The organism is Reyranella sp. CPCC 100927, assembly GCF_007859315.1.
Taxonomy (GTDB): Bacteria; Pseudomonadota; Alphaproteobacteria; order Reyranellales; family Reyranellaceae; genus Vineibacter.
Genome location: NZ_VOHA01000007.1, coordinates 1 through 56,544 on the forward strand (window position 1 = coordinate 1; position 56,544 = coordinate 56,544).

Consider the following 56,544-nt stretch of genomic DNA (forward strand, 5'->3'; position numbering starts at 1 on the left):
GCGAGAAAACTGTCACCCATGTGCTGAGTACAATCTGTTACCCATGTGCTGCGGTCGCACTAAGGCCGGAGGGGGACCCCACGTGGTCTCTATTACCAAGACCACGTCGGCTCCCCTCCGCCCACCGACGTTTCGACGCTTTGCGTCGAAACGTCGTATCGGGGCACCTCCCCAGCGAAGCTGGGGAGGAATATGATAGGAGACTCCCATGAACATGGTGCCGATGGTGATCGAGCAGTCGGTCCGCGGCGAACGCGCCTTCGACATCTACTCGCGCCTGCTGCGCGAACGCATCATCTTCGTGAACGGCCCGATCGACGACGGCGTCTCGGCCTTGGTATGTGCTCAGCTGCTCTTCCTGGAATCGGAGAATCCCAGGAAGGAAATCGCGATGTACATCAACTCGCCCGGCGGCGTGGTCACCAGCGGTTTCGCGATCTACGACACGATGCAATACATCAAGAGCCCGGTGACGACCATGTGCATGGGCACGGCGCAGTCGCTGGGCTCGTTCCTGCTGATGGCCGGCGCGCCGGGCCAGCGCGTGGCGCTGCCCAACGCCAGTATTATGGTCCACCAGCCGTCAGGCGGCTTCCAGGGCAAGGCGTCCGACATTGAACGCCACGCCCAGGACATTCAGAAGACCAAGCGCCGTCTGCAGCGTCTCTATGCCAAGCACTGCGGGCGCACCTACGACGAGGTCGAACAGGCGCTGGACCGCGACAACTTCATGACGGCCGAGGAGGCGCGCGACTGGGGCCTCGTCGATCAGGTCTATGGCATCACGCGCGATGAGATGGACGTGACGCCCCATACCGAGACGTCCTGACGGCGCTGGCGCAGCGTCTCGTACAGGCAGACGGCGGCGGCCGCCGCCGCGTTGAGCGAATTGAGTCCACCGTCCTGCGGGATCTTCGCCAACATGTTGCAGGCGGTCCTGACGTCGGGCGACAGGCCGGTGCCTTCGTTGCCGATCACCAGCGCGGTGGGACCGCCCAGGTCACAGGCGTCGAGGGCGTAGTCGGCCTCCAGGCCGGTGCCGACCACGCGCACCGCATCGCGGCGCAGTTCGGCGATCAGCTCGGGCAGGCTGTCAACGCGGGCGATGGCCAGCCGGTTGACGGCGCCGGCGGAGGCGCGCGCCGCCAGACTGTTGACGCCGGCGCAACCCTGGGTGCCGAGGAACACGCCGTCGACGCCGAAGACTTCGGCCGAGCGCAGCATGGCGCCGAGATTGAAGGGGTCCTGCACACCGTCGAGGATCAGGAACAGCGCCGGCGTGCGTGCACGGGTGCGCAAGGCGCCGGGCTCGACGTACGGGTAGGCGCCGACGCGGGCGAGGTAGCCTTGGTGGTCCTGCGTGCCGCAGAGCTGGGCAATGCGGGTGCGCGAGGATCGGGTCGGCTTGAATTTCGGCGTGTGGGCCCGGACCTGCGCCAGCTCGCTGGCGGCGGCGTCGGCGCCCAGATCGTCGGCGAGGTAGAGCTCGTGAACCGGCCAGCGACCGCTGGCGAGCGTCTCCAGCACGAGGTTTTTGCCCCACAGCCAGCTGCGCTGATGGCTGGCCAGCAGCGGCTTTTTGGTTTTGCCCGCGGTCTTGGTTTTGGTCTGACGCGTTCGGCCCACCATCGTGCGCTATGCCTGATCGTCGGTCGGGGAGTGTGTCTCTTGCCCATCCGCCTCGGCGGCGCGCGGTGCCGCTTTCGGCTTGGGCACGTCGTCCACCGTGTTCTGCGCGTGCAGATGCTCGCCGGCAGCGATGTCGATGGTGGCGCGCCCGATCGGCGTGCCGTACTTCACGATGGTCTCGCCGGCCTCGATGCGACGGGCGGCGAACTTGTGACCGACCTGCAGGGTTTGCGGCATCGGAATTTCGCGGCCGTGGATCTTCACCACGTCGCCGGCCTCGATCTCGCGGATCGCCACGGCGACGTTGTCGCCCGGCGCCAGCTGCAGGATACGTGACTCACCCTCGGCCATCTCGGGACATCCATACGCGGGAACCTGCAATGTCCTTAGCGGACGAAGCGCTGACATGCATCCCTTTTTCGAGTCAGCGGGCGTGCTAAGGTCGCGCCGCATCACGATCGGCAACGGAGGGCGCTCATGGCGCAAGCGACGTACAAGGATATCGGTGTCAGCCTGTCGGGCCATGTCGGCGTGGTCGAGATCCGCCGCCCGCCGCACAATTATTTCGACAATGCGCTCATCAACCAGATCGGCGATGCGTTCGAGGCCTTCGACCGTGACACCCAGTGCCGCGCCGTCGTGCTGTGCGCCGAGGGCAAGTCGTTCTGCGCCGGTGCCGACTTCGCCAACCGGCCGGCCACGGGCGCCTCGGGCGAGAGTGGCAAGCATCTCTACAAGGAAGCCATCCGCCTGTTCCGCTCCAAGAAACCGATCGTGGGCGCGATCCAGGGCGCCGCTATCGGTGGTGGGCTGGGTCTGGCGCTGGTTGCCGATTTTCGCGTCACCTGCGCCGAGGGCCGGTTCAGCGCCAACTTCAACCGGCTGGGCTTCCATCCCGGCTTCGGGCTGACCTGCACCTTGCCGCGCCTGATCGGCCACCAGAAAGCCAACCTGCTCTTTTACACCGGCCGTCGCGTCACCGGCGAAGAGGCGGTGGCGCTGGGGCTCGCCGACGTGCTGGTGCCGCTGGCCGAGGTGCGGCAGGCAGCGCTGGCGCTGGCGACGGAGATCGCCCAGTCGGCGCCGCTGGCAGTGATGTCGACACGCGAGACGGTACGGCGCGGCCTGGCCGACGCCATCGAGGCGGCAACCGAACGCGAACTGGTGGAGCAGGACTGGACGCGCAAGACCGCCGACTTCAAGGAAGGCGTCAAGGCGTGGGCCGAGAAGCGGCTGCCCGACTTCAAGGCGGCCTGACATCCTGGGAGCGCGGGCGTCCCGCCCGCATCAAGGCGAAAGGCAAGCTTTCGCCTGACATGAGCGGGCCAGAGGCCCGCGGTCCCAGGGCTCGCTTCGCTCGCGATGACAACGAACCCGGGACAAGAAGTGTGACTACGATCGCTGGGATTCGAGCGGGGGCAGTTCGACATGCGTCTCAAGGGCAAGCGCTGCGTCGTGACGGCGGCAGCACAGGGGATCGGCGAGGCCACGGCACACGCTTTCGCGCGGGAGGGCGCCGAGGTCTGGGCGACCGACGTCAACGACGGCAAGCTCAAGGCGGCGCTGGCGAACGTCTCCGGCGTCCACGCCGAGAAGCTCGACGTGCTGGACAAGGCGGCGATGCAGGCCCTGGCTGCCCGCGTGGGGCCGATCGACGTCCTCTTCAACTGCGCCGGTTTCGTGCACCACGGCACGGTGCTGGACGCCACCGACGATGAATGGCGCTTCGCCTTCGACCTCAACGTGCGCAGCATGTTCTGGACGATCCAGGCGTTCCTGCCGGGGATGGTCGAAAAGAATGGCGGGTCGATCATCAACGTCGCGTCGGCAGCGTCCTCGCACAAGGGCGCGCCGCTGCGCTTCGTCTACGGTACGACCAAGGCGGCCATCGTGGGGTTGACCAAGTCGGTGGCGGTCGACTTCGTAAAAAACAACGTGCGTTGCAATGCGATTTGCCCTGGCACGGTGCAGACCCCGTCGCTGGACGATCGCATTTCGGCCCTGGGCGGCGATGCCTCGATGTTTCGGGCGCGTCAGCCCACCGGCCGCTTCGGAACACCCAACGAGGTGGCGGCGTTGGCGCTCTATCTGGCGAGCGACGAAAGCGCCTTCACCACCGGGACGACCCACGTGATCGACGGCGGCTGGAGCATCTAGGGCGGGGATCTGTGGAAAAAATCGGCGCGCTGCTGAAACGAGCACCCGTCATCCCGGTGCTGACCCTGGATGGCGCCGCCGATGGCGTGCCGGTGGCCCGGGCTCTGGTTGCCGGTGGCCTGCCGGTTCTCGAAGTCACCCTGCGGACGCCGGGGGCGCTGGAGGCGGTGCGGGCCATCGCCGCCGAGGTATCGGGTGCGGTGGTCGGGGTCGGCACCGTAGTGGCGCCGGCGCAGTTCGCGGCAGCCGAGCGGGCCGGAGCGCAGTTTGCCGTCAGCCCGGGCGCCACCGACGCATTGCTGACGGCGGCGGCCGACTCGCCGTTGGCATATCTGCCGGGCATGGCCAGTGTGTCGGAGGCCATGGCGTTGGCCGAGCGCGGCTACCGTGCCTTGAAGTTCTTCCCGGCCGAGAACAGCGGCGGCGCAGGTTTCCTGCGGTCGCTGCGGGCGCCATTGCCGGACCTGCGGTTCTGCCCGACCGGCGGTATCGATGCGGCCAAGGCCGTCACATACCTGATGCTGGGCAACGTGCCCTGCGTCGGGGGCTCATGGCCCGTACCGGCGGCGGCCGTGCAGGCAGGGGACTGGCAACGGATTGAATCGCTGGCGCGCGCCGCCGCCAGCTTGCGGGCGGCCGATGGTGCGACGGCCTGACACTGTGACGGCCAGGCCACATCGTCCAAAAAAATGGCTCAATTCCCGATCAAGGTGGGGTTACGTGCTGGTGCGCCGCGACCGGAAATGCGATGTAGCGTTCGGTTGCGTCGGCGGGGTTCCGGCGCGTGCGGAGTGGACCGCTCTTTGCGATGAGCAGCTTTTCCACCGGGCGGTGCCTGGCGGTTGTGTCCTTCGTGCTTGGCTTGGCGTTCGCAGCGCCGGCGATGGCGTCACCGCAATTGGTCGTGGTCCTCAATTCCGACGAAGGATCGCTCAGCATTGTCGATCGCCAGACCTTGAAAGAGGTCGATAAGCGGTCGATTGGCCGCGAACCGCACCATTTGATGCTGACTCCGGACGGCAAGGACCTGGTGATCGGTTCGACCGCCACCAACGAGTTGACCTTTCTCGACCCGGTCACCGGCGAAACCCGCCGCCGGGTACGCAATATTCTCGATCCTTACCAGCTCGGCTTCAGCCCTGACGGCAAATGGTTCGTGACGGCCGCCTACCGGATGAACCACGTCGATATCTACGACGCCAAGGAGCTCAAGCTGGTCAAGCGGCTGCCGCTGCACACCTTGCCCAGCCACATGGCCTTCACCCGGGACAACGCCCAGGTGCTGATCACCATGCAGGGCTCCAACCAGCTGGTGGCGATCAACCTCGACACCCAGGAGGTGGCGTGGACGGCCGATGTCGGCGAGGCGCCGGCCGGGCTGTATGCCATGCCGGACGGCAAGCGGGTGCTGGTCGGCCTGACCGGCGAGGACGCGGTGGCCGTGGTCGACTTGGCGCAGAAGCGGGTCGTGAAATGGGTCGTGACCGGCAAGGGCGCCCACAATATTTTTCGCATGCCCAATGATGAAACGCGGGTGCTGGTGACCAACCGGCTCGAGGGCACGATTTCGCTGTTCGACACCAACAAGCTGGAGGTCGTCGATACCATCCGGGCGCCGGGCGGGCCTGATGACCTCGATTTCACCCCGGACGGCAAGCAGATCTGGGTGACCCAGCGCTGGCGGCGCAAGGTGATGGCGATCGATCTTGCCACCAAGCAGATCGTGGGCACGGTCAATGTCGGCCGCTCACCGCACGGCATCTACATCAACGGCCCGCACACCGTGTCCCGCTCGGTGGCGCCGCCGCCGGAGCCTGCCGGCGACAAGACGGCACAAACACCCAAGGCCACCTTGCCGGACGTCCTGCCCCAGATCCTGGCGCCGCTGTTCCGTTGACGCCGACACCGGCCTGAGTGACAAGCTGACGTCAGCTTGTCATGCCAGAATACACCGCAGCGTAGTGTGGGCGGTTGGTGGGTAGTACCGATGCAGGGACTGGTCGATACCTGGGTCGATGTCCAGAGCTGGATCCTGGAAACGGCGGTGCATCCGCTGCTGTTCCGGTTCGGCTACATGACCTTCTTCGAGGATGCTCCCTTCGTCGTCGAGACGCTGATGCTGGGCGTCGTGCAGATCGCCGTCATCCTGCTGGTCTTCCGGCCGCTGGAGCGGCTGGCGCCGGCTGAGCGGTGGCCGGACCGCAAGCTGGCCCGGGTCGACATCGTCTACACGCTGCTGAGCAAGCTCGGCATCCTGCCTTTCGTCGTGTTCGTCGTGCTCTACCCGGTCAACGACTGGCTGCAGGATCTGGTACGCGAGCAGGACATGGTGCTGCCCACGGTCGAGCAGACCATACCCTGGTTGCGCGACAAGCCGCTGCTGCTGTTTGCGACCTACTTCCTGCTCTACGATTGTGCCGGCTACTGGCTGCACCGCATGCAGCACGCCTTTCCCTGGTGGTGGGCATTGCACAGCCTGCACCACAGCCAGCGGCAGGTGACGTGTTGGTCTGACGACCGCAACCATCTGCTCGATGATCTGCTGGCATCGGTCTACTTCGCCGTGGTGGCGCTGCTGATCGGCGTGCAGCCCGGCCAGTACGTCGCCTTGCTGCTGCTCAGCCGCCTGATCGAGAGCATGTCGCACGCCAACGTGCGCTTCGGCTTCGGCCGGGTCATCGACAAGCTGGTGGTCGATCCGTGGTTCCACCGCACGCACCATGCGCGCGCCAGCGCCGCCGAGCCGCATATCCACGACAGCAACTTCGGCGCCGTTCTGCCGGTCTGGGACCTGCTGTTCGGCACCGCGGTCTATGACTACAAGCGCCGCCCGACCGGTGTCGACACGCCCGACGCCGACGCCGACAACGGCAAGAGCTGGCTCGGGCAGCAGATCGCGGTGTTCGGGCGGCTCGGACGGGCCATCCTGGCGACATTCCGCCCGCGCCGCGTGGTTCACCCCGCGGAGTAGCGGACTCGCTTAGCGCAGGAACGCCGCAACCGCCGCGCGGCTGGGCATCGGTGCGATGGCGCCGAAGCCCGTGGTCTTGAGCGCCGCCGCGGCGTTGGCCCAGCGGGCGGCGGCGAGGGGATCGCAACCCTCCAGCACTTGGGCCAGGAATGCGCCGGCAAAGGTGTCGCCGGCGCCCGTGGCGTCCACGGCATCGACGCGCTGGGCGGCGATCCGCTGCCGGGTTTGCGGTGTCGCCAGCAGCGCGCCGTCCTTGCCGAGCTTCAGCGCCACGATCGGCGGACCCAGGCGCAGGTAGAAATCGGCGATGGCATCCGGATCGGACAGCCCGGTCAGCTGCTCGGCGTCATCGAAGCTGGGCAGAGCGATATCGGCACGTGCGATGGCGGCATGGATGGTGTCGCGGGCCTTGTCCAGGGACCACAGCTTCAGCCGCAGATTGGTGTCGTAGGACACTTGGCCGCCCGCCGCCTTCACGATCTCGATCGCGGCAAAGCCGGCATCGCGGGCAGCCGGGGAAATGGCCTGGCTGATGCCGGACAGATGCAGGATGCGGGCGCCGGCCAGGTAGTCGCGTGGCAGATCGGCCGGTCCGAGGCGGCTGGCCGCGGAGTCACGGCGCAGATAGTGGAACTGGTGGCCCTGCGCGTCGTGGGTCACGAAGTAGACCGCGGTATGCGCATCGTCACGGCGGGCGACGCACGCGCAGTCGACGTTCTCGCGCTGCCACAGGTCAATGAAGCGGTCACCGAACAGATCCCGGCCCAGCGCCGTCACGTAGCCTACCGAAGCGCCTTGTCGGGCGGCTGCGATCGCGGCATTGGACGTGTCGCCGCCGAAGCCCTGCAGCCAGCGCGGCTCCTGCGGGTCGGTGTGGTTGAACTCGACCATTGGTTCGCCAAGGCAGATGAGAGCAGGGGATGGCATGAGACGGGCCTTTGGTGGCATACGCATTCAACGATCGCGACCGGCATCGCGTTTCACGAGGACTATAGCGTGCCCAGTACCCAGGCGTTGAGTGCGACGTCGGCCGGCATTCCCTTCATGCTGGCGGCGATGTTCGTCTTCTCGGCCAACGATGCGCTGGCCAAGTACCTCGCCGCATTGTGCCCGGTGGCACAGCTCCTGTTGATCCGCAACGTCGGGGCTCTGGTGGTGATCGCACCCAGGGTGCACGCCTATGGCTGGCTGGCGGTGACGCGCGTGTCGCGCGTGTGGCTGCATGTGCTGCGTTGCGTATTGATCGTCGCCGAGCTGGCGCTGTTCTACACGGCCGTCTGGCAGATCCCGCTGGCCGATACGCTGACCATATATCAGGCCACGCCGATCATCGCGACGGCGCTCGCCGTGCCGCTGCTGGGCGAGCAGGTGGGCTGGCGGCGCTGGCTGGCGGTGGTGGTGGGCTTCTTCGGCGTGCTGCTGGTGGTGAAGCCGTCGGGCGCAGGCATGTCGGTCGCCCATCTCTGTGCGCTGGCCGGCGGCGTGGTCTACAGCGGCGTGATCCTGCTCACGCGCCTGCTGCGGGACGCCGGCCCGGTGCCGATGATCGCCTGGCACATCGGCGGCACGCTGCTGGCCGGCGCCGTGGTGGCGCCGTTCGTGTGGCAGCCGGTGTCGCTGGTCACGATGCTGTTGATCGCGCTGAACGGCGTCGTGTCGACCGGCGGGCACGTGCTCATCAACCGGGCGCTGGCGCTGTCGCCAGCCTCGGTGGTGATGCCGTTCCACTACACGCAGATCGTCTGGGGCGTGGCGTTCGGCTGGCTGTTCTTTCGCGATGCGCCCGACGGGTGGATGCTGTCGGGTGCCACCCTGATCGTGGCCAGCGGCCTGTTCATCATGCACCGCGAGCAGGTGCGGGCGCGGCAGCTCAAGTGAACTTATCGAGCACCGGCGCGCCGCTCCAGCTCGGCGATGAGACCGTCGATGCCGTTCTTCTGGATGTAGGCGTTGAAGTCGGCACGGCGGGTGACCGCCATGCTCACACCTTCGACCGTGACGTCGGTGATCCGGCTGTTCTGCACCTCCCAGACGATACGGATGGGCGGGTCGTTGGGCTGGACGATCTGGCTTTCGACGAGCTGCGCGTTGCCGTTGGCGGTGACCTTGCCGACTTGCAATGTCTGACCGCTGTACTGTTTGAAACGATCGGCGTAGGTGTTGACCTCCGATTTCTGAAACGCTGCCAGGAAGCGCTGCCGTTGTTCCGGCGTGGCGGTATTCCAATGTCGTCCCAGAACGTTGCGGCCGAAGGTCTGCAGGTCGAACAGCTGGTTCATCAGCTCCGTCAGGGTCGCCCGACGATCGGCGTCGGAGGCACCTGACTTGAGCACCTGCAGCATGCGATTGGCGCCGTTCTTGACGACATCGGCTGCGTCGCTGGCGAAGGTGGGCCACGCCGCGGCACCCATCAACGCTGCGCCAATAACGCCGATGCCGGCACGTCGGGTCACTGTGATGGACATACGCTACCTCCGGGGATGTCGTGGACGTCAGCCGCCCACCATCCGATTCTGGTCGCCGCGCGCATGGCGCACCGTGGCCAAACTGTGGCCATGGTATGATTGCGCCGGTCGCGGCGTGCTCCTCTCAACGCGAATGACCGGCTAGGGTTCCTGTGATGGTTGTGAGGACGAGCGGAGGGAGACGATTGTGATCAAGCCCGAAATCCTGCTGGCGGTGCCGTTGATCGAGAACGCGATGGCCGCGCTCGATGCTCAATTTACCGTGCACCGGCTGTGGGAAGCCGCCGACCGTGATGCCTTCATCACGTCGGTCGCCCCGCGTGTGCGCGGCGCCGCGACCACGGGTGCCACCGGCCTGACGGCCGATCTGATCATGCGACTGCCGAACCTGGAAGTCGTGGCGTCCTATGGCGTCGGCACGGATGCTATCGACCTTGCAACCTGTCGACAGCGGGGCATCGGCGTTTCCAACACGCCCGATGTGCTCACCGCCGAAGTGGCCGATTTCGCCATGGCGCTGCTGCTGGCAGGCGCACGGCGCATCCCGCAGGCCGATGCCTATGTGCGGCGCGGCGACTACCGGCGCGACGGCAAGGACCAGTATCCGTTGACGCATCGCGTGCGCGGAAAGAAGGTCGGGATCGTAGGGCTTGGGCAGATCGGCCAGGCATTCGCGACGCTCTGTCTTGCCTTCGGCATGGAAGTGGCGTGGTACGGCCCGCGCCCCAAGCCCGGTGTGCCTTATCGGCACGTCGACGACCTGGTTCGGCTGGCATCTGAGGTCGACTATCTTGTGCTCACCTGCAAGGGCGGTGCCGAGACGGCGGGCCTGGTCGACGCTGCGGTGCTAAAAGCGCTGGGTATCAAGGGCATGCTGGTCAACGTTGCCCGCGGCTCGGTGGTCGACGAGGCGGCGCTGGTTGCTGCGCTGGCGGATGGCACGCTGGGTGCCGCGGCACTCGATGTCTACGCCGATGAGCCCAACGTTCCGCCGCCGCTGTTGGCCATGGACAACGTCGTCCTGCAACCCCATGTCGCCAGTGGCACTGTCCAGACCCGGGGCGCCATGGGGCAGCTCGTGGTCGACAACCTGAAATCCTGGTTTGCACATCGCAAGCTGCTGACGCCGGTGACGTGATGTGCGGTAATGCACGGCAATGCACAGGTTGATGTCAGGAGGAAGCCATGGCCAAGAACGGAAAAGACCCCTCGAAACTGCGCAGCCGCGAGTGGTTCGACAGCAAGAGCGACCCGACCATGACGGCGCTCTATCTCGAGCGCTACATGAACTTCGGGCTGACCTTGGCCGAGTTGCGCAGCGGCAAGCCCATCATCGGCATCGCTCAGACCGGCAGTGACCTCTCGCCGTGCAATCGGCACCATCTCGATCTCGCCTGGCGCATCCGCGACGGCATCCGTGACAGCGGCGGCATTCCGATCGAATTCCCCGTGCATCCGATCCAGGAGTCGGGCAAGCGCCCGACCGCGGCGCTCGACCGCAACCTCGCCTACCTCAGCGCCGTGGAATCGCTGTACGGCTACTTCTTCGACGGCGTCGTGCTGACGACCGGTTGCGACAAGACTACGCCGGCCATGCTGATGGCGGCGGCCACGGTAGACCTTCCGGCCATTGTTCTGTCCGGCGGTCCGATGCTGGACGGCCATTTTGCCGGCGGCCTGGCGGGCTCGGGCACGATCGTGTGGTTCGCGCGCCAGGAACTGGCCGCCGGCCGCATCAACATGGACCAGTTCATCGAGATGGTGGCCTCGTCGGCGCCCAGCGTCGGGCACTGCAACACCATGGGCACGGCGCTGTCGATGAACAGCATGGCCGAGGCGCTGGGCATGTCGCTGCCAGGCTGTGCCGCAATTCCCGGGCCGTACAAGGAACGCGGCCAGATGGCCTACGAGACCGGGCGGCGCATCGTCGACATGGTGTGGGAGGACCTGCGGCCCTCGAAAATCCTCACCCGCAAGGCGTTCGAGAACGCCATCGTGGCGGCGAGCGCCCTGGGCGCCTCGACCAACTGCCCGCCGCACATCAACGCCATCGCACGCCACATGGGCGTGACGCTGGAAACGGGGGACTGGGACAAGATCGGCTACGATATCCCGCTGCTGGTCAACTGCATGCCGGCGGGCAAGTACCTGGGCGAGGCGTTCCATCGCGCCGGCGGCGTGCCGACCGTGATGGCCGAGCTGCTGCGCAAGGGCAAGGCGCACGGCGATGTGCTCACCGCGTCGGGCAAGACCATGGCGGAGAACCTCAAGAACGCCAAGCCGGTCGATAACGATGTCATCATGTCGTACGATAAGCCGATGCTGAAGGAAGCCGGCTTCGCCGTCCTGCGCGGCAACCTCTTCGATTCGGCGATCATGAAGACGTCGGTGATCTCGCCCGAGTTCCGCAAGAAGTATCTGGAGAAGCCGGGCGACAAGGATGCCTTCGAGGGCACGGCAATCGTCTTCGACGGTCCCGAGGACTATCACCATCGCATCAACGATCCGTCGCTGCCGGTCGACGACACCAGCATCCTGTTCATCCGCTATACCGGGCCGGTTGGCTATCCGGGTGCCGCCGAGGTGGTGAACATGTTGCCGCCCGATCGTCTGGTGAAGGGCGGCGTGCTGCTGTTGCCCTGCGTCGGTGACGGCCGCCAGAGCGGCACGTCGGCGAGCCCCTCGATCCTCAACGCCTCACCCGAGGCGGCTGTGGGCGGTGGACTGGCGCTGCTGAAGACGGGCGACAAGGTGCGCGTCGATCTGAAGAAGCGCCGCGCAGACATCCTGATCTCCGACGAGGAGCTCGCCAAACGCAAGGCGGCCTGGACACCCAACTATCCTGCCAGCCAGACACCCTGGCAGGAACTGCAGCGAAAGTTCGTCGGCCAGCTCGACAGCGGCGCCTGTCTGGACTTCGCGATCAACTTCCAGCGCATCTCCGAGACCAAGGGCGTGCCGCGACATTCGCATTGAGTCCTTGCACTGTTGGTTTCTGGATCTGCGTGCCCGTTTCGCATGATGGCCGCACAGCCTATCTATGGGCTGCCAAGACGGTGGTGGGACGCTAAGAACCGCCACCGTTTTCCCGCCGTACGACGGCATGGAGGCGACCATCCGCACGACCATCCTCGACATTCAGAAGATGAAGCAGCGTGGCGAGCGCTTCGCCATGGTGACGGCCTACGACTACACCGCAGCACAGCTGGCCGATCGGGCTGGTATACCATTGCTGCTGGTGGGCGATTCGCTGGGCATGGTGATGCTCGGTCATTCGACCACCGTGCCGGTGACGGTTGACGACATGGTGCATCACGCCGCCGCCGTGGTGCGCGGCAGCACCAAGGCACTGGTCGTCGCCGATCTGCCGTTCCTGTCCTATCCGGATGCCGGCCGCGCCATCGATGCCGCCGCGCGCCTGATGCAGCAAGCCGGCGCCCAGGCCGTGAAATTGGAGGGCGGTGTCGCCGTCGCCCCGACCGTGCGGCGGCTGGTGGACCTCGGCATCCCGGTGATGGGCCATCTCGGGTTCACGCCGCAATCGGTGCACCAGATCGGCCTGCGCGTGCAGGGCCGCAGCGCCGCCGCTGCCACCCAGCTGCTCGCGGATGCGCAGGCCCTGGAAGAGGCCGGCGCTTTTGCTGTCGTATTGGAACTGGTGCCGATGTCGTTGGCGGCGGTCGTGTCCAGGCGGCTGTCGATCCCCACGATCGGTATCGGCGCCGGGGCAGGGTGCGACGGTCAGGTCCAGGTCTGGCACGATCTGCTCGGCCTTTATGATGACATGCAGCCGCGCCATGCGAAGCGCTATGCCGAACTGGGCAAGGTCATCGAAGCGGCATTGCGCAGTTATGCCGCCGAGGTGCGCGATGGCAGCTTCCCAACCGCGGCGCACGGCACCGACATGAAGGCGGAGACATTGAGCGCCGTGCTGGGCGCAGCAGATCACACCACGACCTGAGAGGGGTACCGGTATGGACGTGATCCCGACGATCGCCGCCTTCCGTCAGGCGCGGACGCGCTATCCGACGCTGGGACTGGTGCCCACCATGGGCTTTCTGCACGAGGGGCATCTCAGCCTGGTACGACGTGCCAAGCAGGAATGTGGTGCCGCCGCGGTGAGCATCTTCGTGAACCCGACCCAGTTCGGGCCACGCGAGGATTTCAGTACCTATCCGCGCGACATGGAGCGCGATCTCGCCCAGTTGCGCAGCCTGGGGACCGACCTGGTCTTCACGCCGGATGTCAACGAGGTCTACCCGCCGGGACATGCGACAGGGGTGGACGTCGGTGTCGTGACGGAGCCCTTGGAGGGGGCCGTTCGGCCGGGACACTTCCGCGGTGTCGCCACGGTCGTCTGCAAGCTGTTCAATATCACCCAACCGACGCGCGCCTATTTCGGCCAGAAGGACGCGCAGCAGACTGTGGTGATCCGCAAGATGGTGCGAGATCTCGACATGCCGCTGGAGGTCGTGATCTGCCCGACTGTCCGGGAGGCGGATGGTCTTGCCATGAGCAGCCGCAACACCTATCTGGCGCCGGCCGAGCGCCAGGCGGCGGCAGTGCTGTATCGGGCACTGCGGGCGGCGGAGAAACGCTTCGCGGCCGGGGAGCGCAACGCCGAGGCCCTGCGCGACGTGTTGCGCACGACGATTGCGGGCGAGCCGGTGGCCGCGGCGCCCGATTATGTCAGCGTGGCGGACCGCGACACTCTGCGGGAACTGCAAACCGTGACCGACGGCGGGGCGCTGCTGTCGCTGGCCGTGCGCTTCGGCAAGACACGCCTGATCGACAACATCGTCGTCGGCGGCTGAGGGTCTCCCGGCCGAGCCGTTTGAACCGGAATGGGCTAACTGTCCTCCAGCTGCGGCAGCTTGGCGTGGACCTTGGTGAAGCTTTTCATGGCGTCGAAGAGCACGTTGGCGGCCGGCGACAGCGGGTATCCTTTCACCTTCGCCAGGCCGTAACCCTGAAGTGTGATCTTCTCTTTCAGCCGTAGCATCTTGAAGCGCTGCGGATCGACGATGCCGAAGAACATCGTCGGAAACGGAACGATCGCATCCAGCCGGGAGGCGATGGCAACCGAAGCCAGGAACGATTCGGTGTCGATAATCCGCTGCGGCAGGCCAACGCCGCGACTGAAAAACAGCCGTTCCATGCTTTGGCGCAAGAACGCGCCGGGCGGCTGGCAAATCCACTGCAGATCCACCATCTCGGTCAAATCGACGACGTCACGGTCAGCCAACGAGTGCTCTGCCCGGATGAGCAGGCCGATCTCCTCTTCCTCGGCAATCTCGAAATAGTCGAATTGCCGAGAATCGACGTTGGCGGGGATACGCGCCGCGATGAAGTCATAGCGGTGCGAGAGCAATCCCTCGACCAGGGGCGGGCTGGTGGCAACGTCGAGCGTGACGTTGATCTTCTCCAGCTTTCGGCCATGGTATTGCCAGACGTCGACGATCAGGTCGAGGCACGGCGCCACGATGGTTCCGATCGTGACCGAGCCGGATCCACCCGACATGTACGAGTTGAGTTCATCGATGGCCACATCCAGATTGGCGAGGACGCCTTTGCTGCCGCGGACCAGGATCAACCCGTAGGGGGTAGGCTCGACACCGCGCGCCGTGCGCTTGAACAGGGGAACGCCGGCAATGGCCTCAATTTCGGCCAGCATTTTTGAGGCGGCCGACTGACTGATGTTCAGTGCCTCGGCCGCCAATTGCAGTTGGTGCTCGGTATCCAGGGCCACCAGCAGTCTCAATTGCCGCAGTTTGAGATTTGCCAGCACAGGCGCTCCGGGAAACCGCGATGTTGCGCAGCGACATGACCATTGGTGCGCGGCAACATGACATAATGCCATTTGCCTGACGCTCAAAGATGCTCAAAGAACACCCGACTGACGATTTGAACACTAAGAAAGCTGCGGCGCAATTGTCACGTCGGAGGCTGGTGCGCAGACGCGCGACTGGGCACGTTGTGCTGTCGTGCGGAGGCTCGCGCGAGTGGGGGACATGCGGAGCCTGCGCAGGCGCGCTGGCGCCATACCTCGCGCGCGCCGTTTCTACTGAAAAGCGTCGGGAACGGCATCTTCTCAACCGCCGCGCCATCGTGCCGTTTGCGCCCGAACGGGGAGATGCTACGCTGCCTTTCGATCCGGCGCCAAGACCGGTGCCGGAAGGGATGGAAGCGCTTACGGGAGGATTCATGAAACGCGTAATGGCACTGGCCATGGCGAGCGCGGTCGCGTTCGGCGCCACCGCGGCGCAGGCGCAGGAGAAGATCACCGTCTGGTTCACCAAGGCCTTCTATCCCTCCGAGGACAAGGCGCTGCAGGACGCGATCGCCAAGTTCAAGGCCAAGACCGGCGTCGACGTGGAGTTGTCGCTGTTCTCGCCCGAGGACGTGGTGACCAAGTCGGTGTCGGCCGTCGAGGCGGGTACGCCGCCCGATGTCGGCTTCGGCCTGACATATGACTTCCGTGTCACTGGCAAATGGGCCTTCGAGGGTAAGCTCGAGGACATCACCGACGTCATTACGCCGCTCAAGGGACAGTATCTCGAAGGACCGCTGTCGACCACGTTCCTGATGAACGGCAAGACCAACAAGAAGGCCTACTACGCGGCGCCGGTCGAACTGCAGCTGATGCATGTCAACTACTGGGTCGACATGGTCCAGGATGCCGGCTTCAAGGAAAGTGACATTCCCGAGGACTGGAAGGGCTTCTGGGATTTCTGGTGCGACAAGGTGCAGGGCGCATTGCGCAAGAAGGGGCAGCGCGTCTTCGGGGTCGGCCACCCGGCCAGCGTTCAGGCATCCGACACGGTCTATTCGTTCAGCATGTTCATGAACGCCTACAACGTGAAGGTCGTCGACGACGACGGCAAGCTGGTGCTCGACCAGCCGGACAACAAGGCAGGCTTTGCCAAGGCGATCGCCGACTACGCCTCGATCGTCTCGCGCGGCTGCTCGCCGGCATCGGCGGTGAACTGGACCGACGTCGACAACAACCTGAACTTCGCCAACAAGACGACCGTGATGACGCACAACGCGACCATCTCGATCGCCGCGGCCCAGATGGACGCGATGAACAAGACGGAGAATACGGCCGAGCAGCGGGCCACGGCGAAGACCAACTACTTCGAGAAGATCCGCACCCGCGGCTTCCCCAACAAGCCTGACGGTGGCAAGACGCCTCAGTTGGCGGCCGTGAAGACCGCCGTGATCTTTGCCGACGCCAAGAACAAGAAGCGGGCCAAGGAGTTCCTGGCTTTCTTCCTGACCGAGGAAAACCTGCAGCCCTATGTCGAGGGGTCGCTGGGCCGCTGGGTGCCGGTAACCAAGAAGGCGATCGAGGCGCCGTTCTGGACCGACGGCAAGGATCCGCATCGGACCCAGGTCATCAAGCAGCTCAACGAGGGCACGGTCTATTTCCCGTTCACCAAGAACTGGAAGTTCACGATCGTGAATGCCGAGAACGTCTGGGGCCGTGCGACGGCGCGCGTCGCCAAGGACGGCGTCAAGCCCGAGGTGGCGGCGGAAGACGCCATCAAGCGCATCAAGGAAATCCTGGCGCAGTAAGAGCCTTCTCCCGCGAGCGGGAGAAGGTGGCCACCGCGACAGCGGTGGCCGGGTGAGGGGTTAAGCGCGCGTGTCTTTGGTCCCTCACCCTCCCATTGCGCTGCGCGCAACGGGCCCCTCCCTCTCCCGCTTGCGGGAGAGGGGATCCTGGAGGAGACCGCCGATGACCGCCGTCACCATGGATGTGGCCGCCGCGCCGCCGCGCAAGCGGATGTCGGAGGAGAAGTTCTGGGCGATCGTGCTGATCGCACCTTACGTCGTCGTGTTCGCCTTGTTCGTTGTCTACCCCGTGCTGTACGGCTTCTGGCTCGGCTCTTCGGCCAACAGCTTCAAGAAGCTGTTCCAGGATCCGATCTTTGTCACCACGCTGTGGAACACGGCGATCTTCGTGCTGGTCGCCGTCAATCTGAAGATGCTGGTGGCGTTGGGGTTGTCGGCTTTCTTCATCCTCGAATACCGCTGGGTGCGCTGGCTGTCGGTGATCTTCATCATCGCCTGGGCGATGCCGTCGATCCCGACTATCCTGTCGGTGCGCTGGATGTTCAATCCGGAATGGGGTCTGGTGAACAACCTGCTGTTCAAGTGGTTCCAGATCGAGGGACCCGGCTGGCTGACCGAGCGGCACTACGGCCTGACCTTGGCCATCCTGATGCACATCTGGAAGTCGCTGCCGTTCTGGACCCTGATCCTGGTGGCGGCGCGTCTGGCCATTCCGCGTGACCTCTATGAATCGGCCGATGTCGACGGCGCAACGCGCTGGCAGCGGTTCCGGTTCATTACCTGGCCTGCCATGCGCGCGCCCTACATGACGTCGGTGCTGCTGTCCTCGATCTGGACCCTGGGCGATTTCAACAGCGTTTATCTGCTGACCGGCGGCGGGCCCAATGACTCGACCCAGGTGCTGGCGACCCTGGGCGTGCGCTACTTGCGCATCGACCAGATCGACGTCGGCATGGCCGCTGTGATCTGCGCCCTGCCGGCGATCCTGCCGATGGTGTTTTTCCTGATGAAGCGACTGAGCCGGGTCGACGAGCAATGACCGCCACACGCTTCCTGGAGCGCCTGCCGCTCTACCTGGTCGGGCTGGCGGTCGCCCTGTGGACCCTGCTGCCGATCTATCACCTGCTGCTGATCGCGGTGTCGCCGCCCGACAAGGCGGTGGCCGGCGACATCATTCCGCAGACCGTGACCCTGCAGAACTTCATCACCATCCTCGGCTCGAAGCACAACCTGGTGCAGAATTTCTGGACCCAGATCTGGAACAGCACGCTGATTGCCGTCGTGACGGCATTGCTGACGCTGGTGGTCGGGATCGGTGCCAATTTCTCGATTTCCCGCCTGCGGATCCCCGGCGGCCGGCTGATCACCAACATCGCGCTGCTGACGTATCTGATCCCGGCCGCGTTCCTGGCCATCCCGATGTACCGAACCATGGGCCAGTACGGCTTTCTCGACAGCCCGTGGTCGATGATCTTCGCCATGGTGACCCTGGCTTCGCCCTATGCGATCTGGGTGATGAACCAGGCCTCGGCCAAGCTGCCGGTCGAGCTCGACGAGGCGGCGCGCATCGACGGTGCAACGCCATTGCAGATCCTGCGCTTCGTCTACCTGCCGCTGATGGCGCCGACCTTGGTGGCCATCGGCATCTACGCGCTGTTGCTGGCGTGGAACGAGTACCTCTACGCCTTCCTGATGCTGTCGACCGAGCGGCAGCTGACCTTGGCGCCGGCGCTGGGCATATTCCTCGCCTTTGACGATGCGCCGTGGGCTCTGATGATGGCGGCCGGCGCGCTCTACGCGCTGCCGCCGACGATCGTCTACTACATGTTCCGCCGCTACATGGTGGGCGGCCTCACCGCCGGCGCGGTCAAGGGTTGAGACGGGAGCTGCATCATGGCGTCGGTCGAGCTTCACGATGTGCGGAAAGTCTATGGTGGCAGCATCACGGCGATCCACGGCGTCGACGTCGAGATCCCTGACGGCGAGTTCGTCGTGCTGGTCGGGCCATCGGGCTGCGGCAAGTCGACGTTGCTGCGCATGATTGCCGGGCTGGAGGACATTACGGGCGGCGAGGTGCGCATCGGCGCCAAGCGCGTCAACGAGCTGCCCGCCAAGGACCGCGACATCGCCATGGTGTTCCAGAGCTACGCGCTCTATCCGCACATGACGGTGCGCGAGAACATGGGTTTCTCGCTGCGGCTGCGCAAGGCGCCCAAGGACGAGATCGACCGCGGTGTGGCCAACGCGGCGCAGATCCTCGGCCTGACGCCGTACCTGGATCGCCTGCCGCGGCATCTCTCCGGCGGCCAGCGGCAACGCGTGGCGATGGGGCGGGCCATTGTACGCAACCCGCAGGTTTTCCTGTTCGACGAGCCGCTCAGCAACCTCGATGCCAAGCTGCGGGTGCAGATGCGCACCGAACTGAAGGCGTTGCATCAACGGCTCAAGACCACGTCGATCTACGTGACGCACGATCAGGTCGAGGCGATGACGTTGGCCGACCGCATCGTTGTGCTGCACGATGGCAAGGTCGAGCAGATCGGCGCGCCGCTCGACCTCTACGATCGACCGGCCAATCAGTTCGTCGCCGGCTTCATCGGCTCGCCGGCAATGAACTTCCTGGGTGGCACCGTGCGCCGGTCCAATGGCGCGGCCGCCGTGGCAATGGTCGATGGAACACGCCTGCCGCTACCGGCCGGCGCCAAAGGCGGCGATGGGCAGCAGGTCGTATACGGCGTGCGTCCCGAGCACCTGGCGCTCGGCGATTCAGGCATGGGCTTTCCGCTGGTGGTGTCCGTGGTTGAACCGACGGGTGCTGACACGCTGGTGTTCGGCACGGTTGGCGGTAGCGAGGTCTGCGCCGTGTTCGACGAACGGCATGCCTTCAAGCCGGGTGAGACTGTGCATCTGGCCCCCAAGGGCGATCGGGTGCACGTATTCAACGCGGACGACGGCGCCGCGCTGTAGCGGCGCGGGGAGAGGGACCTAGCGCAGTGCAGGGCGCAGCGCCCATGTCAATGGCAGCGTGAGCAGGGCGGCTGCGGCAACCATGATCATCGTGACGGAAAGACCCGCGATGTCGCCGCACAGACCGAACGCGGGTGGTCCCAGCGCGCCCGCCACGGAACCGCCAGTATAGAAGATACCGAAGGCGCGGGCGCGGCGCTCAGGCGTGACGAACTCAGGCACGGTGCCGTAGAGCACGGACGATGTGCCATTGAGTGCGACGCCGACCAAAGGCAGCAGGGCGAGCGCGGGCACCAACGGCAACGGCAGCAGGGCGATGATCAATGCGGCCGTGAGGAACTCGGTCAGGAATACTGTGCGCACCACGCCGAGTTTTTCGCCCAGCCAGCCGCAGACCAGTTTGCCGAAGGCGCCGCCGGCGAACAGCAACGACAACGCCAACCCGATGGTCGGCAGGTCGGCGCCCTTGTCGCGCATCAAGAAGGGCAGGAACAGCACCAGGCCGGACCGCGTCAGCGAGTCCGTGACATGGATCGCCAGCAGCAGGCGAAAGGCCCCGCGATTGTCGCTGCCGGCCGCGGCGCGCGACGCAGCGGCCTTCGATGCCGTCATGCGCTCTGCCGACGTCGCCGGCAGAAGCAGAGGTATCAGCAGAGCCGACGCGATGCCCAGCGCGGCTACGGCGAACAGCCCTTCGCGCCACGATGTCGCCGCGGCCAGTGTCGCGAACGCGATGGGCAGGGCCATTTTTCCGATGTCGCCGGCGAAATTGTAAGTTCCCAAGGCAGTGCGGGAACGCGCACCGGTGAATGCCGATGCGATCAGGCTCGACGCGATCGGGTGCTGCGTGGCACCGCCGAAACCGGCGAGCACGAGGCCGATGGCGACGCCCATCAACCCACCGGAGAGACCGGCCACGACATAGCCCAGAGCCGCCAGGGCCGTGCCCAGTGCCAGCACGCGGGCGCCGCCGATACGCTCGGCGAGCAGGGCCGACGGCACCTGACCGCTGGCCATGGCGCTGGAGTAAAGCAACTTCAGAATACCAACGGTCGCATAACTCAAGCCGAACTGAGCCTGCAACAGCGGGTAGAGGACGTTCAGGAGGTCGGTGTATCCGTCATGCAGCGCATGGACGCCACAGCAGGCCGACAAGGTCCGCCGCCCGTTGTTGCTGGGCGACGCCGCAGGGGGCTGTGGTGAATCGACGGTACTCGACATGGGTGAGCAGGAACCAACCGCGCGGCCTTATAGCAGACCGTTCGCAGGCCACTGTAATCATGTTGTCATAACACGGATGCGCTTGCGTTGCGTCGCAGTAACGAACGGGTTTACGCTGTTTACGGTGGCTGTTCGCGTCGCCGATAAATGGACAAGGAGAGGCTCATGGCACTGCTCGACGAACTCCTGGGTGGCGTGCTGCGCAACATGACGGGCGGCAGCGGCGGAGCGGGCTCCGGCAAGGCTGCGCTGATTCAGGCTGTTCTGGCGATGCTGCTGCAGGGCGGCCTGGGTGGTGGACGCCAGCAGCAAGGCGGCGCGCCGGGCGGCGATCTCGGTAGCATTCTCGGCGGTATCCTGGGGGGCGGCAGCAGTGCCCCGGCCGGTGGTCAGCAACAGCCGGGCAGTGTCCCCGGTGCCGACCTCGGCAGCATTCTGGGCGGCCTGTTGGGCGGTGGCAGCAGCGGTAACCCGGGCGCGGGCGGCCTGGGCAATATCCTGGGCGGCGGTTTGGGTGGACTGGGCCAGATCCTCGAACAGGCCGGCCTGGGTGATCAGGCCAAGTCATGGGTATCGAAAGGGCAGAACCTGCCGATGTCGCCTGACCAGGTGACACAGGTGTTTGGTGCCGATCGGATGGGCCAGCTCGCCGAGGCTTCAGGTATGAGCCAGAAGGACGCCGCCGACCAACTGTCGCAAATCCTGCCGCAACTCGTCGACGGGCTCACGCCCAACGGCGCGTTGCCTCAGGGCGACGAGGTTTCCCAGGACGACCTGGGCCAACTCGTTTCACGGGTGTTGGCCGGCAAGCAATAGCTGTCGTCCCGAGCGCAGCCCTCGCTGCGCTCGGGACGGGAATTAGTCGCGGACGCGCTGTTCGACGCTGACCGGTGCACCGCTCTGGTTGATCAGCAGGATCGCATAGGGCGACGTGATCTGCTGCGGCAGCGCGGCCCGGTGAGCCGGCCGTGTCTCTTCCATCACGACAATGATTCGATCACCACGCTGCTCGGTGCCGATGATGCCGATGTGGTAGCCCGGTGTCGGGCGCCGTCCAAGCAGAATGGCTACGCCGGTCTGGCGTGATGGATCGAAGGCCGGTGGCGCGTCGCGACGCAGGCTGGACCACAGGGTTCGCCATTCAGCATCGGTCGTCGCGACCTGAGTGTCTCGACCCAACGTACCAGCTTCGGGACCTTGCCACGTCCGATAGGTCACCGGCTCGTTGTCGCCGGGCACGATCCATTCCGCCAGGCCGAAGCCAGCCAGCCCCAGCGCCGCCAGAATCAGCAACACGCTGCCGAAGCGCGCTCGGCTGGCTTTGGGTGTTGCGGAGTCGGTGCCGAGCGAAAGCGACTCGCGCAGGTGAACGATGGACATGCTGACCATCTAGGCGTCGAGCGTGGCCGCTTTACGGACTGTCTGCGGCCGTTCCGGGATTGTGAATGACCAAATCGTGGCAGTTTGTGACCGGATCGCCTTACTTTCACTGCACGTACGGTGCGCTTAGCAGCGGATATCAGGCGTTCTGGCCGGTGAACGGATCGGCGACCCGCGGCCAGTAGGGGATAGTGCGCTTCGTGTGCCTGATGTTGGCGAAGTCCGGCTCGATACCGCCACGCGTCGTGACATAAAGCACCTCCGACGCCAGCGGGGCGAAGCCGGCATAGAAATGCTGGGTCGATTTAACCACGATCAACCGGTAGCGCGTCGGATCCAGTCCCAATGGCGCAAACGCATCGGGATGGAAAATCTGCGTGCGCTTGGTGTTGACCACGATATCGATACCATCGGCCTGCAACCACGCAAGATCGCCCGTGCTGTTCTTGGTCGGGCCGAAGCTCTGTTGGCAGTCGTGCGCCAATTTCTTGACGGTGACACGCAGATCCACCGGCCGGCCGCTGATGGGCCCGCATTTGCCGCCGATGCGCATGTCGAGCGTGGCGCCTTCACCGGCTTCCTCCGCGATCTGGAAGGCGACGGGATCCCACACCAGGCCGATCAGCGCGCCCTTGAATCCGCGCGCCAGCAAGGCCTCGAGGACGAAGGTCGAATCGCTGGGTGAGCCGCCACCGGCATTGTCGGCAACATCGGCAAGTACCACGGGCTTGCCGGCTGTCGCCCGATCCGCGGTGGCCACCGCGTCGGCTGCCTCCCAGTACTTGACCAGCGTGGTGTCGCGCATGGCGAACAATTCCTCACCGAGCTGCCGCGCGAGCGCCTGGGCCTTACCGGCATCGCCGTCGGCAATGACCAGCGACTGCGTGCCGACTTCGGCGACGTCACCCCAGGGGAAGCCGTGGCCCAGCGATACCGACAGGATGCCGTCCTTGCCTTCCAGTGCCTTCATCCGGTTCACGAAGCTCTTCATCGGCTCGACCGGCGTGCGGTACATGCCGACCATGCGGCAGTCGTACACGGCCATCACCGGTTGCGTCTTTCCTTCCGCGGCATCGGCGCACACGGTGAACAGCTCTTCGGCGCGCTCCGCCGTGTCGATGTGCGGGTATTCCTTGAACGTCACCAGCGCATTGGCCTGCGTGATCATCGCCGTCGTGAGATGGCAGTGCAGGTCGAGTTCGCCGCCAATGATCGCCTTGGGGCCGGCGATCGCGCGCACCTGACCGATCAGGTCACCCTCGCAGTCGTCATAGCCATCGGCCACCATCGCCCCGTGCATCGACAGCAGAACGATGTCGACCGGCAAGGCCTTCTTGAGGTCGGCCAGGATCTCGTCGCGATAGCCTTCGTACACGGATCGCACGGTGACGCCCGCCGGCTGGGCGAAGGCGAACAGGCTCTCCACGACCGTCCAGCCGCGTTCCTCGGCGCGACGGCGCCAGACATGCATGGGAGCCGAGAACAGGTTGGGCGTGCGTTTGGTCACGTCGCCGTGGAAGACACCGTTCTCCTCGAAATTGCGCCGGCCGGTGGGGAACGGCACGAACGTGTTGGTCTCGGTACCAAGGCAGGCGATGAAGACTTTCATGGGGATCCATTGTGCTGCGCCGCGCAAGCCTATCCGAGGATTTGCACGCCTGTCATCCGCTGTCGCCGGATGCCCTTGGATGACAGCCATGAAGCGCGACAGTAACGTACGGCGTGATCTGTGTATGGATACGGGACGGCGATGACCGAAGGCTTGAGAAAACGCAACTACGCGGCCGGTGCGGCGGCTGGGCCCTTGAAGGGCGTTCGCGTGCTGGACCTGTCGCGCCTGGTGGCGGGCAATACGCTCACCCAGATGCTGGGCGACTACGGCGCCGACGTGATCAAGGTGGAACCACCCGAGGGTGACACGTTGCGCGCCTGGCGGGTCGGCGGGGTGGAGACCAACTGGCGGATCTTCGCGCGCAACAAGAAGAGCCTGGCGGTCGATTTCCGCAAGGCGCCGGTGCGGGAACTGCTGCTGAAGCTGGTGCCGTCGTGCGCCGTGTTTGTCGAAAGCTTCCGTCCCGGCACCCTGGAGAAGATGGGGTTGGCGCCCGATGTGTTGCTGGCGGCGAACCCGAAGCTGGTGATCGCGCGCGTCTCGGGCTGGGGGCAGAGCGGTCCCTATAGCCACCGGCCGGGCTTCGGCACCCTGGTCGAGGGCATGAGCGGCTTTGCCTCGATGAACGGTTTCGAGGATCGCGAGCCGGTGTTGCCGCCGATGTACCTGGCGGACACCATCGCCGGGCTGACCGGTGTCGGCGCGGTCATGATGGCGTTGCGGGAAGTCGAGGTGAATGGCGGCAAGGGTCAGGTGATCGACCTGCCGCTGCTCGACCCGCTGTTCAACGCGCTGGGCCCGCAGGCCGCCAATCACAGGCTTACCGACACGGTGAAAGAGCGCACCGGCAGCCGCTCGACCAACGCCGCGCCGCGCAACGTATACCGGACCCGTGACGATGGCTGGGTCTGTCTGTCGGCGTCGACTCAGGGCATGACCGAGCGTCTGTTCCGCGCCATCGGCCGTGCCGATCTGATCGACGATCCGCGCTATCGCACCAACGCCGATCGCGTGCAGCATGCCGAGGAACTCGATGCCATCATCGGAGCGTTCGTGGGTGCGCGCACCCTGGATGAAACCGTGACCTTCTTCGACAAAGCGGAAGTCACGATCGGCCCGGTCTACGACGTGCGCCAGATCCTGCGTGATCCGCATTTCATCGAACGGGAAATCCTCGCCGACTACCCGGACGAGGAGATGGACCAGTTCCCCATGCATCCCGTCATACCGCGCCTGTCCACGACGCCGGGCTCGATCCGAACCCCGGCGCCCAAGCTCGGCCAGCACAACCAGGCGATCCTGGCCGAGATCGGCGTGTCCGATGCGGACTATGCCACCCTGAAAGCCCAGGGCGTCGTGATCGAAGCCGGCTCACCCAAGCCCGCCAAGAGGGCATCATGACGGCCGAAAAGAACTTGCCGGTCTGGCGTTCGCTGCTCTACGTGCCGGTCAATGTCGACAAGTATGTCGACAAGGCCCACACGCGCGGCGCCGATGTCGTGCAACTCGACCTCGAGGACAGCGTGCCGCCGGCCGAGAAGGATACGGCACGCACCCTGGTCGAGAAAGCCGCGGCACGGGTCAGCCGCGGCGGCGCCGACGTGGTGGTGCGCATCAACCGGCCGCTGCAGATGGCCGTGCGCGATCTCGAGGCGTCGGTCTGTGCCGGTGTTCACGGCATCGCGGTGACCAAGGTCGAAGGACCGGATCACATCAGGCTGCTCGACGAACTGGTGAGCGACCTGGAGCAGCAGCGGGGGCTGCCCATCGGGCACACCAAGTTCATCGCCATGATCGAGACGCCGGCCAGCTACTTTAACATGCCGGCGATCGCGGCGTCGGCCGGGCGCCTCGTCGCCATGAGTATCGGCGGTGAGGACTTCGCATCGGAAGTTGGCATGGAGCCCACCGAGGAAACGTTGCAACTGCCCAAGCAGACCATGATCTATGCCGCGAAGTCGGCCGGCCTGATGCCGTTCGGTTACATCGCCAGCGTAGCCAGTTTCGGCGACTGGGACGGCTTCCGCCGCATGGTGCGCCGCTCACGCCAGTTCGGGTTCATGGGTGCCAGCTGTATCCACCCCGGGCAGGTGCCGATCGTCAACGAGGAGTACACGCCGTCGGTAGAAGAGGTTGCCTACGCCCGGCGCATCATCGAGGAGGACCGCAAGCAGGCGGCGGCCGGCCGCGGTTCGTTCGCGATCGATGGCAAGATGATCGACATCCCGGTGATTCGCCGTGCCGAAGCACTGCTGCGCCGGCATGAGGCCATTGCGGCCCGCGAGGCCCGCAAGAGGGCGGCGACCGGCTAACGGTTCACCGTCATCCCGAGCGTAGCGAGGGATCTAGGCGCCGCCCGAGATCCTTCGCTTGCGCTCGAGATGACAGGCTTGATTCCTATGCCTCGTTCAATCGCAGATCGACGCTGCGGTCTTGCAGTTCACGCCGCCCTTGCCACGACAGGCGTGGTAGGCATTTTGCGCGGCGACCGAGGTCGTGGTGCCGTGGCCGACGGCCCACACCGAACCGCCCGTGGATATGGATTCCGACACCGCGGCACAGGTCCTCTTGCCCGTGGCCACGATTTTGCAGCCGCTGCCGCAGCTTGAGATCGCTTCGCGCTGATTGCGGGCCGCGTCGGTGGTGCCGGCGAAGGCCACCGCCCGGCCGGTCGACGGATCGAAGGCGATGGCGAGCTGGGCCTGCGAGGGCGCCGAGGCAAACACGCCGACCAGTGCTGCGGCAACGATGACGGTCTTTCTGAGCATGGCATGCTCCTGAAGGCTGAAGGCCAGGGATTGGACGGCGGCATCCTAGGGGCGGTGCGTATCGTGGCGATGTCGCGCTGTGGTGCCCATTGTGTCGTTGGCATCACCGGGTCCGCTGCCTGCCATGAGCCGTCGGAATGGCGCGGCGGCCACGACAGGGCTAGGATACCGCGCGTGTCTTTGCCGGAGAGTGAACCGATGAGCGTCACCATCCGTCCGCTTCATCCTGTCTTTGTTGGCGAGGTTGCCGGCGTCGATTTGCGTCGGCCGTTGGCCCCCGACGAGGTCGCGGCCATCGAGGCCGGCATGGATCGCCACGCCGTGCTGGTCTTCCATGATCAGAACATCAGCGACGAACAGCAGGTCGCCTTCACCCGCAATTTCGGCCGGATTGAACTGGCGGTCGGCGGCAACATCACCAAGGCCAACGAGCGGCGCATCAGCGTCGAACTGGCCGACATCTCCAACCTCGACCCCGACAACAAGATCTTCGAGCGCGACGATCGTCGCCGCATGTTCAACCTCGGCAACCGTTTGTGGCACTCCGACAGCTCGTTCCGGGCCATTCCTGCGAAGTATTCGCTGCTGTCGGGCCGCGCGGTGCCGTCGAGCGGCGGCAACACGGAGTTCGCCGACATGCGGGCCGCCTACGATGCGCTCGACGATGCGACCAAGGCCGAGATCGAAGACCTGGTCTGCGAGCATTCGCTGATCTATTCACGCGGCACGCTGGGCTTCGGCGAGTTCACGGAAGAAGAGCGCATCACCTTCAAGCCGGTGCGGCAGAGCCTGGTGCGCACGCATCCGGTGACCGGCCGAAAATCGTTGTTCCTGGCCTCGCACGCCGGCACGATCCTGGGCTGGCCGATGCCGGAGGCGCGCGCCTTCCTGCGCGACCTGATCGAGCATGCGACCCAGCGCGAGTTCGTCCATGCCCATCAGTGGCGGCAGTATGACCTGGTGATGTGGGACAACCGCCAGACCATGCACCGGGTGCGCCGCTACAATGAGACCGGCGAGGTGCGCGACATGCGCCGCACGACCGTGGCCGGTGAGGCGCCGACCGCGCAGCAGGAGCAGGCGGCTTAGGATCTTCCCTTCCCCGCTTGCGGGGAAGGTGGCCGAAGGCCGGATGGGGACCCGGCGTGGTCTCCGTTACTCAAACCACGTTGGCTCCCCTTCGGGCCTTCGGGGCACCTCCCGGCAAAGCAGGGGAGGAAGTTAAGACTCAATCCACAATCGCCTGGTAGCTCAGCACGCGCAGCTCGCGGCGGATGGGGTAGCTCGACGACGGCATGAGCTGCGTGAGCAGGATCACGTACATCTGCTCGGCAGGGTCGATCCAGAACGCCGTGCTGGCGGCGCCGCCCCAGGCGTACTCGCCCGGCGTGCCGAGGATCTGCGCCTTGGCCGGGTCGAGCATCACCGAAAAGCCGAGGCCGAATCCGATGCCGGTGTAGGCCGACTCGCTGAAGCGCGGCTGGCCCATGTCGGCCATGTCGCCGCGCAGGTGGTTGGTCGTCATCAACTCGACCGTCTTGCGGCCCAGCAGGCGCACGCCATCCAGCTCGCCCTTGTTCAGCATCATCTGGCAGAAGCGCATGTAGTCGGCCGCCGTCGACAGCAGGCCGCCGCCGCCGGAGCACAGGCGAGGGGCCAGGAAGCGGCTCTTCTGCGGATCCTCGATCTGCTTGAGGCCGCCGTTATCGTCAGGGCTGTAGTTGGCGGCGAAGCGCTCGACCTTGTCGGCCGGGACGTGGAAGCTGGTGTCGACCATGCCCAGGGGGCCAATCACGCGCTCCTGCAGGAAAGCGCCGAACGGCTGGCCCGAGATCACTTCGACAAGATAGCCCAGCACGTCGGTCGCGATGCTGTAGTTCCACTCGCTGCCCGGCTGCGCGATCAAGGGCAGGCTGGCGGCGGTCTCCACCACCTCCTTGAGGCTGGCCTTGGACGTCTGGAAGTCGACGCCGATCTCGCGATACATGGCATCGACAGGCGTCGATTCCATGAAGCCGTAGGTCAGTCCCGAGGTGTGCGAGAGCAGGTCGCGGAACGTGATGTCGCGCTGCGCCGGCTCGCTGTCGTACTTGCCGCGCGAGCCCGAGACGTAGACGCGCATGTTCTTGAAGGCCGGCACGAAGTGCGTGATCGGATCGTCCAGCTGGAAGCGGCCTTCCTCGTACAGCATCATGATGGCGACGCTGGTGAGCGGCTTGGTCATCGAATAGATGCGGAAGATCGTGTCCGGCCGCATCGGCTTGTCGCGCGCCAGGTCGGCCTTGCCGGCCGTGTGCATCAGTGCCACCTGGCCGCGGCGGCTCACGATCGTGATCAGACCGGCGAGCCGTTTCTGGTCGACCTGCGCCTGGGTCCATTGGCGGATGCGCTCCAGCCGCGGCGCCGACAGGCCGAGATCACCGGCTTCGGTTTTGGCGACGACGTTCATGAAGAAACCTCTCTGATGGCCGATGATGCGGGCGGTGCTGCCGTGGTTGCTGCCGGACGACTCAAAGGTACGGCGCCAGCCGCGTGCCGGCCAGCCATCCGCGTGGCGGAGCTGGGTCGCATTTAACGCAATAGGCGCACCTCATCGAGGTAGCGAGCGACACCCGGATGCAACTCCGATCGCGGGACGATCACCCCGGTATTGGCCGCCGTTGTCTCCTGGGCCTGCGGCAGTCGGCGCGCGAGGTCATCTTCTCCGCGGTGCAGGGCTCGGGCGACCCGGTACGCGACATCATCGGCGAGCGTCGGCCGCATCATGATGTAGCTCCACGACCCGACCGAATTCAGGTCGCGGTCCTGCTTGGGGTAGCTGTCTGCCGGTACCACCAGGGAACTCAGGAAGCGGTGCTTGGCGCGAATGCCGGCGATGTCTTCGGCACTGGGCGTGATGAAGCGCGCACCCGGTTGGCTGTTGGCCATGACCGTAAAGCCGGGCCACGCTCTGCCGCCGCCCCACAGCGCCGCGGCGCGACCATCGAGCACCATGGCCGGGCCGTCACCGGCGCGATCCAGGTAGATCGCCTGGAAATCGCGGTCCATGTCCAGGCCCATGCCGTCGAGGACATAGCGCGCCAGAATCACCAGGCCGGAGCCGCGCGCACCGAAGGCCACCTTGTGCCCGACCAGATCGCGGATACTGCGATGAGCGCTGTCGGCGCGCACGACGAACATGCCAGGTGTGGTGTACATGGCGGCGAGGATCTTCAGGTTGGCCGGCGGTCGCCCGATATCGTTCATGGCCTCGAAGGCGGCTTCGCCTTGCACCAGGGCCATGTCAAGCGCGCCCGCTTCCAGGAGCGGTATGTTCTCGGCACTGCCTTTGGTGTTGCGCGGCTGAACCAGCAGCGTTGGATCGGTCTCGTTGATGATCCGTGCCACGGCATCGCCGTAGACCGGAAAACCGCCGCCGGGTGTCGCCGTGCCGAGCGTCACGATGGTTCGGTCCTGGGCTTGCGCCGGATCGATCACCGCCAGGCAGAGCGTCGCTACGGCGATACGCGCGATCGCGAGCAGCATATCTATCCGCGCCAGTTGGGATCCGGTTGCGGCGGATCCGAGGTGAAGCCGGCGCGGTGGATCGCCGCGATGGCGCAGTACTCGTCCTTTTCCGACGTGTCGCCGCTGATGCCAACCGCGCCGATAGCAGCACCACTGCCGTCGAGGATCAGCACACCGCCAGGTACCGGCACGAAACGACCGCCAGATGCGGCCGCCAGTGCGCTCTGGAAACCGGGATTCTCCTTCATGCGGTCACGGATGGCGCGTGACGATAGCCCCATGCCGAGCGCACCCCAGGCTTTGCCGGTGGCGATGTCGAAGCGCAGCAGACCGGCGCCGTCTTCGCGCTTATAGGCCACCAGCGAGCCCGCCGAGTCGAACACCGCGACGACCAACGGATGCAGCTTTTCTGCACGGGCAAGGGCGAGGGCCGTGTCGGCGATGGTGGCAGCAACTGCCAGCGTCAGGCTTGAAGTGAGGGCGCGCGGTCCCGCCATGAATTGAGTCCTTCCAAAGGGGTGGTGGGCGAGCTTGGCGGCAGTTCGGTAAAACTGCAAATCCGCTGTCGCTGTTCGTGCCGTTCCGCCCATGTCGACTGCGGCGCAATGTCGGCCGGCATGGCTTGATGAGAAATGCTTTCTTGCGCCGACATGCTTGTCTTGGTGATCTTCCTCCAACGTTTCATAATAGAACGCAGTCGGACCGAGGATTGCCATGCAGTGGAACAGACTGGACGAGGAGGCGTGCTCGCTGACACGCACGCTCTCGGTGATCGGAGACCGCTGGACGTTGCTGATCCTGCGCGACTGCTTCCTGCGGGTCCGCCGCTTCGAGGATTTTCAGGCGCGGCTGGGGATCACGCGGCCGATCCTGGCGGATCGGCTCAAGAAGCTGGTCGCCAAGTTCGTCCTGGCAAAGGTTCCCTATCAGGAGGGACCGCTGCGTTATGAGTACCGATTGACCCCGAAGGGGCTCGATCTCTATCCCGTTATCCTGTCACTGGTGCACTGGGGCGATGTCCACGTCTCGGAGAAGCGGAGTGGGCGGCCGTTGCTGCATCGCCACGACCTTTGCGGCAAGGATTTCGACCCCCTCATGGTGTGCTCCCAGTGCGGCGAGACGCTGGATCCGCGGCGGGTGCACGTACACCCGGGACCCGGCGCCGTCAGCAGCCGGCATGCGCCGGCCGGTGTGGAGATACCGGCATCGCGGCGCCGACGGGCGGACTGAACGGGAACCGGCAAGGCGGTCGTCCGGACTCGAGCGAGTGATCCGCGCGGTCTCGCGAATCAATTCTGAAACAACACGGTCGATTTAGTTTTTCTCATTGGGTCAGTCGTAATCGTTGCCATTGCGTCGATTGACGAGTTCAAAAATAACACTCACTATCCGCGGCACGCAGAGACGCCGCCGCGTCGAAGGAGGAAACCTTGGAACACCGCAACGCGACAGCCGCCGTGATCGGCGCCGGCGACTATATCGGTGCCGCCATCGCCAAGCGATTTGCGGCCGAGGGCTTTACGGTCTTCGCCGGCCGCCGCAACGGCGACAAGCTGGCGCCTCTGGTGACGGAGATCGAGGCCCAGGGCGGCCGCATCGTCGCGCGGTCGCTCGATGCCCGCCAGGAAGAAGACATCACGGCCTTCCTGCAGGCGGCCGATCAGCACGCGCCGCTGGAGGTCTGCATTTTCAATATCGGCGCCAACGTCAATTTTCCGCTGTTGGATACGACGGAACGCGTCTTCCGCAAGGTCTGGGAGATGGCCTGCTATTCCGGCTTCCTGGCTGGCCGCGAGGCGGCCCGACTCATGGTGCCGCGTGGCCAGGGCAGCCTCTTCTTCACCGGCGCCACGGCGAGCCTGCGGGGTGGCATTGGTTACGCGGCCTTTGCCGCGGCAAAGGCCGGATTGCGCGCCATGGCGCAGAGCGCGGCGCGCGAGCTGGGGCCCAAGAACATCCATGTCGCCCATCTCGTGATCGACGCCGGCGTCGACACCGCCTGGGTGCGCGAGCGCATCAAGGACCGCGAAGGGGAGGCCGGACTGCAAAACCTCGAGCCTGGTCGGCTCATGCGGCCCGAGGCCGTTGCCGAGACGTACTGGCAGCTTTACAAGCAGCCCCGCGACGCCTGGACTTTCGAGCAGGAAATCCGACCCTTTGGCGAGAAATGGTGAGCGCCATGCCAGCCGTGGAATTCCACTTCGACTTCGGTAGCCCCAACGCTTATCTCTGCCACTTGGTCATTCCGGATATCGAAAAGCGCACCGGTGCCAGGATCGAGTACGTGCCGATCCTGCTGGGCGGCGTCTTCAAGCTCACCGGCAACCGGTCGCCGGCCGAGAGCCTGGCCGGCATCAAGAACAAGCCCGACTACGAGCAGATCGAGATGGATCGCTTCCTGAAGCGGCATGCCATCACCCGCTACAAGCGCAACCCGTTCTTTCCCGTGAACACGTTGATGCTGATGCGCGGTGCCGTCGCCGCCCAGACGCTGGGCATCTTCGAGCGCTATGTCGATGAGGTCTATCGGCATATGTGGGCCGAGCCGAAGAAGATGGATGACCCCGCCGTCCTGCGCGCGGCCCTGGATGAGTCGGCCCTGCCCACTGCTCAGCTGTTTGAGTTGGTCCAGCGCCAGGACGTGAAGGACCGGCTGATGGCCAATACGCAGCGCTCGGTCGAGCGCGGCACCTTCGGCTCGCCCACCTTCTTCGTCGGCGACGAGATCTATTTCGGCAAGGATCGCCTGCGCGACGTCGAGGAAGCGATCCAGGGATAACCGCGAGTCGGTTACGCAAACGGTTTCTGGACAGGCCCGCCACGACAGTGGCGGGTCGTTGCTATGATCCGCGAACCCGGTGCCTCACGACATGAACGCTGCCCTTAGGGGGCCGCGGTGCGTTGTGCCGTCGCACTGCCGCAGCTTGAAACCCGCTGTCACGGCTACTTGATGTGAAGAGATTGTGAAAATTCGCGATTCTCATTCAAATGACTGTGTGTCTGCAATTTGTGAAATAAAATTCAGTGATTTCAATATATTAAACAATATGTATGTTATAATAGTATATATGCAAATATCATCTCGAGGTGCTCTCACGCCGTCGTTCGGGTAGTGAGTCGGGTCTCATTTTTTATTAAAATGCACATGTATGATATTGTTTATAAAAGAAAATATGTTGCCATTCCCAATTGCTTTGGAGATACTTGCGGTCGGTCCGAAGCGAACCATTCTTGTCGCGATTTTAACGCTCTTTTGGCGTTATCCAAATCTCCGAGCATCTGATCGAGCATCGACATGGACGACAACCCGACGATCTCGACCTCCAGCGCTCTGCAGCGGGCGTGGACGAATGCGATGTGGCCCATCGGCATGATCCTCGAGGGCGAGCACCCGTCGACGGCCGAGCCGTGTTCAGCCACGACCAGAACCTCTGACGCATCCTCGAACGTGCGCCTGTGGCACAATGCGCCTAAGATCGTCGTCCGAGCGCCCAAGGCGCGGGACGCGTCGACATGAGGTCATGAGGCTACGCCTGATTGTCGTGGTGGGCGGTGTACTGGCTGCCACCGTCCTGGGACTGACCTTTCTCCACACAATTCTCGCCGAGCGACAGCTGGCGGAAGAGGGCGCGTTGCGGCGGATCCAGTCCGAGGCGCGCATTCTGGACGAACACGTAGCGCACTCGCTTGGCGAGGCTTCCCTGGTCCTGCGCGTCGTGCGCGATTCGCTGGGCGATGCGGGCGCTCTTGATGGGCCGAGCAATACCACGATCCAGCGCCGGCTACGCGACAGGCTGGACGGCGTCACTGCTGTGACCAACATCCTGATTGTCCGTCTCGACGGCCGCATCATCCACGCGGCGCGCGATTCTGCCGTCATCGGCACGACATTGCCCGAGGCCATGCTGCAGGACATCCTGTCGCGCAAGGACGGGCAACTCGCGGTCTCGCTGCCGATGCGACTGGGTGCGGCGGACCATCCAGTACTGCCAATTGGTCTGGCGATCGCCGGCGGTGGTGGACAGCCGATCGGCATCATCCTGACGCCGATCCCCGCATCCGACTTCGATGCTGCGTATCGTTTGCTGGTCGACGACGGCGAGAGCACCGTGGCCCTGTGGCGGCATGACGGAGTCATGCTCGCCCAGCATGCCCGGCCCGGCCAGGTCGATCGCCGCGTGCCCTGGACTCCGCAATTCGCCGATGCGGCGAGGCGGTCGGACGGTGGTTCCGTGCGCGAAAACCTGCCGGATGGCCGGACGCGCATCACGGTTTATCGCGCCCTCAAGACGTGGCCGCTGGCCGTTTCGGTATCGGCGTTCGATACCGACTATCTCGCGTTCTGGCGGGTCGGCGCCTGGCGCAATGGTGTTGGTGCCGGGCTCGCCTGCATGGTCATCCTCGGCCTGACGGCGCTGCTCGCGCGCCATGTCGAGCGGCTGCGCCAGGCGCAGGCCGAGGCATCGGCCAATCACCGGCGTCTGGTCGACGCGATCGACTCGCTGCCGGACGGTTTTCTTCTGCTCGACAAGGACGACCGGCTCGTGGCGGTCAACCGGGAGTACCGCGCGTACTTCCGCGATTTCGCCCCCGACCTGCAGGTGGGGATGAAGTACGAAGACATCCTGCGCCAGGCCCTGAAACGCGATGCGTATGTCGATGCGATCAACAACGAGGAGGACTGGGTGGCGCAGCGGCTGCGGGCGCACCGGCAGCCTGGACAGCCCATCGAGGTCGCGCTGACGGACGGCCGCTGGTATCGCGTCAACGAGCATCCGACGGCGGACGGCGGTATCGTGGGTGTGCGGGTCGACATCACGGAGCGCAAGCGAGACGAGCGCCGACTGCAGGAAAGCGAGCGCCACGCACAGGCCATCATGGACGCGACGGTCGACGGGCTGGTCGTGATAGACGAGATGGGCGTGATCGAACGCGTCAACCGGGCCGTCATATCGATGTTCGGCTACACCAGCGCCGAACTGGCCGGGCGCAACGTCAAGATGCTGATGGCCGAGCCGTTCCGGTCGCGGCATGATCTGTATCTGGCACGCTACCGGGAGACCAACAAAGCCCGGATCATCGGCGCCGGTGGCGTCGAGGTCGTCGGCGAGCGTAAGGACGGCACGACATTTCCGATCGATCTCGCGATCGGCGAACTGATGCTGGACGGACGCCGTCGCTTCATCGGTGCGATGCGCGACCTGTCGGACCGCGTGAACATCCAGGCGATGCTGACCGAAGCCATTGAGAGCACATCCGACGGTTTCGTCTACTTCGATCCCGACGGCCGGCTGGTGCTCTGCAATCGGAAGTATCGCGAGGCCTATGCCTACCTCAAGGATGTCCCCAAGGTGGAAGGGATGACCTTCGAGGAGATCCTCCGTCTGGGCCTCAAGAAAAACTACATCGCCGAACCGCTGGCGGTCAGCGACCCCGAGGCCTGGCTGCGCCTGCGGCTGCAACATTTCCAGACACCGCCCGAAGAGCCATTGCTGCGCCATCTGTCGGACGGCCGCTGGTTGATGGTCAGCGACCGTCGTACTCCCAGCGGCGGGTTGGTCGGCGTGCGGACCGACGTGACCGAGCGCATCCATATCGAGCAGGCGCTGCGCGAGAGCGAGCGGCGCTTTCGTCTGCTGGTGGACGGGGCCCGCGACTACGCCATCGTCATGCTTGATCCCGTCGGCAACGTGACGAGTTGGAACGAGGGCGCCCGGCAGATCACCGGCTATGACGCCGACGACATCATCGGTCGCTCACATCAGGCTTTCTGGCCGCCGGCCAGGAGCGTCGCCGGCGCGCCCGCGGCCGCCTTGCGCACGGCGCAAGAGAGCGGTCGCTATGCCGGCCGCGAGCAGCGGGCGCGCAAGGATGGCAGCCTGTTCTGGGCCGACGTCGTGATATCGCGCATCGACAGCGAGAGCGAGAGCGTGCCGCCCGGCTTCGCCAGCATCATGCGCGATGTTACCGATCGCATCGCCATCGAGGAGCAACTGGCCCATGCCCAGAAGATGGAAGCCGTCGGCCAGCTGACCGGCGGATTGGCGCACGACTTCAACAACCTGCTTCAGGTCGTGATGACCAACCTCGAATTCATGCTGGATCGTGGCGCGGACGAGGAGACGTCGTTGCGCGCCGGAGACGCGCTGCGGGCAGCCGAGCGTGGCGCCGAACTCACTGGCCAGATGCTGGCGTTCGCCCGCCGCCAGACGCTCTCCCCCCGTCGCACCGATGTGCGCACCCTGATCGAAGAGTTGGCCGGCCTGTTGCGGCGCACCCTGGGCGAAAACATCTCGATCGACCTTCGGCTGGCGCCGTTGCTGCGCGGCGTGATGATCGATCGCGGGCAACTCGAGAACGCGATCCTCAACCTGGCACTCAACGCGCGCGATGCCATGCCGCAGGGTGGTCGCTTGCGCATCGCGGCCGACAATATCGACTTCGACGATGCCTATATCCGCCAGCATCCCGAGGCGAGGCGCGGCCGCTATGTCGCGATCTCCATCGCCGACACCGGTACCGGCATGCCCGATGACGTGCGGGCGCACGCGTTCGAGCCGTTCTTCACCACCAAGGAGATCGGCAAGGGCTCGGGGCTGGGCCTGTCGATGGTCTATGGCTTCGTCAAGCAATCCGGCGGCCATATCCAGCTCGACAGCGCACCCGGGCGCGGCACGACTCTCACCCTGTATCTGCCCGAGGCACCGGTGCAGGGCGCTGCTGCCGGGAGCAAGAGCGCGGTCGAGCCCTTGTCGCGCGGGTTGGGGGAAACCGTGCTGGTGGTGGAGGACAACCACGATGTCCGCCGGCTCGCCGTCACCATGCTGGGTGGATTGGGGTATCGCGTGATCGAGGCTGCCGACGGCCCGGCTGCGCTGGCGATGCTCGATGCGTCAGTGGACGTTAAACTGCTGCTGACCGACGTGATGCTGGCTGGCGGCATGAGCGGGCCCGATGTGGCGCGCGTCGCGCGGACGCGCCGTCCCGAAGTGAAGCTCGCCTATATGTCTGGTTACGCCGGCGACGCGGGTGGGCGCACCACGCTCGATCCCGACGTGCCCTTCATTGCCAAGCCGTTCACCCGCAGCGGCTTCGCCCGCGCCATCCGTACGGCCATCGACGCCTGACGCGCCGATCGCGAGGTCTTGTCGAGGATCATCAGGCAGGCGTACGCGCGACAGATCCGAAACTCTTGATGGAAGATGGAGAGACGTCGGCCTGGGAATGGCGATTGTCAGGCGACAGGCCGTCATCCCGAGAGCTGCTCGGGATGACGAAGACGCGGAACAGGCCGTAGAGCTGCTAGCTCAGGCGCTGGCAGGATTCTCCGTCGCGGGTCATGACGCAGCAGCGGTCCTTGCCCTGGGGCTTGTAGCCGGTGAGCGTGCCGCGCCGCGTGCGGAAGGCGCACTGGTCGCGACCACCATCATCCCAGCGCGATTGGGGATAGGAGGAGCGCGGCGGCGGGTCATAGTAGCCGCCTCGTGGCCCGTCGGAGTAGCCGCGATCCTGCACGCAGCCGGCGAGGCCGGCAGCAAGAGCGGGAAGGATGAGCCAACGCATACAGACCTCCTTGTCACGGCGCAGACGATGTCTTTACCGGAAAAACAACGGCACGCATCGACTCAACACGGTCTTTGCGTCCAATCAAGGACTGATTCGCGGCGATGCGGTGGCGTGAGTGTTCGTGGGCGTGAAAGAAGGCGGCATATCGTGCGCTATTGCGCCGTCATGCCACCATCGACGACAAGGCCGGCGCCGGTCATGAAACCGGCGTCGTCGGACGCCAGGAAGACGATGCCGTTGGCGATATCGGCTGGTGTGCCCAGCCGGCCGATGGGATGTGACGCCTGCGACAGCTGACGCGCTGCATCGACGTCGTTAGTGCTCATGCGCTCGGCGCGGGCAACGAATGTCTGCGCGCCCATGTCCGTCTCGATGACACCAGGATGGATCGAATTCACGCGGATGCGGTAGCCCTTGCGCGCGAACTCCAGTGCCGCCGATTTGGTGAACGTGGTCACGCCGCCCTTGGTCATGGAGTAGAGCGGATCGAGCTGTGAGCCGACCAGGCCGGCGATGGACGCGAGATTCACGATGGCGCTGCCATGGGGGCTCTTCTGTCCGCGCTCGCGCAACGCCGGCATGGCGAGCTTGGTGCCCAGGAACACGCCCGTCAGGTTGACGCTGCACAGTTTCTGCCAGTCGGCGAGGCTGGCCTCCTCGATGCCGCGGCCGATGAAGACGCCGGCATTGTTGACCAGGATATCGAGGCCCCCGAACCGCGATGTCGCCTGGGCCACGGCGGCATTCCAGTCGTCGGTGCTGGTGACGTCGAGGTGGGCGTACGCCGCGTCGCCGCCGTCGCGTGCCAGTGCCTGGACGGTTTGCCGGCCCTGTTCATCCAGCACGTCACCGATCACCACCTTGGCGCCCGCCTGCATCATGTGTCGTGCGGTTTCGGCGCCGATGCCGCGCGCGGCGCCGGAGATCAACGCCACCTTGCCGTCCAGACGATTCATGCGACGTCCTCCTGTTTGCGATGCCCAGGGATCAAAGCACGAGCAGCAGCGCGGGAGCCATGTCCAGACCGCGACCCGGCATTGATTGCGCTGTGGGGGAGTGCCATCGTCACCGCTTGGCCGCACCAGGGGGTGACGGCGCGGGCTTGGGAGAGTGCGTGATGAGGAAGCGTGCGTTGCTCCGACGATGGGGCCTGGCATTGAGTGTCGCTTCGGCATTGGCCGGCCTCGGCGGCACCATCGGCATGCCGGCCTCGGCGAAAACCTTCCGCTGGGCCAACGCCGGCGATACCAACTCGATGGACCCTTACGGTCGCAACGAGACTTTCCTGCTGCAATTCAACGCCAATATCTACGAGGGCCTGCTGCGCCGCGGCAAGGACCTCAAGCTCGAGCCGGCGCTGGCGGTCAAATGGGGCAAGGTCTCGCCGACGCGCTGGTTCTTCGAGCTGCGGCAGGGCGTGACCTTCCATGACGGCACGAAGTTCACGGCCGACGATGTGGTCTTTTCCTTCGGCCGCGCCAACCACGACAACTCCGGCATCCGGTCCTACTTCGCATCGGTCAAGGAAGCGGTGAAGGTCAGCGACACCCGCGTCGAGTTCGAGACCAAGTATCCCGACCCGCTGCTGGACCAGAAGTTCGCCCAGTTCGCCATCATGTCCAAGGCCTGGTGCGAGAAGAACAACACGACGGTACCGGCCGACCTGCGCAAGAACGAGGAGAGCTACGCGTCGCGCAACGCCAACGGTACCGGCCCGTTCGTGCTCAAGGACCGCAAGGCGGGCGAGAGGACGATCCTGGTGCCCAATCCCACCTGGTGGGACAAGCCGGAACACAACCTCACCGAAGTGATTTTCTCGGTGGTAGCCAATCCCGCCACACGCGTGGCGGCGCTGAAGGCCGGCGACATCGACATGATGTACGAGGTGCCGCCCCAGGATACCGACAGCCTTAAGCGCGATGCCAACCTCAAGGTCATCGAGGGGCCCGAGACACGGGTGGTGTATTTCGGTTTCGATCATCTGCGCGACGAGCTGCCCGAATCCAACATCAAGGGCCGCAATCCGCTGAAGGACAAGCGGGTGCGGGAGGTCATCTACCGTTCCATCGATATCGAGGCGATCAAGCGCACCGTGATGCGTGGCCAGTCCTACCCGACGGCATTGATGGTGGCGCCGGGAATCAACGGGTACGTGAAGGACCTCGACAAGCGGCCGTCGCTGTTGAAGCCGGAGGAAGCGAAGAAGAAGCTGGCCGAAGCCGGCTATCCCAACGGTTTCGAGATCAGCCTCGACTGCCCCAACGACCGGTACGTCAACGACGAGAAGATCTGCCAGGCGACGGTGTCGATGCTGGCCAAGGCCGGCATCAAGGTGAATCTGCTGGCGCAAACCCGGCTGAAGTTCTTCGCCAAGATCGCGCTGCAGACAACCAATCCGGTGCCGAACATCAACATGTACATGCTGGGCTGGTCGCCGGGCTCGACCTATGACGTGCATAACGTCTTCGAGCAGCTCATCCAGTGCTATAACCTTGACCGGCGCAAGGGCCAGACCAACAACGGCCGCTACTGCAATCCCAAGTTCGACGCGCTGGCCGACAAGATCGAGCAGGAGATCGATCCGGAGAAGCGCGACGAGATGATCCGCGAAGCGACGGCGATCTACCTCGGCGACTATGCCTATATCCCGCTGCATCAGCAGGCGATCATCTGGGCCGCCCGCAAGAACATCGAGCTGCACCAGTCCCCGGACAACTACTTCCCACTGCGTTTCGTGAAAGTGAAGTAATACTTTCCCTCTCCCCGCCCTCGCGGGGAGAGGGGTTGTTTTTGGAGTCTTTCATGTCGGCTGAAGTGGTGAATTCGATCGAGATGTTGCGGCGCCTGGTGGCGTTTGACACGACGTCGCGCAACTCGAATCTGGCGTTGATCGACTACGTCCGGGGCTACCTCGAAGCGCATGGAGTCGAGTCGACCCTGGTGCCCAATGAGGAAAAGACCAAGGCCAATCTCTACGCCACGGTCGGCCCCGACGTCGAAGGCGGCATCGTGCTGTCGGGACATACCGACGTGGTGCCGGTCGACGGCCAGCCGTGGAACACCGATCCCTGGACCATGGTCGAGAAGGACGGGATGCTGTTTGGTCGCGGTACGGCCGACATGAAGGCTTTCTCGGCGGTGGCGTTGGCGCTGCTGCCGGAGTTCAAGCGCGCCGGCATGAAGGTGCCGATCCACCTGGCGCTGAGCTATGACGAGGAGATCGGCTGTCTGGGCGCTCATTCGCTGGTCGAACGCCTGGTGGGCAACGTGAAGCGGCCACGGGCGGTGATCGTCGGCGAGCCGACGATGATGGGCGTGGTGAACGCGCAGAACGCGGGCGGCGGCCTGGTCACGACGTTCATCGGCGTGGAGGCGCATTCGTCGATGACGCACCTGGGTGTCAGCGCCGTGCACTTCGCCGGCGAGTTCATCCATTTCCTGAACACTGTTCAGGAGGAACTGGCGGCACGCCCGCGGCCGGACATCGACATGACACCGGGCCACACCACCATCAATGTCGGCGTGATCCATGGCGGCACCGCCGGCAACATCCTGGCGCGCGAATGTGTGATGAACTGGGGCTATCGCACGTTGCCGGGCGGCGACCATACGGAAGTGCAGCGCCGGGCCGAGGCTTATATCGCCGAAACCCTGCTGCCGGCGATGCACCGCAAGCATCCGGACGCCAACATCCATATGTACCGGCGCTCGTTCGTCGACGGTCTGCGGCCCGAAGAGAACCGCGAAGCCGAAGCCCTGGCCCTGCAGTGGACCGGCGGCAATCGCACCTACGCCGTACCCTACGGCACCGAGGCCGGCATATTCCGCGCCGCCGGCATTCCGACCGTGATCTGCGGGCCCGGCGATATCGCGCAGGCGCATCAACCGAATGAGTTCATCTTAAAGTCGCAGATCGCGGCGTGCGAAGCCTTCATGCGACGTCTGATGGCGTGGGGTGCGCGGCAGTCCTGACACGCCACGTGCGCATGGATGGTCACGCCGTTGAGCGTTGAACGTCCCCGGGGCCCGGCATAGGTTTTGCGTCGGCATAGACCGCAGGCAATAACGGGAGGGGACGATGACGCGCTTGGGGGCAGCGGCTGGCATTGCCGCAGCAATGTTCGTGACGGCATCGGGAGCCGCAGCACAGGAACTGGTGGTTGGCATTTTCGGCGGCACGTTTGCCGACAACACGCGGGCCTGCGCCGTGGCACCGTTCGAAAAAGCGACCGGTGCCAAGGTCAAGTTCGTGCTCGGCAGTTCGGTGCAGAACGTCGCCAAGCTGCGCGCCACCAAGGGCTCGCCCGAGATCGACGTGGCCTACATGGACCTGGCGATCGCGACCCAGGGCAAGAACGAGGGGCTGCTGTCCAAGCTCGACACGGCGAAGCTCACGCACTACGGCGAGGTCTACGACAACGCCAAGGACAAGGATCAGCGCTTCGTGGGCATGATGTATGGCGCCAGTGCGCTGGCCTACAATCCCAAGCTGGTGAAGACGCCGCCGACGTCGTGGCACGACCTGTGGAAGCCGGAATTCAAGGGCAAGCTGGCGATCGGCGATATCTCGGGCACCACCGGCATCCATTTCGTGATCGCCGCGTCGATGATCAACGGCGGCTCGCAGGACAACACCGACCCCGGCTTCGAGGCGATCAAGAAGCTGAAGCCCAATGTCGTGATGATGTACAGCCAGGCCGACCAGGTCGTGCCGCTGTTCGAACGCGAGGAGATCGCGATCGCGGTGTGGTATCCCGACCGCGTGGGCGCCGCGGCGTCCAAGGGCTTGTCGGTGGCCACCGCATTCCCCAAGGAGGGCGCGATCGGGATCCTGCCGACCGTGTCGGTGCCGGAAGGCGCCAAGAACAAGGCGCTGGCCGAGAAATACATCGACCAGCTGCTGTCGGCGGACACCCAGAAATGCTTCGCGGAAAAGCAGTACGGTGGCCCGGTCAACAAGACCGTCAAGCTCGACGACAAGCTCGCCGCCGCGCTGCCCTACGGTGCCGCCGTCGATCGCATGCATTTCCCCGATCCCGAGACGACAGCCCGCTTGCTGCCGGCCTGGAGCGAGCGCTGGGGCCGCGAGATCGCGCGCTGAAGGGCGGGCATGTCGGACCTGCGCCTTGACGGGCTGATCAAGCGTTACGGATCGATCGCCGCCGTCGACGGCATCAGCCTGTCCGTCGCCGAAGGCAGCTTCCTGTCGCTGGTCGGCCCCAGCGGCTGCGGCAAGACCACGGTGCTGCGCATGGTGGCCGGCCTGATCGAGCCGGACGGCGGGCGCATTTTCGTGGGCGGCGACGACATCACCGACGTCGCCGTGCACAAGCGCAACCTCGGCCTGGTGTTTCAGTCCTACGCGCTGTTCCCGCACATGACCGTGGCGCAGAACGTCGCTTTCGGCCTGCAGCGCCGCGGCGTGGCCAGGAGCGAGATCGACGCGCGGGTGAGGAAGGCGCTGCAGATGGTCCGCCTCGACGGACTGGCGGAGCGGGCACCGCGACAACTCTCCGGCGGCCAGCAACAGCGCACGGCGCTGGCCCGCGCGCTGGTGGTCGAACCGCGCCTGTTGCTGCTCGACGAACCGTTCAGCAACCTCGATGCGCTGTTGCGCGATGAGATGCGCATCGAGATCAAGCGCCTGCAGCAGGAGGTCGGTATCACCACCCTGTTCGTCACCCACGATCAGGGCGAGGCACTGGGCATGGCCGACCAGGTGGCGGTGATGAATCGCGGCCGGCTGGAACAGGTGGCCTCGCCACGCGCCCTCTACAGCGCGCCAACGAGCGCCTTCGTGGCGCATTTCATCGGCCGCGCCAATCTGCTGCCCGGCACCGTGCAGGGACGCGACGGCGAGGATCTTATCATTGCATTGGCTTCCGGCACCAAGGCGAGGGCGCGAGGCGAACTCGGCAGCGGCGCCTGCCGCGTCGTCGTGCGCCAGGAGAGCGTGCGGCTGGTAAGGACGCCGACCACGGCGGCCAACAGTTTCGCCGCGATAGTCGTGGTGGCATCCTTTGCCGGGGCCATCGCGCAGTATCTCGTCCGGCTCGATGACGGCATCGAACTGCACGTGCAGGCTCCCGGTGCGCGTGCGGGTCTCGGCCCCGGTACGGCCATTATCGCCGAATGGGACGCTACGGACACAACGGTGGTGCCCGATGTCGCGTAGGGCAGGCCTGGCCAAGCGGCTCGATCGCAGTGGCCTGGGGCTGCTGTCGCCGCCGCTGCTTCTGCTGCTGGTGGTGTTTCTGCTGCCGCTGCTGGCGATGCTGCCGACCAGCTTCCAGCCCTACATACCGGGCAAGGGCATCGGCCAGGGCTTCACCGTCGAGCACTACGTCAAGGCCCTGACCGATGGCTACTACCTCGAGATCATCGGCCGCACCCTGGCGTTGGGTACGATCGTCACGTTGACATGCCTGGTCCTGGGCTATCCGCTGGCCTTTTTCCTGGCCCGCACGCAGTCGCGCTGGCGGCCGTGGCTGATGCTGCTGGTCGTCTTTCCGCTGCTGCTCAACCTCGTGGTGCGCACCTTCGGCTGGATCGCGCTGCTGGCCAATCGCGGCCTGGTCAACGATACGCTGATCGCGCTGGGGCTGATCGAGACGCCGATCAAGCTGCTGTTCAACTTCAGCGGCCTGCTGATCGCCCTGTCGCACATCTTCCTGCCCTTCATGGTGCTGGTGCTGGTGGGCGTCATCCGCAATCTGCCGCGCGACGTCGAGGATGCGGCGCGCACCCTGGGCGCCGGCTGGGCCGCGACCTTTTTCCGCGTGACCTTGCCGCTCAGCCTGCCCGGTATTCTCGCCGGTTCGATCCTGGTGTTCGTGCTGACCGTCAGCGCGCTGGTGACTCCGCGCCTGCTGGGCGGGCCGACCTACAAGGTGATGTCGACCCTGATCTACGACCAGTTCCTGCAACTGCTGAACTGGCCGGCAGGTGCGGCGCTTTCATTTATCCTGACCGCGATCGCCGTCGGCCTGATCAGCTTGTCGAGCGGCTTGGCGCGGCGCATGGGGGCAGGGGCATGAGCGCGCGATCGGCCGAACGCTGGCGGGCACGCGGGCTGGCCGTGTTCGCCGCCGTGATCCTGGCCTTCCTGATGCTGCCGGTCGTGGTCGTCGTGCTGGCCTCGTTCACCAATACGTCCTACCTCACGATCCCGCCCAAGGGGCTGACCCTGCGCTGGTACGAAGCGGTGTTCAATGACCGCGAGTACATCGATGCCCTGTGGTTCAGCCTGATCCTGGCTGTCGTCGTGACCGCCGTGTCCATCGTGCTGGGGACGATGGCCGCCTATGCGCTGTCACGACGCCAGGTGCCGGCGTCGGCGGCGATCACCGGCCTGCTGATGTCGCCGCTGGCCTTTCCCGGCGTGGTGATCGGCGTGGCACTGCTGCAGTACTACACGCTGACCGGCTTGCGCGGTGGCTTCACCGGCCTGCTGCTGGCCCACCTGGTGATCACGCTGCCCTACACGGTGCGCACCATCCTCGCCAGCATAGCCGGCGCCGATGCCGAGATCGAGGCGGCGGCGCGCGTGCTGGGCGCCAATCCCTGGGTCGCTTTCTGGACGGCGACCCTGCCGGTGATCCGGCCGGGCCTGATGGCAGGCGGCCTGTTCGCCTTCATCACCTCGTTCGACAATGTGCCGGTGACGATCTTCATCCTCGGCACACGGCACATGACCCTGCCGGTCAAGATCTTCACCGCGATCGAGTATGGCGTCGACCCCTCGATCGCGGCGCTGTCGACGGTGCTGATCGCCGGCACCGCGATTTTCCTGGTGCTGGCGGAGCGGTGGACCGGCTTCCACCGTTTCGCATAATCCCGTCATTCCGAGTGCAGCGAGGAATCTTTTGCTCAGCAAACGCCAAAAGATGTCTCGCGTCGCTCGACATGACAGTTTGTTGGGAGAGGTTCGATGCCCATAGCCCCCAAGGGTTTCCCGGTCATGCTGACCTTCGATCTCGATGCCGAGACCTTGTGGACGGCGCGCGATCCCAAGAACTGGGAACGGCCGATCGCGCTGTCGCAAGGCACCTACGGCTGGAAGGTCGGCATGGGTCGCATCCTCGATCTGATGGACCGCTACGGCATCAAGGTGACGTTCTTCATCCCCGGCCTTGTGATGCGCCAGCATCCGGCCCTGATGGAGGACGTGCTCAAGCGGGGACACGAGATCGCCCATCACAGCTGGTCGCACACCTGGATCACCACCCTCACGCCCGAGCAGGAGCGCGAGGAGATGGAGAAGGGGATCGAGATCATCCAGAAGATGACCGGCCGCAAGCCCGCGGGCTATCGGTCGCCGGCCGGCGAGTTCAGCCAGATCACGCTCAAACTTCTCAAGGAGTACGGCTTCGGCTACTCCTCAAACTTCTTCGACGACGATTCGCCCTACCTGCTGCGCTTCGACGGCGAGACCAGCGACATCGTCGAGTTCCCCTTCGCCTGGGTGCTCGATGATGCACCGTTCTTCCTCTACTCGATCACTCTGCCGGGGCGGACCATGCACCCGCCGTCCTCGGTGCTGGAAGGCTGGATCGACGAGTTCGACACGCTCTACCGCGAGGACCGTGAGTTCGTGCTGGCGATGCACCCGCAGATCATCGGCCGGCCCTCGCGCATCAGCATGTTGGAGAAGCTGATCAAGCACATCCTGTCGCATCCCGGCGTGTGGTTTGCGCGCTGTGATCAGGTCGCCGAGGCCGTACGACCCTACCTCAAGGAGCACAACATGGTGATGGAGCCGGTCGCCTTGCGGAAGCCGCCCTATGGATGACGTCACGAACCTCACCGGCCGTCGCATCGTCGTCACGGGCGCTGCGTCGGGGATTGGTCGCGCGACTGCCGAACTGTTCGTGCGGCGTGGTGCCGGGGTCGTGTTCATCGATCGTGACGCAGCCGTGGCAACGGTTGCGTCGGCGGCAGGTGGCGCCGCCGGGCTGGTCGTCGATGTCGCCGACGAAAGCGCGGTCACGCGCGTCGTCGCCGAGGCCGCCGCGGCGCTGGGCGGCATCGATGGTCTGGTGAACTCGGCCGGCATCGACCTGGTGAAGTCGATCACCGACATGACACCCGCCGAATGGAACCGGCTGCTGGCGGTGAACCTCAACGGCCCGTTTCATGTCTGTCGCGCCGCGGCGCCGTTCCTGCGCGAAGCGTCGGAGGCGACCATCGTCAATGTCGCTTCGGGCGCCGGACTGGTGCCGTTGAAACACCGCACGGCCTACTGCGCGTCGAAGGCCGGCCTGGTGATGTTCACCAAGTCGCTGGCCATGGAGCTGGCGCCGGTGCGGGTCAACGCCTTCTGCCCGGGCATCATCGACACTCCGCTGTTTCGCCTCTCGTTCGAGAACGAGCCCGATCCCGATGCCGAGCTGCAGCGCATCCTCGACCGCTACCTGATCAAGCGCGCCGCCACGCCAGAGGAGGCGGCGCATGTCGTGCTGTTCCTGTCCAGCCGCGCCTCGTCGATCATGACCGGTGTGGCGCTGGCCGGTGATGCCGGGAGGACCTTCCATTGACGACATCGCGTCTGGCACTGGTGACCGGCGCCGCCAACGGCATCGGTCGCGCCACCGCCTTGCGTTTTGCTGATGATGGCTACGATCTGGCGATCGTCGATATCGAAGCCGAGCCGTTGGCCGAAGTCGCTACCGCTATCGAGGCCAAGGGCCGGCGTTGCCACAAACACGTGGTCGACTGCCGCGATCCGGCAGCCATTGCCACGGCGGCCCGCGACATCGAGGCGGCAGCGCCTGTCGACATCCTGTTCAACAATGTCGGCCAGAGCGGACGCGAGCGCGCCGCCGAGTTCTGGCAGTCCGATCCGGACGTCTGGCGCTTCGTGATCGAGATCTCGCTGCTGTCGACCATGCACTGGTCGCGCCAGATCGTGCCCGCCATGCGCGAGCGGCGCCGCGGCCGCATCATCAACATGTCGACCGAGTCGGCGTTCTACGGCGACGTCGGTCTGGTTGACTATGCCGCCGCCAAGATGGGCGTGATCGGCTTTACGCGGTCGCTGGCCCGCGAACTGGCGCCATTCCACGTCACGGTGAACGCTGTCGGCCCGGGAGCCATCCGCACGCGTGCGCACGATCGGCTGCCGAAGGAGACCATCGACAAGGTGCGCAACAGCGTGCCAATGGGTTTCGTCGGTGTGCCGGAGGACGTGGCGCACGTCGTCTCGTTCCTGGCCAGCGACGGCGCCCGCTACGTTACCGGCCAGACCATCCTGATCGACGGTGGCCGCTGGATGATTTGATTTTTCCCTCGCCCCGCTCACGCGGGGCGAGGGGTGTACCCACACGCCGCGAGCGCTTCCAGCATGTGCGCTGGCGGCGGTGCCTCGACCGCGATCGGCGGCTTACCCTCCTTGAGTGGAATCTGCACGGCGCGGGCGTGCAGATGCAGCGGCGGCAGTCGAATTCCCGCTGCAGCGGGCGATCCGTAGAGCGGGTCGCCGATGATTGGGCAGCCCAGGGCGGCGCAATGCACCCGGATCTGGTGGGTGCGGCCGGTGTGCGGGTGCAGCTCCAGCCAGGTCCGCCCGTTGCTGGAACCGCGGACGCGATAATCGGTTACCGCGGACTGTCCCTCCGGGTCGGCGACCATGCGCCAGCCGCCATCGCGGCGGGTCACCTTGCGCAGCGCCTGGTCGATCGTGCCTTCGGCTTGCGCCGGCGCGCCCTGTACGATGGCCCAGTATGTCTTCGCGATCTTGCCGGCCGCGAAGAGCATGCCGAGTTTGCGCAGCGCCTTGGGATGCCGTCCCAGCACCAGGCACCCCGACGTGTCGCGGTCCAGGCGATGGGCCAGGGCCGGCGGTTTCGACCACCCGAAGCGCAGCGCATCGAACATGGACTCGAGGTTTGGCCCGCCGCCGGGGCCGGGATGCACGGCGATGCCCGGCGGCTTGTCAATAACCAGCATCAGGCCGTCGCGATAGAGCACGCGCGCCGGCAGATCGGCAGCCGACAGGGTCGGGCCAGCATGTCGTGGCGAAGGTGCCGGCCGTGTCGGTGCCATGGCTCACCCACCGACCACGAGCGTTGCCGTGCGGTTGCGCAGGGTCTTGACGATGGCGTGGCCGACCAGGGTGCTGGTCTTGCGGTTCTCGGGCGAGGGCACGAGGTCCTCGACGAAGCGCATCGAGCCCAGCGGCCCCTTGGCGGCGATCTCGCAGATATGCGTCGTGATCGTCGGGTCGGCGATGATGACGACGCGCGTACGGTCCAGCCCGATGCCGGCCAGCGCCGTGGCGGCCGAGATATTGACGTTCTGCGGGTAGAGGCGGGCGCCTTCGCGCACCGAGCCGTCGAACACCGTGTGCGGCTGCGTCAGGCCATCGAGATCGACCAGGGACTCGGCCGCCGTGCCTTTCCACGATTCGGGGTCCTTGCGCACGGTGATCGTGGCTTCGTCCAGCCCGCCGCGGGTCAGCGATGCTAGCATGTCCAGCCCGCCGATCCCGGCCGACGGCAGATAGACCCGGCTGCCGCTGGCGCGGGCCGCGGCCACGACACGCTCGAGCAGGGCCGTGTCGGTAAAGGCACCCACCGACGTCACGTAGAGGTCGGTGCCGGTTTCGAGGATCTGCACGGCGTAGTCACGTACAGCCTGGTGGCCGGCGCCCTCGATCACGGCGTCGAGCCGGTAGCGGAAGAACCAGTCGGGATCGTGGGTGATATCAGGCCGCTCGGTCGCGGCTGGGCGCGGCGTGCGCACCAGGGCGGCCACCAACTCGATCCCATCCAGTTGGCCGGCCGCCGACGCCTCGGCCACGCGCTTGCCGATGGCGCCGAAGCCCAGCAGTCCGATACGCAGCATCGCCTGTATTCCCTTCATTTGTGCGTCGGCCACTGTAGCGCCTCGGGACGCCGTGACCAGCCACTCCGGCCGCCGCGTGCCGGCAACCATGCGGTGCAGGACGCAACACGAAGACGCGAGCGCGCTAGGCAGACGCGTCAAAGCAGGGTAATCAAGCTGACGTTTAGATGACAACAACGTCATCCGTCATCGTTGGGAGGGATACAGATGTCTCGGAAATCCCGGTCAGCGTCCGCCACGCGCCGCAAATTCCTGAGGGGAGCGGCCGTCGCCACGGCAGCAACCGTTGCGGCGCCGACCATCGTGTCGGCACAGGGCCCCATCAATATGCGGTGGCAGAGCACGTGGCCGTCGAAGGACATCTTCCACGAGTACGCGCTCGACTATGCCAAGAAGGTCAACGACATGACCGGCGGCGACCTCAAGATCGAGGTCCTGCCCGCCGGTGCCGTGGTGCCGGCCTTCGGCTTGCTCGAAGCAGTGTCCAAGGGGACGCTCGATGGCGGCCACGGCGTGCTGGTCTATCACTACGGCAAGCAGACGGCGCTGGCCCTGTGGGGGTCGGGGCCGGGCTATGCCATGGATGCCAACATGCTGTTGGCCTGGCACAAGTACGGCGGCGGCAAGGAGCTGCTGACCAAGCTCTACGACTCGATCGGCGCCCAGGTGGTGTCGTTCCTCTACGGGCCGATGCCGACGCAGCCGCTGGGCTGGTTCAAGAAGCCGATGGCCAAGCTCGATGATTTCAAGGGCCTGAAGTTCCGCACCGTCGGCATTTCCATCGACGTGTTCCAGGCCCTGGGCGCGGCGGTGAACGCGCTGCCTGGCGGCGAGATCGTGGCGGCCATGGACCGCGGCCTGCTCGATGCGGCCGAGTTCAATAATGCTTCGTCCGACCGGGTGCTGGGCTTCGCCGACGTCTCGAAAGTCTGCATGCTGCAGAGCTACCACCAGAATGCCGAGCAGTTCGAGATCATGTTCAACAAAGGGAAATACGACGCCCTGCCGGACAAGATCAAATCGATCATTGCGCATGCCACCGACGCGGCGTCGGCCGACATGTCGTGGAAGGCCATCGACCGCTACTCCAAGGACTACGAAGAGCTGCAGGCCAAGGACAAGGTCAAGTTCTATAAGACTCCGGATGCGGTCCTGAAACGGCAGCTCGAAGTCTACGACGAAGTCGTGAAGAAGAAAGCGTCGGAGAACGCCTTGTTCAAGGAGATCCTCGAGTCGCAGATCGCCTTTGCCCGCCGCGTCACCCAGTGGGAACAGGACACTGTCGTCAATCGCCGCATGGCGTACGATCACTATTTTGGGCCCAACGGGGTTGCCAAGAAGACCTGAGCCTTTATTCCTTCTCCCCGCGAATGCGGGGAGAAGGTGCCCGTTTCGATACTTCGACGCCAAGCGTCGAAGTACCTGTGGCGGATGAGGGGTTTCGCGATCTTGCTGCAAACTTCGATTCTACCCATGACGCGGGGCTCTAGCCGACACCGTCAAGCCCCTCATCCGGCGCTACGCGCCACCTTCTCCCTGCCTGCGCGGGGAGAAGGGACAGTCGCGTTCCGAGTCGTCACCCCATGACCGTCGAACGGTTTGTGCACGGGATCGACGCCGTCAGCACCTGGGTCGGCAAGGCGGCAGCCTGGCTGATCATCGGGCTGATGGTCGTCGTCTGTGCCGAGGTCTTCAAGCGTTACATCATGAACATGCCGACGGCATGGATTTTCGACCTCAACAACATGCTGTACGGGTCGTTGTTCATGTTGTGCGGCGCCTACGGGCTGGCGCAGAACGCCCATGTCCGCGGCGACTTTCTCTACAGTTCGATGCGGCCGCGCACGCAGGCGACGCTCGATCTGATCCTGTATTTTGTCTTCTTCTTTCCCGGCATCGCGGCGCTGATCTATGCCGGCGTCGACTATGCCGCCGACGCCTGGCGTATCCGCGAGCACTCCAACGTCACTGCCGACGGCCCGCCGGTCTACCACTTCAAGACCGTGATCCCGATCGCAGGTGCATTCTTGATGCTACAGGGCGTCGCCGAGGTGGTGCGCTGCATCGTCTGCCTGAAGACCGGAGCCTGGCCATCCCGGTTGAAGGACGTGGCCGAGATCGACGTCGTCGAGGAGCAACTGGCGCATAGCCAATACGTCGACGAGGAATCGCGCAAGATGGCCATCGCGCAGGCGCAGCACATTGACGAAGCCGCGCGCCAGCGCGGGCGGGGCGGGGACCCGACGACATGAGCGAACCGGCACTTGGGCTCCTGATGTTGGTGCTCATCATCGTCGTGATCATGATGGGCTTCGCGACGGCCTTCACCCTGATGGGTCTGGGCATCTTCTTCGGTTTCGTCGCCTACTACGATCCGTCGCAGCCGTGGGCGAAGAACCATGTCTTCGAGCTGATGGTCCAGCGCACCTACGGTGCCATGACCAACGACGTGCTGATATCCATCCCGTTGTTCGTGCTGATGGGCTACGTGATGGAGCGCGGCGCGCTCGTCGACAAGATGTTCTATGCCATCCAGCTGGCGTTTCGGCGGGCGGCGGCGCCGCTGGCCATCGCGACCTTGGTGGTGTGCACGTTCTGGGGCATCGCCAGCGGCTTGGTGGGGGCCGTCGTGGTGCTGATGGGCGTGATCGCGTTCAACCCGATGCTGCGCGCCGGTTACGACGTGAAGCTGGCCTCGGGCGTCATCACCGCCGGCGGCACGCTGGGCATTCTGATCCCGCCCTCGGTGATGATCATCGTCTATGCCGCCGTCGCCGGCCAGTCGGTGGTCAAGCTCTATGCCGCGGCCATGTTCCCCGGTTTCTTTCTGGCGCTGCTCTACGTCGTCTACGTGATCGGTTGGGCGACGATCAATCCCAAGATCGCGCCCAAGTTGCCGGAAGAGCAGACGCGCGTGCCGGTCCCGGATTGGGTCCGCGCGCTACAGGCTGCCTATTCGAACAACGTCTTGGTGTCGCTGCTGCGGGCGCTGGTGTCGCCCGCCAAGGCGAAGGCCATCGACGTCGACGGCCGCCGCATGAACGCTGGCGCGGTTCTGGTGAACCTGGGCTACGCGCTGGTACCGTTCGCGCTGGCGACGGCCACGATGGCAACCGTCTGGTGGTATGTCGTGATCTACCAGCAGGCTGGCGGCGATCCCGCGTCGGTGCCGGGGCTGGAGCCGCTGGGATCGGCCGGGGGATCGCCGGCCGCAGCAGCGCCGACGGGACCCGGTGACTCGTTCTTCATGTGGTTCTGGGGCATCACGGCGGCGCTGGCGCTGCTGGTCGCGCGCTACTACTGGAACATGACGGCCGAGCGGTTCCAGGTGTTGAAACTGCTGACAGCATCGGTGATGCCGCTGGGCATCCTCACCGCGGTGGTGCTGGCTGTGATCCTGCTGGGCATCACGACGGCGACGGAATCAGCAGCCGTGGGCGCGGCGGGCGCCTTCCTGCTGGCGTTCCAGGCCCGCACCCTGGACTGGAAGCGGACCAAGGAGGCGGTGTTCCTGACCGCCAAGACCACGGCCATGGTGTGCTGGCTGTTTGTCGGTTCGGCCCTGTTCTCGGCAGTATTCGCCATTCTGGGCGGTCAGGGCCTGATCGAGAAGTGGGTCCTGATGATGAACCTCACGCCGTTGGAGTTCATGCTGCTGTCGCAGCTGATCATCTTCCTGCTGGGGTGGCCTCTGGAATGGACCGAAATCATCATCATTTTCGTGCCCATCTTCCTGCCGTTGCTGAAGCACTTCGACATCGACCCCATCCTGTGGGGCACCATCGTATTCGTGAACCTGCAGGCCGCCTTCCTGTCGCCGCCGGTGGCGATGTCGGCCTTCTACCTGAAGGGCGTGGCGCCCAAACACGTGACCATCAACCAGATATTCGCCGGCATGATGCCCTACATGCTGATCGTCATGCTGTGCATGGTGATCATGTACGTGTGGCCGGGGATGACTCTCTGGCTGCCGAACTATCTCTATGGCGGCAACTGAGGGGCCTTACGGTGATTGTCGCCGGATATGCTGCAATGCAGCAAATCCTTGTGGCGATTAGGGGAATTCGCTGGACGCGGGACGGGATTGACCGATTGCGGTGGTTCGCGTGAGCCCAGTCGGGTAAACATGACCCAACCCACGAGAAATTGGGAACCTGGTAGCCCCTCGCAAAGGGTTCCCTGGAGGAAGCAGTTGAGAGCGACGGATATCGGCAATCCCGACTATTTTCACAAAGTCGTCGATTGTCAGTGGGCGTGTCCGGCCCATACGCCGGTGCCTGAGTACATACGGTTGATCGCACATGGTCGTTTCGACGACGCCTATATGATCAACTGGAAGTCCAATGTGTTCCCGGGCATCTTGGGCCGAACCTGCGATAGGCCATGCGAGCCTGCCTGCCGACGCGGCAGGGTCGAAGACGAAACGCTGGTCAAAAACAAGAAAGAGCCGGTAGCCATCTGCCGGCTCAAGCGTGTGGCGGCCGACTACAAGAACGGCGTTGCCGCGCACATGCCCAAGGCGCCACAGCAGAAGATCGGCAAGACGATCGCCTGCGTCGGCGGTGGACCGGCGTCGCTGACGGTGGCCCGCGATCTCGCCGTGCTCGGCTACGACATCGTGATCTTCGACCAGGATCCGAAGCTCGGCGGCATGATCCGCACGCAGATCCCGCGCTTCCGCCTGCCCGAGTCGGTGATCGACGAGGAAGTCGCCTTCATCACCGACATCGGCAACGTCGAGTTTCGCCAGCGTCGCGTCGGCTCGATGAAGGCGCTGCTGAAGGAAGGGTTCGACGCGATCTTCGTGGGCTCCGGCGCGCCGCGCGGCCGTGACCTCGAGATCCCCGGCCGCCAGGAAGCGGCGGCCAACATCCATATCGGCATCGACTGGCTGTCCAGCGTCTCGTTCGGCCACATCGACAAGATCGGCAAGCGCGTGATCGTGCTGGGTGGCGGCAACACGGCGATGGATTGCTGCCGCACGTCGCGCCGCCTGGGCGGCAGCGACGTCAAGGTGGTCGTGCGCTCCGGCTTTGAAGAGATGAAGGCGTCTCCCTGGGAGAAGGAAGACGCCATGCACGAGGACATCCCGATCCTGAACTTCCTCGTGCCCACGGAGTTCACGCACAAGGACGGCAAGCTGACCGGCGTGGTGTTCGAGAAAGTAAAGGCGGTCTACGACGAGAAAGGCCGCCGCAACCTGGTGCCCTCAGGCGAGCCCGATCAGCACATCGAGTGCGATGATGTGCTGGTGGCCGTCGGCCAGGAGAACTCGTTTCCCTGGATCGAGGCCGATATCGGCATCGAGTTCGACAAGTGGCACATGCCCAAGGTCGACACGGTGACCCTGGCGTCGACTCATCCCAAGGTGTTCTTTGGCGGTGACGCGGCCTTCGGTCCGAAGAACATCATCTGGGCAGCGGCGCACGGCCACGACGCGGCGATCTCGATCCACAAGTCCCTGCTCGGCGAGGACATCAAGGATCGTCCCGCGCCTGGCATGAACATCGTCAGCCAGAAGATGGGCATCCATGAGTGGAGCTACGACAACGACATCTCGGTCGTGTCGCGCTTCAAGGTGCCGCATCGCCAGAAGGAAATCGCGCTCAAGGATATCAAGGCCGAGGTCGAGCTGGGTTTTGATCTCGACCTGGCCTGGAAGGAAGCGCAACGCTGCCTGAACTGCGATATCCAGACGGTGTTCACGGGCAATCTCTGTATCGAGTGCGACGCCTGTGTCGACATCTGCCCGATGGATTGCATCACCTTCACCGAGAATGGTGAGGAGACGGACCTGCGCGAACGGCTGATGGCGCCGGCGCTGAACACCACGCAGGACCTGTACGTCGGTGATGGGTTGAAAACCGGCCGCATCATGGCCAAGGACGAGGACGTCTGTCTCCATTGTGGTCTATGCGCCGAACGCTGCCCGACGGGCGCGTGGGATATGCGCAAGTACTACATCGAGATGACGCACGCGGGGCACGCATGCCACAAAAGCTAGAGGCGGTGAACGACTTCGTCGTCAAGTTCGCCAACGTCAACGGATCGGGCTCGGCTTCGGCCAACGAACTGTTTGCCCGTTCCATCCTGCGCATGGGCGTGCCGGTCAGCCCGCGTAACATCTTCCCGTCCAACATCCAGGGCCTGCCGACCTGGTACGAGGTGCGGGTGACCGAGAACGGCTACCTTGGCCGGCGCGGCGGTGTCGACCTGATGGTGGCGATGAACCCGCAGACCTGGGCCGAGGATCTCAAGGAGATCGAGCCCGGCGGCTACCTGTTCTACGATGCCACCAAGCCGATGCCGCCCTCGATGTTCCGGCCGGACATCAATGTGGTGGGCGTGCCGCTGACGGCGATCTGCAACGCCACCTACACCGATGCACGCCAGCGCCAGCTGTTCAAGAACATCATCTATGTCGGTGCGCTCAGCGTGCTGCTCGACATCGATCCCAAGGAGATCGAGCGTCTCTTTGGCGAGCAGTACAAGGGCAAGGAAAAGCTGCTCGACAGCAACATCAAGGCCCTGAACCTGGGCCGCGACTGGGTGTTGAAGAACATGGATCCGTCGGCGGTGGCGTTGAAGGTGCGCCGCGCCGACGCCGTCGGCAACCGGATCTTCGTCGAAGGCAACAACGCCGCGGCGCTGGGTTGCGTCTATGGCGGTGCCACCGTGTGCGCCTGGTATCCGATCACACCAAGCTCGTCCTTGGCCGAGGCGTTCCAGTCGCACTGCCGGCGCCTGCGCCACGACAAGGAGACCGGCAAGGCCAAGTATGCCGTCATCCAGGCCGAGGATGAGCTGGCCTCGATCGGCATGGTGATCGGCGCCGGCTGGAACGGCGCCCGCGCCTTCACCTCGACCTCGGGGCCGGGC

General features: G+C 65.0%; 54 protein-coding genes (1 of these 54 only partly in view). 38 read left to right on the forward strand and 16 right to left on the reverse strand.

From position 1 onward, the window contains the following. Positions 1–208 precede the first annotated feature (208 nt). Positions 209–829: an ATP-dependent Clp protease proteolytic subunit gene (locus FQU96_RS19635; RefSeq protein WP_146543032.1), complete on the forward strand. Its 621-nt coding sequence runs from the start codon at positions 209–211 to the stop codon at positions 827–829. Here FQU96_RS19635 and FQU96_RS19640 read toward each other — a convergent pair. Both FQU96_RS19640 and FQU96_RS19645 read right to left on the reverse strand, forming a co-directional pair. After that, positions 775–1,629: an RNA methyltransferase gene (locus tag FQU96_RS19640; protein WP_146543033.1), complete on the reverse strand. Its 855-nt coding sequence runs from the start codon at positions 1,627–1,629 to the stop codon at positions 775–777. The two genes, FQU96_RS19635 and FQU96_RS19640, sit on opposite strands and share 55 nt — an antisense overlap. Positions 1,630–1,635: 6 nt before the next feature. After that, positions 1,636–1,980, reverse strand: coding sequence for a UxaA family hydrolase (locus FQU96_RS19645; protein WP_178130597.1), 345 nt, complete (start codon positions 1,978–1,980; stop codon positions 1,636–1,638). Between the two features lie 126 nt (positions 1,981–2,106). Between FQU96_RS19645 and FQU96_RS19650 the strand changes: the two genes are divergently transcribed. The 5 genes from FQU96_RS19650 (at position 2,107) to FQU96_RS19670 (ending at position 6,757) form a co-directional block, all read left to right on the forward strand. Next, on the forward strand, positions 2,107–2,886 hold the full coding sequence (locus FQU96_RS19650; protein WP_146543035.1) for an enoyl-CoA hydratase/isomerase family protein: 780 nt from the start codon (positions 2,107–2,109) through the stop codon (positions 2,884–2,886). 171 nt (positions 2,887–3,057) lie between these two features. Continuing rightward, on the forward strand, positions 3,058–3,786 hold the full coding sequence (locus FQU96_RS19655) for an SDR family oxidoreductase (RefSeq protein WP_146543036.1): 729 nt from the start codon (positions 3,058–3,060) through the stop codon (positions 3,784–3,786). 11 nt (positions 3,787–3,797) lie between these two features. Continuing rightward, positions 3,798–4,442: a bifunctional 4-hydroxy-2-oxoglutarate aldolase/2-dehydro-3-deoxy-phosphogluconate aldolase gene (gene eda / locus FQU96_RS19660; protein WP_218574780.1), complete on the forward strand. Its 645-nt coding sequence runs from the start codon at positions 3,798–3,800 to the stop codon at positions 4,440–4,442. Between the two features lie 152 nt (positions 4,443–4,594). After that, a complete protein-coding gene (locus FQU96_RS19665; protein WP_146543037.1) occupies positions 4,595–5,683 on the forward strand; it encodes a YncE family protein in 1,089 nt (362 codons plus the stop codon). 90 nt (positions 5,684–5,773) lie between these two features. After that, positions 5,774–6,757 carry a sterol desaturase family protein gene (locus FQU96_RS19670; protein WP_146543038.1) on the forward strand — a complete coding sequence of 328 codons (984 nt, stop codon included), beginning with the start codon at positions 5,774–5,776 and terminating at the stop codon, positions 6,755–6,757. Between the two features lie 9 nt (positions 6,758–6,766). Here the strand turns inward: FQU96_RS19670 and FQU96_RS19675 are convergent, their stop codons facing one another. After that, complete coding sequence (locus FQU96_RS19675) at positions 6,767–7,711, reverse strand: sugar kinase (RefSeq protein ID WP_370461380.1); 945 nt, start codon at positions 7,709–7,711, stop codon at positions 6,767–6,769. A 42-nt stretch (positions 7,712–7,753) separates the two neighbouring features. Between FQU96_RS19675 and FQU96_RS19680 the strand changes: the two genes are divergently transcribed. Then, positions 7,754–8,635 carry a DMT family transporter gene (locus FQU96_RS19680; RefSeq protein ID WP_146543040.1) on the forward strand — a complete coding sequence of 294 codons (882 nt, stop codon included), beginning with the start codon at positions 7,754–7,756 and terminating at the stop codon, positions 8,633–8,635. Positions 8,636–8,637: 2 nt separating this feature from the next. Here FQU96_RS19680 and FQU96_RS19685 read toward each other — a convergent pair whose 3' ends face one another. Further along, the gene (locus FQU96_RS19685; RefSeq protein ID WP_146543041.1) at positions 8,638–9,222 is read right to left on the reverse strand and encodes a phospholipid-binding protein MlaC; all 585 of its coding nucleotides are present in this window, start codon (positions 9,220–9,222) and stop codon (positions 8,638–8,640) included. A 187-nt stretch (positions 9,223–9,409) separates the two neighbouring features. On the opposite strand from FQU96_RS19685, the gene FQU96_RS19690 reads away from it, so the two are divergent. The 4 genes from FQU96_RS19690 (at position 9,410) to panC (ending at position 14,036) form a co-directional block, all read left to right on the forward strand. Further along, the gene (locus FQU96_RS19690; protein ID WP_146543042.1) at positions 9,410–10,360 is read left to right on the forward strand and encodes a 2-hydroxyacid dehydrogenase; all 951 of its coding nucleotides are present in this window, start codon (positions 9,410–9,412) and stop codon (positions 10,358–10,360) included. A 47-nt stretch (positions 10,361–10,407) separates the two neighbouring features. Then, positions 10,408–12,198, forward strand: coding sequence for an IlvD/Edd family dehydratase (locus FQU96_RS19695; protein ID WP_146543043.1), 1,791 nt, complete (start codon positions 10,408–10,410; stop codon positions 12,196–12,198). Between the two features lie 127 nt (positions 12,199–12,325). Further along, positions 12,326–13,183 (forward strand): 3-methyl-2-oxobutanoate hydroxymethyltransferase, encoded by an 858-nt coding sequence (panB, locus tag FQU96_RS19700; RefSeq protein WP_255468415.1) that lies wholly within the window; start codon positions 12,326–12,328, stop codon positions 13,181–13,183. Between the two features lie 13 nt (positions 13,184–13,196). Continuing rightward, positions 13,197–14,036, forward strand: coding sequence for a pantoate--beta-alanine ligase (gene panC, locus FQU96_RS19705; protein ID WP_146543044.1), 840 nt, complete (start codon positions 13,197–13,199; stop codon positions 14,034–14,036). 35 nt (positions 14,037–14,071) lie between these two features. On the opposite strand, the gene FQU96_RS19710 is transcribed toward panC, so the two are convergent. Beyond that, positions 14,072–15,010: a LysR family transcriptional regulator gene (locus tag FQU96_RS19710; RefSeq protein ID WP_146543045.1), complete on the reverse strand. Its 939-nt coding sequence runs from the start codon at positions 15,008–15,010 to the stop codon at positions 14,072–14,074. 416 nt (positions 15,011–15,426) lie between these two features. Between FQU96_RS19710 and FQU96_RS19715 the strand changes: the two genes are divergently transcribed. The 4 genes from FQU96_RS19715 (at position 15,427) to FQU96_RS19730 (ending at position 19,767) form a co-directional block, all read left to right on the forward strand. Beyond that, positions 15,427–16,800: an ABC transporter substrate-binding protein gene (locus tag FQU96_RS19715; RefSeq protein ID WP_146543046.1), complete on the forward strand. Its 1,374-nt coding sequence runs from the start codon at positions 15,427–15,429 to the stop codon at positions 16,798–16,800. 163 nt (positions 16,801–16,963) lie between these two features. After that, the gene (locus tag FQU96_RS19720) at positions 16,964–17,839 is read left to right on the forward strand and encodes a carbohydrate ABC transporter permease (RefSeq protein WP_146543047.1); all 876 of its coding nucleotides are present in this window, start codon (positions 16,964–16,966) and stop codon (positions 17,837–17,839) included. Further along, complete coding sequence (locus FQU96_RS19725; RefSeq protein ID WP_146543048.1) at positions 17,836–18,678, forward strand: carbohydrate ABC transporter permease; 843 nt, start codon at positions 17,836–17,838, stop codon at positions 18,676–18,678. Before FQU96_RS19720 ends, FQU96_RS19725 begins: the two co-directional genes overlap by 4 nt. A 15-nt stretch (positions 18,679–18,693) precedes the next feature. Continuing rightward, a complete protein-coding gene (locus FQU96_RS19730; protein ID WP_146543049.1) occupies positions 18,694–19,767 on the forward strand; it encodes an ABC transporter ATP-binding protein in 1,074 nt (357 codons plus the stop codon). A gap of 18 nt (positions 19,768–19,785) precedes the next feature. Here FQU96_RS19730 and FQU96_RS19735 read toward each other — a convergent pair whose 3' ends face one another. Continuing rightward, positions 19,786–20,988 carry an MFS transporter gene (locus tag FQU96_RS19735; RefSeq protein WP_146543050.1) on the reverse strand — a complete coding sequence of 401 codons (1,203 nt, stop codon included), beginning with the start codon at positions 20,986–20,988 and terminating at the stop codon, positions 19,786–19,788. 165 nt (positions 20,989–21,153) lie between these two features. Between FQU96_RS19735 and FQU96_RS19740 the strand changes: the two genes are divergently transcribed. Further along, the gene (locus FQU96_RS19740) at positions 21,154–21,804 is read left to right on the forward strand and encodes a YidB family protein (protein ID WP_146543051.1); all 651 of its coding nucleotides are present in this window, start codon (positions 21,154–21,156) and stop codon (positions 21,802–21,804) included. A 42-nt stretch (positions 21,805–21,846) separates the two neighbouring features. Here FQU96_RS19740 and FQU96_RS19745 read toward each other — a convergent pair whose 3' ends face one another. Together FQU96_RS19745 and FQU96_RS19750 are read right to left on the reverse strand one after the other, a co-directional pair. Beyond that, on the reverse strand, positions 21,847–22,368 hold the full coding sequence (locus tag FQU96_RS19745) for a protease complex subunit PrcB family protein (RefSeq protein WP_178130598.1): 522 nt from the start codon (positions 22,366–22,368) through the stop codon (positions 21,847–21,849). Between the two features lie 139 nt (positions 22,369–22,507). Continuing rightward, a complete protein-coding gene (locus tag FQU96_RS19750; RefSeq protein WP_146543053.1) occupies positions 22,508–23,977 on the reverse strand; it encodes a M81 family metallopeptidase in 1,470 nt (489 codons plus the stop codon). A gap of 141 nt (positions 23,978–24,118) precedes the next feature. Between FQU96_RS19750 and FQU96_RS19755 the strand changes: the two genes are divergently transcribed. Both FQU96_RS19755 and FQU96_RS19760 read left to right on the forward strand, forming a co-directional pair. Next, positions 24,119–25,381, forward strand: coding sequence for a CaiB/BaiF CoA-transferase family protein (locus tag FQU96_RS19755; protein WP_146543054.1), 1,263 nt, complete (start codon positions 24,119–24,121; stop codon positions 25,379–25,381). Continuing rightward, the gene (locus tag FQU96_RS19760; RefSeq protein WP_146543055.1) at positions 25,378–26,292 is read left to right on the forward strand and encodes a CoA ester lyase; all 915 of its coding nucleotides are present in this window, start codon (positions 25,378–25,380) and stop codon (positions 26,290–26,292) included. The genes FQU96_RS19755 and FQU96_RS19760 overlap by 4 nt, the downstream gene beginning before the upstream one ends. Positions 26,293–26,388: 96 nt before the next feature. Here FQU96_RS19760 and FQU96_RS19765 read toward each other — a convergent pair whose 3' ends face one another. After that, positions 26,389–26,748: a DUF4189 domain-containing protein gene (locus FQU96_RS19765; protein ID WP_146543056.1), complete on the reverse strand. Its 360-nt coding sequence runs from the start codon at positions 26,746–26,748 to the stop codon at positions 26,389–26,391. 198 nt (positions 26,749–26,946) lie between these two features. On the opposite strand from FQU96_RS19765, the gene FQU96_RS19770 reads away from it, so the two are divergent. Further along, entirely contained in the window at positions 26,947–27,837 is an 891-nt protein-coding gene (locus tag FQU96_RS19770; RefSeq protein ID WP_146543057.1) for a TauD/TfdA family dioxygenase, read from the forward strand. A gap of 139 nt (positions 27,838–27,976) precedes the next feature. On the opposite strand, the gene FQU96_RS19775 is transcribed toward FQU96_RS19770, so the two are convergent. From FQU96_RS19775 to FQU96_RS19785, 3 genes are all read right to left on the reverse strand, one after another. After that, positions 27,977–29,197, reverse strand: coding sequence for a serine hydrolase (locus FQU96_RS19775; protein WP_146543058.1), 1,221 nt, complete (start codon positions 29,195–29,197; stop codon positions 27,977–27,979). Between the two features lie 122 nt (positions 29,198–29,319). After that, a complete protein-coding gene (locus tag FQU96_RS19780; protein ID WP_146543059.1) occupies positions 29,320–30,273 on the reverse strand; it encodes a TAXI family TRAP transporter solute-binding subunit in 954 nt (317 codons plus the stop codon). 2 nt (positions 30,274–30,275) lie between these two features. Next, positions 30,276–30,752, reverse strand: coding sequence for a heme-binding protein (locus tag FQU96_RS19785; RefSeq protein WP_146543370.1), 477 nt, complete (start codon positions 30,750–30,752; stop codon positions 30,276–30,278). Between the two features lie 217 nt (positions 30,753–30,969). Here FQU96_RS19785 and FQU96_RS19790 point away from each other — a divergent pair, with 217 nt between their 5' ends. The 5 genes from FQU96_RS19790 (at position 30,970) to FQU96_RS19805 (ending at position 37,382) form a co-directional block, all read left to right on the forward strand. Beyond that, positions 30,970–31,485 (forward strand): helix-turn-helix domain-containing protein, encoded by a 516-nt coding sequence (locus FQU96_RS19790; protein ID WP_146543060.1) that lies wholly within the window; start codon positions 30,970–30,972, stop codon positions 31,483–31,485. Positions 31,486–31,685: 200 nt separating this feature from the next. Beyond that, complete coding sequence (locus FQU96_RS19795) at positions 31,686–32,429, forward strand: SDR family NAD(P)-dependent oxidoreductase (RefSeq protein ID WP_146543061.1); 744 nt, start codon at positions 31,686–31,688, stop codon at positions 32,427–32,429. Positions 32,430–32,434: 5 nt separating this feature from the next. Continuing rightward, positions 32,435–33,034 (forward strand): 2-hydroxychromene-2-carboxylate isomerase, encoded by a 600-nt coding sequence (locus tag FQU96_RS19800; protein WP_255468417.1) that lies wholly within the window; start codon positions 32,435–32,437, stop codon positions 33,032–33,034. Positions 33,035–33,550: 516 nt separating this feature from the next. After that, a complete protein-coding gene (locus FQU96_RS42225) occupies positions 33,551–33,772 on the forward strand; it encodes a hypothetical protein (RefSeq protein ID WP_178130599.1) in 222 nt (73 codons plus the stop codon). Positions 33,773–33,776: 4 nt separating this feature from the next. Then, positions 33,777–37,382, forward strand: a complete 3,606-nt coding sequence (locus FQU96_RS19805; RefSeq protein ID WP_178130600.1) for a PAS domain S-box protein — start codon at positions 33,777–33,779, stop codon at positions 37,380–37,382. A 175-nt stretch (positions 37,383–37,557) separates the two neighbouring features. Here the strand turns inward: FQU96_RS19805 and FQU96_RS19810 are convergent, their stop codons facing one another. After that, positions 37,558–37,818, reverse strand: a complete 261-nt coding sequence (locus FQU96_RS19810) for a hypothetical protein (RefSeq protein WP_146543064.1) — start codon at positions 37,816–37,818, stop codon at positions 37,558–37,560. 155 nt (positions 37,819–37,973) lie between these two features. Beyond that, entirely contained in the window at positions 37,974–38,777 is an 804-nt protein-coding gene (locus FQU96_RS19815) for an SDR family NAD(P)-dependent oxidoreductase (protein WP_146543065.1), read from the reverse strand. Positions 38,778–38,938: 161 nt separating this feature from the next. Here FQU96_RS19815 and FQU96_RS19820 point away from each other — a divergent pair, with 161 nt between their 5' ends. The 9 genes from FQU96_RS19820 to FQU96_RS19860 all read left to right on the forward strand — a co-directional run bounded on the left by FQU96_RS19820 (position 38,939) and on the right by FQU96_RS19860 (position 48,100). Then, complete coding sequence (locus FQU96_RS19820; RefSeq protein WP_146543066.1) at positions 38,939–40,570, forward strand: ABC transporter substrate-binding protein; 1,632 nt, start codon at positions 38,939–38,941, stop codon at positions 40,568–40,570. A gap of 53 nt (positions 40,571–40,623) precedes the next feature. After that, a complete protein-coding gene (gene argE / locus FQU96_RS19825; RefSeq protein ID WP_146543067.1) occupies positions 40,624–41,793 on the forward strand; it encodes an acetylornithine deacetylase in 1,170 nt (389 codons plus the stop codon). A 106-nt stretch (positions 41,794–41,899) separates the two neighbouring features. Further along, positions 41,900–42,922, forward strand: a complete 1,023-nt coding sequence (locus tag FQU96_RS19830; RefSeq protein ID WP_146543068.1) for an ABC transporter substrate-binding protein — start codon at positions 41,900–41,902, stop codon at positions 42,920–42,922. Positions 42,923–42,931: 9 nt separating this feature from the next. Then, the gene (locus FQU96_RS19835; protein WP_146543069.1) at positions 42,932–43,996 is read left to right on the forward strand and encodes an ABC transporter ATP-binding protein; all 1,065 of its coding nucleotides are present in this window, start codon (positions 42,932–42,934) and stop codon (positions 43,994–43,996) included. Beyond that, on the forward strand, positions 43,986–44,858 hold the full coding sequence (locus FQU96_RS19840) for an ABC transporter permease (RefSeq protein ID WP_146543070.1): 873 nt from the start codon (positions 43,986–43,988) through the stop codon (positions 44,856–44,858). Before FQU96_RS19835 ends, FQU96_RS19840 begins: the two co-directional genes overlap by 11 nt. Next, on the forward strand, positions 44,855–45,655 hold the full coding sequence (locus FQU96_RS19845) for an ABC transporter permease (protein ID WP_146543071.1): 801 nt from the start codon (positions 44,855–44,857) through the stop codon (positions 45,653–45,655). The genes FQU96_RS19840 and FQU96_RS19845 overlap by 4 nt, the downstream gene beginning before the upstream one ends. A 96-nt stretch (positions 45,656–45,751) precedes the next feature. Then, complete coding sequence (locus FQU96_RS19850; RefSeq protein ID WP_146543072.1) at positions 45,752–46,612, forward strand: polysaccharide deacetylase; 861 nt, start codon at positions 45,752–45,754, stop codon at positions 46,610–46,612. Beyond that, entirely contained in the window at positions 46,605–47,357 is a 753-nt protein-coding gene (locus FQU96_RS19855; RefSeq protein WP_146543073.1) for an SDR family NAD(P)-dependent oxidoreductase, read from the forward strand. Before FQU96_RS19850 ends, FQU96_RS19855 begins: the two co-directional genes overlap by 8 nt. Continuing rightward, positions 47,354–48,100, forward strand: coding sequence for an SDR family NAD(P)-dependent oxidoreductase (locus FQU96_RS19860; protein ID WP_146543074.1), 747 nt, complete (start codon positions 47,354–47,356; stop codon positions 48,098–48,100). Before FQU96_RS19855 ends, FQU96_RS19860 begins: the two co-directional genes overlap by 4 nt. Positions 48,101–48,117: 17 nt before the next feature. On the opposite strand, the gene FQU96_RS19865 is transcribed toward FQU96_RS19860, so the two are convergent. After that, positions 48,118–48,864, reverse strand: a complete 747-nt coding sequence (locus FQU96_RS19865) for an RluA family pseudouridine synthase (RefSeq protein WP_146543075.1) — start codon at positions 48,862–48,864, stop codon at positions 48,118–48,120. 3 nt (positions 48,865–48,867) lie between these two features. Beyond that, positions 48,868–49,665, reverse strand: a complete 798-nt coding sequence (locus tag FQU96_RS19870) for an aspartate dehydrogenase (protein WP_146543076.1) — start codon at positions 49,663–49,665, stop codon at positions 48,868–48,870. 207 nt (positions 49,666–49,872) lie between these two features. Between FQU96_RS19870 and FQU96_RS19875 the strand changes: the two genes are divergently transcribed. From FQU96_RS19875 to FQU96_RS19895, 5 genes are all read left to right on the forward strand, one after another. After that, the gene (locus tag FQU96_RS19875; RefSeq protein WP_146543077.1) at positions 49,873–51,012 is read left to right on the forward strand and encodes a TRAP transporter substrate-binding protein; all 1,140 of its coding nucleotides are present in this window, start codon (positions 49,873–49,875) and stop codon (positions 51,010–51,012) included. A 236-nt stretch (positions 51,013–51,248) separates the two neighbouring features. Continuing rightward, on the forward strand, positions 51,249–51,917 hold the full coding sequence (locus FQU96_RS19880; protein ID WP_146543078.1) for a TRAP transporter small permease subunit: 669 nt from the start codon (positions 51,249–51,251) through the stop codon (positions 51,915–51,917). Continuing rightward, positions 51,914–53,662 (forward strand): TRAP transporter large permease subunit, encoded by a 1,749-nt coding sequence (locus FQU96_RS19885; protein ID WP_146543079.1) that lies wholly within the window; start codon positions 51,914–51,916, stop codon positions 53,660–53,662. Before FQU96_RS19880 ends, FQU96_RS19885 begins: the two co-directional genes overlap by 4 nt. Before the next feature lie 195 nt (positions 53,663–53,857). Continuing rightward, complete coding sequence (locus FQU96_RS19890) at positions 53,858–55,669, forward strand: FAD-dependent oxidoreductase (protein ID WP_146543080.1); 1,812 nt, start codon at positions 53,858–53,860, stop codon at positions 55,667–55,669. Continuing rightward, positions 55,654–56,544 carry the beginning of a 2-oxoacid:acceptor oxidoreductase subunit alpha gene (locus FQU96_RS19895; protein ID WP_146543081.1) on the forward strand. Its footprint extends 942 nt past the window's final position, so only the first 891 of its 1,833 coding nucleotides appear in the window; it begins with the start codon at positions 55,654–55,656; its stop codon lies beyond the right edge, outside the window. The genes FQU96_RS19890 and FQU96_RS19895 overlap by 16 nt, the downstream gene beginning before the upstream one ends.

Coding starts and splice junctions, on each gene's coding strand:
- FQU96_RS19780 (WP_146543059.1), bottom strand. CDS start 30,273: ATGCTGCTCGCGATCGCGCGTATCGCCGTAGCGACGCTCTGCCTGGCG.
- FQU96_RS19845 (WP_146543071.1), top strand. CDS start 44,855: ATGAGCGCGCGATCGGCCGAACGCTGGCGGGCACGCGGGCTGGCCGTG.
- FQU96_RS19635 (WP_146543032.1), top strand. CDS start 209: ATGAACATGGTGCCGATGGTGATCGAGCAGTCGGTCCGCGGCGAACGC.
- FQU96_RS19855 (WP_146543073.1), top strand. CDS start 46,605: ATGGATGACGTCACGAACCTCACCGGCCGTCGCATCGTCGTCACGGGC.
- FQU96_RS19870 (WP_146543076.1), bottom strand. CDS start 49,665: ATGCTGCGTATCGGACTGCTGGGCTTCGGCGCCATCGGCAAGCGCGTG.
- FQU96_RS19685 (WP_146543041.1), bottom strand. CDS start 9,222: ATGTCCATCACAGTGACCCGACGTGCCGGCATCGGCGTTATTGGCGCA.
- FQU96_RS19835 (WP_146543069.1), top strand. CDS start 42,932: ATGTCGGACCTGCGCCTTGACGGGCTGATCAAGCGTTACGGATCGATC.
- FQU96_RS19765 (WP_146543056.1), bottom strand. CDS start 26,748: ATGCTCAGAAAGACCGTCATCGTTGCCGCAGCACTGGTCGGCGTGTTT.
- FQU96_RS19645 (WP_178130597.1), bottom strand. CDS start 1,980: ATGGCCGAGGGTGAGTCACGTATCCTGCAGCTGGCGCCGGGCGACAAC.
- FQU96_RS19755 (WP_146543054.1), top strand. CDS start 24,119: ATGACCGAAGGCTTGAGAAAACGCAACTACGCGGCCGGTGCGGCGGCT.
- panB (WP_255468415.1), top strand. CDS start 12,326: ATGGAGGCGACCATCCGCACGACCATCCTCGACATTCAGAAGATGAAG.
- FQU96_RS19885 (WP_146543079.1), top strand. CDS start 51,914: ATGAGCGAACCGGCACTTGGGCTCCTGATGTTGGTGCTCATCATCGTC.
- FQU96_RS19785 (WP_146543370.1), bottom strand. CDS start 30,752: ATGGCGGGACCGCGCGCCCTCACTTCAAGCCTGACGCTGGCAGTTGCT.
- FQU96_RS19650 (WP_146543035.1), top strand. CDS start 2,107: ATGGCGCAAGCGACGTACAAGGATATCGGTGTCAGCCTGTCGGGCCAT.
- FQU96_RS19820 (WP_146543066.1), top strand. CDS start 38,939: ATGAGGAAGCGTGCGTTGCTCCGACGATGGGGCCTGGCATTGAGTGTC.
- FQU96_RS19740 (WP_146543051.1), top strand. CDS start 21,154: ATGGCACTGCTCGACGAACTCCTGGGTGGCGTGCTGCGCAACATGACG.
- FQU96_RS19850 (WP_146543072.1), top strand. CDS start 45,752: ATGCCCATAGCCCCCAAGGGTTTCCCGGTCATGCTGACCTTCGATCTC.
- FQU96_RS19770 (WP_146543057.1), top strand. CDS start 26,947: ATGAGCGTCACCATCCGTCCGCTTCATCCTGTCTTTGTTGGCGAGGTT.
- FQU96_RS19695 (WP_146543043.1), top strand. CDS start 10,408: ATGGCCAAGAACGGAAAAGACCCCTCGAAACTGCGCAGCCGCGAGTGG.
- FQU96_RS19665 (WP_146543037.1), top strand. CDS start 4,595: ATGAGCAGCTTTTCCACCGGGCGGTGCCTGGCGGTTGTGTCCTTCGTG.
- FQU96_RS19805 (WP_178130600.1), top strand. CDS start 33,777: ATGAGGCTACGCCTGATTGTCGTGGTGGGCGGTGTACTGGCTGCCACC.
- FQU96_RS19875 (WP_146543077.1), top strand. CDS start 49,873: ATGTCTCGGAAATCCCGGTCAGCGTCCGCCACGCGCCGCAAATTCCTG.
- FQU96_RS19715 (WP_146543046.1), top strand. CDS start 15,427: ATGAAACGCGTAATGGCACTGGCCATGGCGAGCGCGGTCGCGTTCGGC.
- FQU96_RS19750 (WP_146543053.1), bottom strand. CDS start 23,977: ATGAAAGTCTTCATCGCCTGCCTTGGTACCGAGACCAACACGTTCGTG.
- FQU96_RS19790 (WP_146543060.1), top strand. CDS start 30,970: ATGCAGTGGAACAGACTGGACGAGGAGGCGTGCTCGCTGACACGCACG.
- FQU96_RS19670 (WP_146543038.1), top strand. CDS start 5,774: ATGCAGGGACTGGTCGATACCTGGGTCGATGTCCAGAGCTGGATCCTG.
- argE (WP_146543067.1), top strand. CDS start 40,624: ATGTCGGCTGAAGTGGTGAATTCGATCGAGATGTTGCGGCGCCTGGTG.
- FQU96_RS19720 (WP_146543047.1), top strand. CDS start 16,964: ATGACCGCCGTCACCATGGATGTGGCCGCCGCGCCGCCGCGCAAGCGG.
- FQU96_RS19725 (WP_146543048.1), top strand. CDS start 17,836: ATGACCGCCACACGCTTCCTGGAGCGCCTGCCGCTCTACCTGGTCGGG.
- FQU96_RS19840 (WP_146543070.1), top strand. CDS start 43,986: ATGTCGCGTAGGGCAGGCCTGGCCAAGCGGCTCGATCGCAGTGGCCTG.
- FQU96_RS19830 (WP_146543068.1), top strand. CDS start 41,900: ATGACGCGCTTGGGGGCAGCGGCTGGCATTGCCGCAGCAATGTTCGTG.
- FQU96_RS19775 (WP_146543058.1), bottom strand. CDS start 29,197: ATGAACGTCGTCGCCAAAACCGAAGCCGGTGATCTCGGCCTGTCGGCG.
- FQU96_RS19640 (WP_146543033.1), bottom strand. CDS start 1,629: ATGGTGGGCCGAACGCGTCAGACCAAAACCAAGACCGCGGGCAAAACC.
- panC (WP_146543044.1), top strand. CDS start 13,197: ATGGACGTGATCCCGACGATCGCCGCCTTCCGTCAGGCGCGGACGCGC.
- FQU96_RS19810 (WP_146543064.1), bottom strand. CDS start 37,818: ATGCGTTGGCTCATCCTTCCCGCTCTTGCTGCCGGCCTCGCCGGCTGC.
- FQU96_RS19800 (WP_255468417.1), top strand. CDS start 32,435: ATGCCAGCCGTGGAATTCCACTTCGACTTCGGTAGCCCCAACGCTTAT.
- FQU96_RS19745 (WP_178130598.1), bottom strand. CDS start 22,368: ATGTCCATCGTTCACCTGCGCGAGTCGCTTTCGCTCGGCACCGACTCC.
- FQU96_RS19730 (WP_146543049.1), top strand. CDS start 18,694: ATGGCGTCGGTCGAGCTTCACGATGTGCGGAAAGTCTATGGTGGCAGC.
- FQU96_RS19815 (WP_146543065.1), bottom strand. CDS start 38,777: ATGAATCGTCTGGACGGCAAGGTGGCGTTGATCTCCGGCGCCGCGCGC.
- FQU96_RS19880 (WP_146543078.1), top strand. CDS start 51,249: ATGACCGTCGAACGGTTTGTGCACGGGATCGACGCCGTCAGCACCTGG.
- FQU96_RS19735 (WP_146543050.1), bottom strand. CDS start 20,988: ATGTCGAGTACCGTCGATTCACCACAGCCCCCTGCGGCGTCGCCCAGC.
- FQU96_RS19675 (WP_370461380.1), bottom strand. CDS start 7,711: ATGCGTATGCCACCAAAGGCCCGTCTCATGCCATCCCCTGCTCTCATC.
- FQU96_RS42225 (WP_178130599.1), top strand. CDS start 33,551: ATGGACGACAACCCGACGATCTCGACCTCCAGCGCTCTGCAGCGGGCG.
- FQU96_RS19865 (WP_146543075.1), bottom strand. CDS start 48,864: ATGGCACCGACACGGCCGGCACCTTCGCCACGACATGCTGGCCCGACC.
- FQU96_RS19760 (WP_146543055.1), top strand. CDS start 25,378: ATGACGGCCGAAAAGAACTTGCCGGTCTGGCGTTCGCTGCTCTACGTG.
- FQU96_RS19655 (WP_146543036.1), top strand. CDS start 3,058: ATGCGTCTCAAGGGCAAGCGCTGCGTCGTGACGGCGGCAGCACAGGGG.